The organism is Arthrobacter sp. Y3223151 (assembly GCF_059091125.1).
Map to the genome: position 1 here is coordinate 168,950 of NZ_JBNHGI010000002.1, position 56,382 is coordinate 225,331.

Genomic DNA, 56,382 nt, shown 5'->3' on the forward strand with positions numbered 1-56,382 from the left:
CAGGTCCTGACGCAGCGTGAGGGCCAAACTGCATGTACCGTCAAAGGAGTGGCCTGCCGCGGACGATCCGCGCAGCCCTCATTTCGTTGGCGGTAGCGTCTGTAACGCCCGCCCGCCCACGCCTACCATGGGTGACAGCAGCCCCTACTCGGGTTGGCGCCACTATGTTTCCGGAGGTTTTTTGTGACCAGCATGCCTGCAGTGCAGGACGCGTTTTACGCCGAGCCCGAACCCGACCGCGCGCCGGAGTCGAGGGTCGAGATCGCCTCGCCCGCCGCCGTCGTACGCCTCACGGAGCGCCCCGATGTGGTCATGGTCAAGGGCGGCTACGCACTGGTCAACACCACCCTGACGCCGCACCAGGCCATGGTGGAGGACCTGCTGTTTGTCCGCAGGGCGCTGGACGGGGCGCAGATTCCCTACCTGCTGGTGCGCGGCAACGATGCCCGCCCGGTGGTGGCGGTGAACTGGGAGAAGCGCGACGAGCTGCGCGCGGCGCTGGTGGCCGCCTGCGCCGATGAGCCGTTCTACTCGCTGACCATGGACGCGAAGAAGAAGACGGCGCGGCTGGTGGCCGACGGGGAGCTCGCCGAGGGCGACCAGGCACGCGCCTTCCGGCTGTACCGCCCGCGGATCGAGCCGACCGGCGGGCTGCGGTACGGCCAGGGCACGGGTGTCCAGGTGGAGCTGTGGCGCTGGGACAACGGGCTGATCCACCTGCCGATCGAAAACTCGCTGACGCGCCGCACGCTGCCGGCCGCGGAGGCGGTGCGCGGCGAAGTGGAACGCTACGGGCACCGCTGGCCCACCATCGAAAACATGTTCGCCGACCACGCCACGGACATCGACTTCGAGATCGACATCGTCTTCTCCTGGGTGGACGGGAACAATCAGGAGTACCGCCGCTACCGGAACAGTTTCATGGAGCACGCCGTGGTGGGTGAGGGCGACGACGCCGAGGCGCGCTTCCGCCAGATCGACGAACTGCGGTACGCGCTGCGCTCGGTCTACATGTTCGCCCCCTGGATCCGGCGCATCTTCATCTGCACGGATTCGCCGCTGCCGGCGTGGCTGGACGCCGAGCACCCGGACATCCGCGTGGTGCGCAGCGAGCAGCATTTCCGCGACCCGTCCGTGCTGCCGGTGTTCAACTCGCAGGCGATCGAGGCGCAGCTGCAGCACATCGACGGCCTGGGCGAGCACTTCCTGTACTCGAATGACGACATGTTCTTCGGCCGGCCGGTGGGTCCGGACATGTTCTTCTCCCCCGGCGGCATCACCAAGTTCGTGGAGGCAGACACCCGGATCGGGCTCGGAGACAACCATCTGGACCGGTCCGGTTTCGAGAATGCCGCCCGGGTGAACCGCAGGCTGCTGCACGACCGCTTCGGCAGGATCACCACCCGGCACCTGGAGCACTGTGCCGCGCCGCTGCGCAAATCCGTGTTGCTGGAGATGGAGGAAGAGTTCGCCGAGGAGTTCAAGACGACGGCGGCGAGCCGCTTCCGGGCCAAAGACAACATCTCGGTGACCAACTCGCTCTACCACTACTACGCGCTGCTGACCGGCCGCGCGGTGACCAATCCCGGCGCCAAGGTCAAGTACGTGGACACCACCATGTATGCGGGCCTGAAGCAGCTGGAAAAGCTGCTGCAGAAGCGCAACCGGGACTTCTTCTGCCTCAACGACGGCAGCTTCCCGGAGGTCCCCGCCGAGGAGCGCCAGCGGGTGGTCACGGACTTTTTGGCCCGCTACTTCCCGCTCCGTGCGCCGTGGGAGAAACCGCCGGCGGCGTAGTTTTCCGGGCTAGTGGTGTGCCGGCATCCGGCCGGGGCTCACGGCGTCGGGGATGACGACGGCGGCGGCCTCGAGCAGCTGCCGGGTCTGCTCCGCGCTGACCTGGCGGCCCACGGGCAGGCCGCCGCGCGCCGGAACCACCGAATGGACCACGGTTTCCTCGTAGACATGGATCATGTTGTAAGCCTGCGCGGCGTCGCGGCCGCGGGTGCTGCCCGCGTCGGCGGCCAGATCCTGGGTATAGCAGGTGGCAGAGGCGACGGACACCGGGATCCCGGCCACGGTGCCCGAGGTGGAATAGTGCAGGTGTCCGGCGATGATCGACTTCACGTCACTGCCCCGCAGCACCTCGGCCAGTTCGGCCTGGCCGCGCAGTTCCACCAGCACGGACAGGTCCTGCACGCTCGGCAGCGGCGGGTGGTGCATGGCCAGGATGGTCCCGTGCGGTGCGGGTTTGGCCAACTCGTCGGCCAGCCACTGCAACTGCTCGTCCTCCAGCCGGCCGTAGTGTGCCCCCGGCACAGTTGAATCCAGGGTCATCACACGCAGTCCGTTGACGTCGTATACCCGGTCCAGCGGCTCGGAGCCGCCGGGTTCGTCCAAGAGCATGGTCTTCAGCCCGGCACGGTCGTCGTGGTTGCCCATCGCCCAGATCACCTGGGCTCCCAGCCGGACGGCCGCCGGTTCCACGATCCGGCGGAGCCTGCCGTAGGCCTCCGGTTCGCCCTTGTCGGCCAGATCGCCGGTAAACACCAGGGCTTCGGGGCGGGATCCGGAGTCTTCCAGATCCTCGAAGATCTGCTCCAGCCGGGCTTCGCTGTCCACCGCCCCGTAGAGCCGGCCGTCGCCGCCCACCAAGTGGGTGTCGCTGATGTGAAGTAAGAAATGGTTCGGCCGTGGATGCTCGGCCTGACGGAAGTCCATCATCTACCTTCTGTTGTTCGCCGGACGCCTGCTGTCCAGTCCACTACAAACCATCCAAACAGAAAAAAGCTGAACTGTGGATTAATTCGGCGCGGCAGTTACGTATATTGCGGCTAAGTTTTCTCCACGACGCCGAAATGGGCGGCGAACAGCGGGGCGAGTTCGCCGATCTGAATGGGGGTCATGGCCGCCCCGCGCAGGCCTTCCAGTCCGGCCAGTTCCCGGATGTCCAGGCCGCGCAGGTCGACGTGCGCCAGCTTCGCCCCGGTCAGGTCGAGCCTGCGGACCCGGCTGTCTTCAAACGCCACCCGGCGCCCGGTCGCGCCGCCCAGATCGAGCTCGTCCACGATGCAGCCGGCAAACCGCATGTCCTGAAGTTCGGCTCCACGCAGGTTCACATACCCCAGTTTGCAGTTGCGGAATTCCACCGACTCCCACTCGGATTCGTAGACCTCGGCGGACCCAAGGCGTGAGCCGTCGATCACCACCCGGCGGAAGCGCGAGCGCGGCGCACTGAACTCCGGTGCATTCAGCCGCTCGAATGTTACGTCCACGAAGCCGGCAGAACGCAGGTCCGCCCCGTCCGCGGAAACATCCAGGAATTCGCACTCCGTGAAGGAGGCGCCGGCCAGCCGCCGGCCGCCCAGTTCCGCACCGGCAAACCGCTTCCCGGCTACGCGGGCCTCGGGAACCAACGCCGATGCCTGCCCGGGAGAGAGTTCCCCCATGTCCGGGGCGTCGAGGCGCGGAGTGAAGTCGTCGGGTTTAGCCATCTACGGAGCATAGCCACAGTTCAGGACACGGGCCGCCGGCCACTAAGGCGTTTCACACCGATTCGGGACGGTTCTCCCCGCTGTGTGCGAACAACCGGTGCACATTCGCCCGGGACGGTGTTCCATGGGCAGCATGCATCTACTCGTCCTGGGCGGTACGGCCTGGTTGGGACAGGAAACCGCTGCCGCGGCCCTGCGCCGCGGCCACCGGGTCACCTGCCTGGCCCGTGGAACATCGGGCTCCGCTCCGGCCGGCGCCCGGCTGGTGCGCGCGGACCGGGATGCCCCGGACGGCTTGGACACGGTCGCGGCCGAGCACTGGGACGCCGTACTGGATGTCTCCCGCCAGCCCGGCCAGGTGCGCCGTGCCGCGGCCGCGCTGGCCGGCACGGCGGAGCACTTTGTTTTCGTGTCCTCCTGCAGCGTCTACGCCGACCACCACACCCCGGGCGCCGACGAAACGTACCCGTTGCTGCCGCCCCTGGCCTCGGACGTGATGACGTCTCCGGACGTCTACGGCGAGGCGAAGGTCGCCTGCGAGCAGGCAGTGCAACGCGCCTTTGGCCCCGACCGCAGCCTGATCGTCCGCCCGGGCCTCATCGCCGGTCCCGGCGACACCACCGACCGCACCGGCTACTGGCCCCTGCGCTTCGCCCGGCCCGTGGCCGACGACGGTGCCGTCCTGGTCCCCGACGCGCCCGGGTTGGACGCCCAGGTCATCGACGTCCGGGACCTCGCCGACTGGCTCATCGCCGCGGCCGAACAGCGACTGGCCGGCGAGTTCAACGCGGTGGGCGACGCCATTCCGTTGGCCGCACACCTGGACGTTGCGCGCCGGGTCGCGGACCATACCGGTCCGGTCCGGTCCCTGGGCCAAGAGGAACTGGCAGCGGCCGGCATCAACCCCTGGGCCGGCGAGCGGTCCTTGCCGCTCTGGCTTCCGCTGCCGGATTTCGCCGGCTTCTCCTCCCGCAGCAACGCCGCCGCCAAGGCAGCCGGCTTGGCCTTGCGCCCGCTGCGGGACACGTTGGCCGACACGTTGGCGTGGGAGTTGGCGGTCGGCGCCGACCGTCCGCGCAAAGCCGGCCTGGCCCCGGACGACGAGCGCCGGCTGCTGGCCATCGCGCACGCGGGGTCCTGAGGATCCGGCCATGGAGCCCCGCCAACGTTTCGTTCCTCTCGCCAATGGACTCCGTTTGGCCTATGCCGAGGCCGGCTCCCCCGGCGGCACTCCGGTCCTGCTGGTTCCCGGCTACGGGGACTCCTGGCGGTTTTGGGCCCCGCTCTTCGAGCGGTTACCGGCGTCGCTCCGGCTGATAGCGCTCAGCCCCCGCGGCCACGGCGATTCGGACAAGCCCGCGACAGGTTACCGGCTGCACGATTTCAGCAACGACCTCGGCGACTTCCTGGATGCCCTGGCCATCGCACGGGCCGTGATCGCCGGTCACTCCAGCGGCGGTTATGTCGCGCGGCGTTTCGCCGTCGACCGGCCCGAACGGGTCCGGGCTCTCATGCTCATCGGCTCGCCGCTGAGCCTGCACCAGCGCCGGCCGCCCTTTGCCCCGGCCATCGAGGCGTTCCGCGATCCCATCGACCCCGCCGACGTCCGCGCCTTCGTGGAGTCCTTCACCCTGCTGGGTGACCCCGGCCCGGCTGTCCGAGAGGCGGTGCTGGCGGACGCGCTCAAAATCCCCGCCCGCGTCTGGCAGCAGACGCTGGCTGGCCTCGCCGAAGCCACGCCGCCGCCACCGGAGGCCGTCAAGGCCCCGACCCTCGTGGTGTGGGGCGACGACGACGACCTGCTCGACCCTGCCGAGCAGAATGTGCTGGCCGATGCGATCCCTTCCGCCCGGCGCAACCACTACCCCCGGGCCGGGCACACGGTCCTCTGGGACGCCCCGGACCGCGTCGCCGGGGACTTGCTGACCCTCGTCGCGGGCGGCGGGAGAAATCCTTGAGGCGTCCGGGACACAGTTGTAGCGTGGCAGGCAGCAGGCCTACCGCACCGCTGCCCAAGGAGGCACGCCGTGACCATTCCACCGCCGCCGGAGCCGGCACACGATCCGAACGAGCCGGGACCCAGGCACCCGTTCCCGCCGGAGCCGAATCCGGATCCCTTCGCGCCGCCCACGCCCGAACGGCCCGAGCCGAGTCCGGATCCCTACGCGCCGCCCGCGCCCGAACGGCCCGAGCCGCCCCCGGACCCGGGGCCCCAGCCGCTTCCGCCGCAACCGCAGCCCGGCCCGTTCCCCGATCCGGGGCCCATCCTGCCGCCGAGAAGACCCTGACCTTCTGCCGGTTCGCGCCGGCAACGTCCCGCAACGCAGCCGGTGTGCGCATCCGGCCCCCCTAGAATGAACGCGTGACCGCTACCCTTCCGCGCGCATGAGTTCGCGCCTGCACAGCCTCGTCATCGAGACGCTTGGCAAGCGCATCGTCTCCGGCGAGCTGGCGGCCGGCGCCACCGCGCATGCCGAGCAGTTCGAGGCCGAGCTCGGCGTTTCCCGTTCCGTGCTGCGCGAGGCGGTGCGCGTGCTGCAGTCGCTGGGGCTGGTGGAGTCCGTCAAGCGCATCGGCATCCGCGTGCTGCCGCCGGAGCAGTGGAACAAGTTCGACCCCTCGGTGATCCGCTGGCGCCTGGCCGGGGACGGCAAGGGCGTGCAGTTGCGCTCGCTGACCGAGCTGCGCTCCGCCGTCGAACCGGCCGCCGCCGAGCTGGCCGCGCAGCATGCGCCGCAGGACACAGCGGCGGAGCTCATGGCCGTCGCGGCGAAGATGCGGGCGGTGGGACGGGCCGGCGACCTGCAGCAGTTCCTGGAGCTGGACATCCACTACCACACGCTGGTGCTGGCGGCCTCCGGCAACGAGATGTTCGCGCAGATGCACTCGATGATCGCCGAGGTGCTGCGTGGCCGCACCGATTACGGGCTGATGCCGGCGCACCCGCACGAAGAAGCGCTGCAACTGCACGTCGACGTCGCGGACGCCATCCAGTCGGGCCACCCGGAAGCGGCCCGGGCGGCCATGGACCAGATCATGCGGCGGACCGTGGAGGAAGTGCGCAGCGTCTGGGAGTCCGAGCCCCGGCTGTTCGAAGCCCCCGGCGCCTAGGCCTGCCATGCCCGCATCGACTGTTCAGCAGGCGCCCTTCCCGTGTGAGAGAAGGGGCGCCTGCCGAATAGTAGATCCCGGGGGCGCCGCCGCCCGTCGGCTACTCCACGTCGCTGAAGCGCAGCAGCACCTTGCCGCTCTGCGACGAGTCCCGCGCCATGCCGAACGCCTCCAGGGCGTCGGCCGCGGCGTATTCGTGCGTGGTCACCGGGTCCGCGTAGAGGGAGCCGTCGGCCAGCGCCGCAATCACTTCATCGATCTCGTCGTTGAAGCGGAAGGAACCCACCAGCTCCAGCTCCCGGGTGATCGCCAGCGAGATCAGCGCCGGCTGCTCGCCCGAGGGCAGCAGCCCCACCATCACCACGCGGCCGCCGCGGGCCGCACCGCGCACGGCCGACGCCAGGCCGTGATGGTTGCCGGACGACTCGAGGCAGATGTCTGCCTCGACCCCGGCGATCGCCTCGGCATCGGTCGCCAGCAGCGTGCGGCCGGCACCGACTTCCCGGGCGATGTCCAGTGGCTTCTCGTGCATGTCGACGGCGACGATCTCGCCAGCGCCGGCCCGCTTCAGCACCGCGATGATCAGGGCGCCGATCGGGCCGCAGCCGATGACCAGCACCCGCTTGCCGGCCACGTCTCCGGCCCGCGCGACGGCATGCCAGGCCACACTGGCCGGCTCCACCAGGGCGGCCCGCCGCAGCGGCAGCTTGGCGGGCAGTTCCCGCAGCATCCGCGTCGGCAGGTTTACGTAGCGGGCGAACGCGCCTTCGGTGTGCGGGAAACGTGCGGCGCTGCCCAGGTAGGTGCAGCCCGGCGAGAGGTTCGGGCGGTCCTCCGGGTACCTGGATCCGTCACCCGGTCCGGGCGTCGCCGGATGCACGGCGACGGCGGTGCCGGCGGCCGGTCCGCTGCCATCGGCGGCCGCCGCCGCCACGGTACCCACCACTTCGTGGCCCAGCAGCATCGGCGCTTTCAGGATGGATTCGCCGGCGGCGCCGTGCTGCCAGTAGTGCAGGTCCGACCCGCAGATGCCGCCGTAGGCAATCTCGACCACGGCTTCGTCGGGCCCGGCCGGCGCCAGCTCGACCGGTTCGACGCGCAGGTCACCGGCCGCGTGGGCCACGACGCCGAGGGACTGTGTTGGGAGGGAAGTCATGGAAACTGCCTTTCGATGGTGCTGGAAAACTACGACGGGTCGGGGTCAGACGACGGTGGTCATGCCGCCGTCGATAAACACCACCTGGCCGTTCACGAAATTGGAGGCGTCGGAGGCCAGCCAGAGGGCAGGTCCCACGATGTCCTCCACCGTGCCCCAGCGGTGCGCCGGGGTCCGGCCGAGGATCCACGTGTTGAACGCCTCGTCGTCCACCAGCTTCTGCGTCATCTCGGTATGGATGTAGCCCGGCGCGATTGCGTTGATCTGCAGCCCCAGGCTGGCCCACTCGGCGGTCATCGCCCGGGTCAGGTTGCGGATGCCGCCCTTGGACGCCGTGTAGGGGGCGATGGTCGGACGGGCCAGGTCGGTCTGGACGGACGCGATGTTGATGATTTTCCCGGCGCCGCGTTCAATCATGTGCCGCGCGGCCTCGCGCCCCACCAGGAACGCGCTCGTCAGGTTGGTCCGCAGCACGCGCTCCCAGTCGTCCACGTCCAGGTCCAGCATCGGCACCCGGTGCTGGACGCCGGCATTGTTGACCAGCACCCACAGGGGGCCCACTTCGCGCTCGACCCAGGCCACGCCGTCGGCCGCCGCTTGGGCGTCGGTGACGTCGAAGGCCCGGGCAAAAATACGGTCTTCGCCGAACTCCGCGGCCAGCTCCGCGCGGGTGCCTTCCAGCCGTTCCTCGTCCAGCCCGTTGAGCACCACGACGGCGCCCGCGGCGGCGAGCCCGCGGGCGATCGCCTTGCCGATCCCGCGGCTGGAGCCCGTCACCAGCGCCACCCGGGAGGAAATGTCGAACAGGTTCACAGTCATTTACTCTCCAAATGCGGACGGGACGGCCGCAGCCGCCCCGTCCATGTTGTCCAAGGGTGTACTAGAAGTTCGTGGCGATCAGGTAGATGGCCAGTGCCAGGACAAAGCCGACGACGCCCACCAGTGCCTGGCCCACGGTCCAGGTCTTCAGCGTGGTCTTAGTGTCCATCTGGAAGAACCTGCTGACCAGCCAGAAGCCCGAGTCGTTCACGTGGCCGGCGAACACCGAGCCGGCGGCCAGCGCCAGCACGATGGCGGCCAGTTCCACCGGGTTGAACTCCGGGTTGCCCATCACGACCGGCTGGACCAGCGCGGCCGCGGTGGTTAGCGCGACCGTCGCGGAGCCCTGGGCCACACGCACGACGGCGGCGATCACGAAGCCGGCCACGATGATCGGCAGGCCGATCGCGTCCAGAGACTCCGCGATCGCGTTGCCGATGCCGCTCGAGCGCAGCACGCCGCCGAACATACCGCCGGCGCCGGTGATCAGGATGATCGAGCACACCGGGCCCAGTGCACTGTCCACCACGGTCTCGACGAGGCTGTGCTTCTTGCCCTGGCGGTGGCCCAGCAGCCACATGGCCAGGAGCACGGTGATCAGCAGCGCGATCGGGGTCTCACCGAGCGTGCGCAGGACCTGCACCCAGGTGTCGTCCAGCGAGACAACCTCGGCGGTAGCGAGCATGTTCAGGCCGGTGTTGAGGAAGATCAGCAGCAGCGGCAGAAGCAGCAGGAAGAAGATGGTGCCCAGCTTCGGGGAGGAGCGGAATTCGTTCTCCACCGAACCCTTCGGGGCATCGAGGATGTCCGGCACAGCGATGTTGAACCGGCGGCCCAGGAAGTGGCCAAACAGGTAGCCCACCAGGTACCAGGTCGGGATCGCAATGACCAGGCCAAGAATCAGAACGAGTCCGACGTCGGCGCCCAGCAGGCCGGTGGCGGCCACGGGACCCGGGTGCGGCGGCACGAAGATGTGCATGACGGAGAAGGCGGTGGCTGCGGGGAACGCATAGGTCAGCAGCGATCCGCCCAGGCGTCGTGCCACGGTGAAAATGATCGGCAGCATGACGACGAGGCCGGCGTCGAAGAAGATCGGGAAACCGAACAGCAGCGATGCCACGGAGAGCGCCAGCGGCGCACGCTTTTCGCCGAACTTGTTGATCAACGCCTGCGTCATGACGTCCGCGCCGCCGGAGACCTCCAGCATGCGGCCGAGCATGGCGCCCAGGCCGACCAGCAGGGCCACGCTGGCCAAGGTTCCGCCGAAGCCGCCCAGCAGCGTCGGCATAATGTCTGCGGCCGGAATGCCGGTCGCCACTGCGGTGAGCAGGCTGACAATAATCAGCGACAGGAAGGCGTGCACGCGGAACCGCATGATCAGCACCAGCAGCAGCGCGATGGCTGCTACGGCGACAAGCAGGAGGCCCGCCGTGCCCAACGTCCAGTTGAGCTCGAGTTCGGTCATCATTGTCCTTCGTTGTATCGGACGGTCGCCCGACGGGTTATCGGATCAACCGTTTCAATTGTTGGCTCAGTTGCTTCCCGCCCGCCGGCGCTAGCTCCCCGCCGGGCCGGCCGGGTCCTGCAGGTAGTGCTCCACCAGCACCGCAATCCGCTCGGGGGAATCGGTGACGGAGACCTCAAGGCCCGCCTCGTCGTCGCCGAGCGGTTCCAGCGTCTGGAACTGCGAATCCAGCAGTGTCGGGGGCATGTATTCGTGGTCGCGCCCGCTGATCCGCTCGGCAATCAGTTCCTGGCTGCCGGTGAGGTGAACGAACCGGGTCTGCGGCGCGAAGGAGCGGATCAGGTCGCGGTAGCTGCGCTTCAGCGCCGAGCATGCGACGACGGCGGTGGTTCCCTCCGCCAGTTTCTCTGCCATGACCTGGCCGATGGCGCTCAGCCAGGGGTGGCGGTCGGCGTCAGTCAACGGCTGGCCGGAGGCCATCTTTTCCTTGTTCGCCGCACTGTGCAGGTCATCGCCGTCGATGAACTCAAGGCCGAGGTGCCGGGCGACCGTGCTGCCCACCGTGGATTTTCCGCATCCTTGGACGCCCATGACCACCAGCGGGGGATATTGCAGAGACATGGGCAGAACTCCTCAGACGCATCATTACATCTGATTTGGTGACCAATCTCTCGTCAATAAATCAGATTTATCCGGATCAAAGTACCACCGGCGGAGATGCTCCGGCAAAACCGCAGCGTTCCGCCGAGGGCGTCGGTAACGAATCGGCCTTCGCTTGGCCCCGGCCCATACCCCCGGCGGGCATCCCGAGGCTACATTTGTCTTATACGGTGTCCGGCGCGGCACCGGCTGCGGCGCCGCGGAGCCCGAGGAGGTCGGAATGTCTCTATCGGATGACGAACGGCAGCGCCTGGACAGGCTGGGGCAGCAACTGGAGAACGACGACCCCCGTCTGGCCCGTTCTCTGTCTGCCCGTGGCGTGCTGGTCTTCGGCCACGTTGTCGGTGCGGCGACCCTGCTCGCCCTGGCCGGCGCGCTTCTGCTGTTCATCGGCATAGCGGGGAATGCGCTGGTTCTGGCCATGCTGGGCCTCATCTGCCTGGCCGCGGGCGCCATCCGCGGCTGCGCCGATTTCGTGGCCCGCCACCGGCACGGGTGAGAACGGCCCCAGCAGTCACCTCCAGACTAGGAACAGGCACTGCCGCGCGGGAACGGACCGCGGTACCGGGCGGATCTGCCGCGCGGATAACGGACCGCGGTACCGGGCGGATCTGCCGCGCGGATAACGGACCGCGGTACCGGGCGGATCTGCCGCGCGGATATGCCGTCAGCGCCCTGCCGGCGTTCTGCTGACGTTGCACACCCCGTCCGCACAATGCGAACCACGTCACTTTCGTTACCTCGCCATGTCACAGGGACGGTGTCATAACACACCCCATCATGTACTTTTGCTCAAGCGCGTTCATCGGGAACCGTGCACCCGCACGAGAAGAATGCCGCGGACGAGTTCGATTCAAAGGTGAAAGAGGTCTCCTGTGACACAGGATCAAATGGAAGCGGTCGCAGTCGCAGCGCAGCAGCAGCAGTCGGTCCGCAAATCGGCAGGGCACATCATTGTCGATTCATTGATGGCGCACGGCGTCGAACGAACGTACGTGGTTCCCGGCGAGAGCTACCTGGAAGTGTTGGACGGACTCCACAATTCCAGCATCGACACCATCGTCTGCCGCCACGAAGGCGGGGCGGCCTACATGGCCGAGACGGACGGAAAGATGAACCAGCGTCCGGGCATCGCCATGGTCACCCGCGGACCCGGCGCGGCTAACGCACACGTCGGCCTCCACACCGCCTGGCAGGACGCAACGCCCATGGTGCTGTTCGTTGGCCTGATCCCCTTCGAGCACCGTGACCGCGAAGCATTCCAGGAATTCGACATCAAATCCTGGTTCGACACCGGCGCCAAGCGGGTCATGGTGCTGGACCACCCCGAGCGGGCCTCCGAAATCGTCGCCGAGGCCATGTTTGCCGCCATGAGTGGGCGGCCGGGACCCGTCGTCGTCGGTCTTCCCGAAGATGTCATCCGCGAAGAAGTAGACGCCACGCTGCACCCTGTCATTCCTGTGGCGCAGGGCGGCATGACGGTCACGGACTGGAAGGCGCTCAAGGCTGCGCTGAAGGAAGCCGAGAAGCCGCTGTTCGTCGTCGGCGGCAATGACTGGACCCAGGAAGGGTCCAGCGCGCTCACGACATGGCTCGAGGAGCACAACATCGCGGCGGCGGTCGAATGGCGCTGCGAGGGCACCATTCCCTTCGACTCCCCCTCCTACGTAGGCCCGATCGGCTACGGCCGGCCGAAGCCCACCTACGACCTGCTCGAGGAAACCGACCTGCTGGTCTTCGTCGGCACCGTCCCGGGCGATGTCATCACCGACGGCTTCCTGGTCCGGCAGGATTGGTCCAAGAAGAACTTCCTGGTCACCATCGACCCGTCGCTGCGGGGCCGCTCCGGCCCCGTCTCCTACCAGATCGTGGCCAAGCCTGACGTCTTTGTCCGCGACCTGGTCATGATGGACCTGCCGGTGAAGGACGAGTGGAAACACTTCACCCAGCGCATGCGCGGCGAGCAGGTCAAGTTCGCCGCCCTGCCGCCGGCCGAGCCCGGCGACGGGCCGGCCCGGATGGACACCATGATGGCGAACCTGGTCGCGGGCCTGCCGCGCGACGCCATGGTCACCCTCGGCGCCGGCGAGCACACCAACTGGGCGCACCGCTACTTCCCCACCCACGACTATGCCTCCATGCTGTCGGCCCGCAACGGTTCCATGGGTTACTCCGTCCCCTCTGCCATCGCCGCCTCGCTGGCCCACCCGGGACGGCGCGTGGTGACCATCGCCGGCGACGGCGAGTTCCTCATGAACGGGCAGGAACTGGCGACCGCCGCCCAGTACGGGGCTACCCCGCTGGTCATCGTCATGGACAACCAGGAATACGGCACCATCCGCACCCACCAGGAACGCTGGTACCCGGAGCGGATCTCCGGCACCCAGCTGAAGAATCCCGACTTCGCCCTGATGGCCCAGGCCTTCGGCGGCTTCGGGGTGAAGGTGGAGAAGGACGCCGATGTGCCCGCCGCCCTCGAAGCTGCCCTCAAGGCCATCGACGAGGACAAGACCTTCGCCCTGATCCACTTGGTGGTCGAACAGCGGGTCAAGGCCTACTGACACCCGTCAGCTGGTCGAAGGCCGGTGGCCGGGGCGTCATGCCCCGGCCACCGGTGTTTCTCGGGAAAAATCACGAAAGCGTAACCTTTCACCCTCCTCCTTCGATTAGTCAGGTGTAAGGGCGCGCCGCGCTAGCAGTACCGCGGCCGTGCCGAGCAACCTTTTGAGGAGATCCATGTCGAATAGTTTCCGCACCCTGAGCCTGCCCGCCAAGGGAGCCGCCCTGGCCGCCGTCATCGCCGTGGGAGGCGCCGGAGCCGCCGTGGCAGCACCCGCCCTGACCGCCGTCGGCGGCTCGGAGACCGCGGTCACCACCCCGGCAGTCCCGGCCACCCCGGCTGTCCCCGCCAGCGAGGGTGAGATCGCAGTCCCGGCCATCCCGGCCTCCCCCGCCGTGCCGGAAGTCCGTTCCGCAGCCGCAGGCGACGCCGAGGCCGACGTCACCGCCGGCGTAGACGGAGCAGAGGCTGACGCGGCGCTGGGCGCAGAGGCCGAGGCCGGCACCGAGGAGAACGGCGCCGCCGCCGAGCTGCGTTCGGGTGCCGCCGTGGCTCCGGCAGTCCCGGCAACCCCGGCCGTCCCGGGTGCCGACGGCTTGCCTGCCACCCCGGCCGTGCCCGCCGTCCCTGCCGTTCCGGAGCTGCCGGTAACCGCGAACGCCAAGGCCCAGGCCGCGATCGATGCCCGCACGGAAGCCGCGGAAACCCGCGCCGAACTCCGTGGCGCCGCTTCGGTCACGGTAGAAGCCGGACAGTAATTCCCGTGGTACCGGGTGCGGCGCCTACACTGGGGGCGCCGCACCCGTCGCCCGCTGTCTGAAAGAACGTCGACTTGCCCCCATCACTTCCCGACGACATCGTGTTCGCGGCGCAGTCCGGAGATGCAGCTGCCTTCAGCGAGATCTACGCCGCGCTGGCACCCGGGCTCAATGGTTACCTCAAGGTGCGCGGTTTGGATGACCACGAAGGCGCCGTGCAGGAAGTATTCCTCGCCCTCTTTTCCCGGATCCGGTCGGTGACCGGCGGCTTCCAGGGGCTGCGGACGCTGGCGTTCTCCATCGCTCACGCCCGCTACGTCGACGATGTCCGGCGGCGGGCCCGGCAGCCGGTGCTGTCGCCCTACGACCCGGATGCCGACGCCCGCGCGGTGGACTCCGCCGAAACAACTGTCCTGGAGACGCTCAGCGAGAGCGATGTGGGACGCCAGCTCAAGGAGCTGAAGCCGGAGCAGCAGGAAGTGCTGATGCTGCGCGTGGTCGCCGACCTGTCGATCGAACAGGTTGCCGAAATCATGGGCCGGAGCGCCGGCTCCATCAAACAATTGCAGCGGCGTGCCCTGCTTAAACTCAAATCCGTTCTGGAAAGGAAGGAGGCCCTGGTATGAACAGCGCTGAAATGTCCGACGACGACGCCGTCCGCCAGCTGCTGGACGAATCGGGGCTGGCTCCTTCTGCCCCGCTGGAATCTTCCTTGCTGGCCCTCCGGGCCGCCGGGGAAACCCCCATCCCGGCCCCCTCACCCGAGGTGCTGGCTTACCTGACGCCGGCTGCCGGCGCAGCGGCCGCGGGCGCCCAGGTCGTGCCGCTGCGGCGACGCCGCACGGTGCGCGGCGCCCTTGTCCTCACGGCCGCGGTGGCCGCCACCGGGCTGGGAGTGTCCGGCGTCGCGGCCGCCAACCCCGACTTCCGGGCAGCCGCGGACCAGGCCGTACGGCACGTCGTGGGCTTCCTCGCCCCATCCGGCACCGGCCAGGAAGCTCCCCGGGACCACTCCGCGCCCGGAGCCCCCGCCCACGTCCCGGCCGTAACGGGCGAAATCACGATTGAGGAAGGCGGCTCCGGCTCGGCCGACACCGGCACCGATTCCCCGGCCGCTCCCGCTGCCCCGGCACATCCTGCTGCCCCCGCGCCGCAGCCCGGGCACCAGGCGGAGCGGGCCCCTGGTCCCGATGATGCTGCCGGGCAGGATGCCAAGCGTCCGCCGGGCAAGCCGTCCCGGGACGTGCTCCCCGCGGTGCCGCCGCTGGAGGGCGGACTGCCTTATCCGTCCCTGGGCCAGCGCGACGGCAATCCCGGCAAGGGCGCCCCGCGGGAGAAGCAGGACGTGCCCGTCCCCGCTACCGGCCACCTTCCCACGCTGCCGCCCCTCCCGTCACCGGAGCGCTGACCGGCCGCCTTCGTTGGCCGCCGCCACCCCGCCACCCGGCCCCGGGAATGACGACGGCGATGCCCGCGGCGAAAAGGGATCCTCCGCAGCGGGCTCTTTCCGCAGGCGGACGATAGTGGCAGAGTTGCGCAAGGGAACACCGTTCTGTCGGGACAGGCAGGAGGATTCATGACCGCATCGCCGCTGGTACTTGGCCCGATGCTGCGCTATGTGGACCAGACGTCGGCCAGCATCTGGGTGGAAACCCGCGAAGCCGCCACCGTCGCCGTCGTGGTCCAGGGGCGCAGCTGGCAGGCAGGCACGTTCTCCGTGCGCGGCCACCATTACGCGCTGGTCGAGGCCGAGGGGCTGGAGCCCGGCAGCGTGACACCCTATCGGGTGGAGGTCGACGGCATGCCGGCCTGGCCGGAACCGGACTCGCCGTACCCGGCGCCCGTGATCCGCACCCTCACGCCCGGACGCCCGCTCCGGCTGGCCTTCGGGTCCTGCCGCACCAGCGTCGAGCATGACGCGACCGGCAACAGGCAGCACGGCGTGGACGCGCTCCGGGCATACGCGCTGCACCGTGCCGACGGGGCTGCCCGGCCCGGGGACAAGGAAGGCACCGGGACCGGGGACGCGACCGGCGAGGCACCCGACGGGACGGACCCCGGCTGGCCCGACCTGCTGCTCTTCCTCGGCGACCAGGTCTATGCGGACTCGACGTCCGAGGCGATGCAGGAGTTCATCCGCGCCCGCCGCAATATCAAGGAACCGCCCGGCGAAGAGCTGAAGGACTACGCGGAATACGCCCACCTGTACATGCTCGCGTGGTCGGACGGCGCCAACCGATGGCTGCTCTCCACGCTGCCCAGTGCGATGATCTTCGACGACCACGACATCCGCGACGACTGGAACGCCTCGCTGACCTGGCGGCGGCAGATGGCCAAGAAGCCCTGGTGGCATGGCCGCATTGTCGCCGGCCTCGCGTCCTACTGGGTTTACCAGCATCTGGGCAACCTGTCCCCGGAGCAGCGTGCCGAGGACGAACTGTGGCAGCAGGTGGTGAACCATCCGGGCGACGGCGAACCGGACCTCAGCGACGCGCTGGAAGCCTTCGCGGAACGGGCGGACCGGCAGCCGGACACCTACCGCTGGAGCTTCACCCGCGACATCGGCGGTTCACGGCTGGTCGTGCTCGACTCGCGCGCGGCCCGTGACTTGCAGCCGGACCGGCGGACGCTGCTGGACGAGGAAGAAATGGCCTGGCTGGACAGCCAACTCCAGGGCGGCTTCAAGCACCTGCTGATCGGGACCTCGCTGCCGTTCCTGCTGCCCAAGGGCCTGCACCACATCGAGTCCTGGAACGAGGCCCTCAGCGAAGGCGCCTGGGGCAAGCTGCCGGCGGCCGCCGGGGAACTGCTGCGGCGGGCCGTGGATTTGGAGCACTGGGCAGCCTTCCAGCGCACCTTCCACGAGGTGGCGGCCATGGTGCAGGAGGTGGCCGACGGCGGACGCGGACCGGCGCCGGAGACCGTCACCTTCCTCTCGGGCGACGTGCACTTCTCCTACGTGACGGAGGTGGTGCGCGACTCGGGCAGCCGGATCGTCCAGGTCGTCTGCTCGCCCGTCCGCAACCCGCTGCCCCGCTTCATGCGCTATTTCACCGCCGCCATGTCCTATGGCATCGCCGCTCCGGTCGGCGCGCTCGTAGCCCGCGGCGCGAAGGTCCCCGATCCGCCGTTCACCTGGAAGAGCCGCATGCGGCCATGGTTCGACAACAACCTGGCCAGCCTGGAGGACTCCCCCGACGGCCTGAAGATCTGGTGGGAAAAGGGCGTGGTGCACGACGGCGACGATCTGCACCCGGACTTGGAAGAGGTCGCCTCCCTGACCATCGCGCCGCAGGGCAGTCGGATCGCGCGGTAGCCCCATGGCGTGGTAGTCGGATGGCGCGTTGGCCCGAGGGCGCGATGAGGCGTAGGCCAGCGGGCGGCTGTCCGGGGCGCGCCGTCCGCCCACTTACGCTGGTGATATGGAATCGCCGATCGACAGCTACCTGCGCACCCTGCACGCCGAGATCTCCGAGCTCCGCGACGGCACGCCGTATCTGGTGGGTCCTGCCTCGGCGGTAGTGGATCCGGACGACTTCGGGATCTGCCTGGCAACCGTGGACGGCTACGTCTACGAGGTGGGCACCACGCGCAAGGAATTCACGCTGCAGTCGATCTCCAAGCCGTTCAGCTACGCGCTCGCGCTGGCCGAACTTGGTTTCGACGCGGTGGACGAAAAGGTGGATGTGGAGCCCTCCGGGGACCCGTTCAACGAGATTTCCCTCGCCGCCGGCACCGGGCGGCCGGCCAACGCGATGATCAACGCGGGCGCGCTGGCGGTCACCGGGATGATCAAGGGCTCCGGCGGCCGGTCCGCGATCAAACGGATCCTGAACACGTACTCCGAATTCGCCGGCCGGAAACTCAAGAGCAGCCCGCGGGTGTTCGAGGCCGAGCTGCGCAACAGCGACCGCAACCACGCCCTGGCCTACCTGCTGAGCTCGTTCGGCATCATCGAGGACAGCCCCACCACCGCGTTGGAGAACTACCTGCGGCAGTGCTCGGTGCAGGTGACCTGCCGGGACCTGTCCATCATGGCCGCGACCTTGGCCAACGGCGGCACCAATCCTGTCACCGGCAACCACGTCATGGACATCGGGCCGGTGGAACGGGTGCTGTCGGTCATGATGACCTCGGGCATGTACGACGACGCCGGAGACTGGGTCACCAACGTGGGGATGCCGGCGAAGTCCGGGGTGGGAGGGGGCACCCTGGCGGTCCTTCCCGGCCAGGTCGGGCTCGCGGTGTTCTCCCCGCCGCTGGACGACCACGGCGGATCGGTCCGCGGGATCGCCGTGAGCCGGCGGCTGTCCGAGGACATGGAGATGCATTTCGTCCGCTCCGCGCGTGCCGGGCGTTCCGCGATCCGCGCCAGCTACGACATCACCGTCGTTCCTTCCGGCATCCGCCGCACGGACGAGTCGGCCGAGGTGCTGCGGGAGAACGGCCATCGCGCGCAGCTGATCGAGCTCAACGGCGACCTGCTGTTTGCCGGTACGGAATCGATGGTCCGGGAGATCAGCTCGCTCCCCGACGACGTTGAGCTGGTGGTCCTGGACCTGCGCCGCGTCGACGAAGTGGGCGGCGTAGCCCTGCGCATGTTCGCCCGCCTGGAGGAGATCCTGGCCGCGGACAACCGTGAACTGCTGCTGATCGATCCGGAGGACAGGCTCGCGGACGTCTTCGTCGACACCGGGCGGCACGTGCCGGTTTTCGACACCCGCACCGGTGCCGTCGAGTTCTCCGAGAACCGCCTTATTGCCCGCTACGGGGATCCGCTGGGCGTGCCCACGTCGGTGCCGGTGGAGCAGTCGCTGGCCCTGGGCACCCTGCACCCGCACGAAATTGTCGCCCTGGTGGAACGCATGGAGCCCGCGAAGTACGAGGACGGCGAGATCGTCCGGCGGGTCGGCCAACGGTTTGGCGGTGTGTACTTCATTGTCTCCGGCCGGATCAGCACCATCGCCGCCGACTCCGAGGGACGGCGGGTCAAGCTGAGCACGCTCAGCGCCGGCATGACGTTCGGCGAACTGGCGCTGGGCAGCGAGGACCGGCAGGAAACCACCGAGAAAGCGGACGGACCGGTGGAACTCATGGTGCTCTCCTCGGAGGCGATCGAAGAACTCGAGGAGCAGGACCCGAAACTGGCGATGCGCCTGTGGAAGGCGCTCACCCGCGACGCCTACACTCGCGTGGACCAGTTCCTGCGCGAAACCGCCGTCCGGATCCGCGACTGACCGTCCACGGCGGCCCGCTGCCGGCGGCCCGATGGGCATCCGCGAGCCGGAATCAACTATAGTTACGGGCAGTCGTAGCATCTGCCACATCGGCAACAGAAACCACACCAGCCTCGGTCTCTCCGTGTCTTGTTCCCGGCAGAGGTTGCAGAAAGGAACGTGTGAACTTTTTCGAGTTTCTCGCGAAACGCGCCGACGACATGCTGGAAATGGGCATCGAGCATGCCGTTCTCGTGGGCGTTTCGGTCATGCTCGCCACCGTGATCGGGGTCGGCCTGGGCATCGCGACGTATCGGCACGAACGGCCGCGCGAAACAGTCCTCGCGGTCACCGGTGCTTTCCTGACCGTTCCCTCCTTCGCGTTGTTCATCCTCCTCATCGGTCCCCTGGGCTTGGGCGCGCTGCCCGTCGTCGTCGCCCTCACCATGTATGGCCTGCTGCCCATCGTCCGCAATACCATCACCGGCCTTCGCGAAGTGGATCCTGCCATCGTGGAATCGGCCAAGGGCATGGGCATGAGCCGGACCCAGCGGCTGCTGAGGATCGAACTGCCGCTGGCGTGGCCGGTGATCATCACCGGCATCCGCGTCACCACCCTGATCCTGCTGGGCATCGCTGCCATCGGCGCGATCGTCCTGGGCCCGGGCTACGGCGAGCTGATCTTCACCGGCCTGGCCCGGGTGGGCACGCCGGTGGCCGTCAACATGGTCCTGGCCGGAACCCTCGGCGTGATTGTCCTCGCCATCCTGTTCGACCTGCTCTTCCACACCGTCCGCAAGCTGACTACCTCCAAAGGAATCCGATGACCGTTTCCGACCATCAGACCCCCCAGCCCAGGCCGGTCAAGATCCGCTTACAGAACCTGTCCAAGAGGTTTCCCGGGCAGAAGGACAACGCGGTCGACGACCTGACCCTGGACATCTACGAGGGCGAGATCGTGGTGCTGGTCGGCCCGTCGGGATGCGGCAAGACCACCACCATGAAGATGATCAACCGGATCATCGAGCCCACCTCCGGCCGGATCATCCTGGACGGCGAGGACGTCACCACCACCGACCCGGACCAGCTCCGCCGCCGCATCGGCTACGTCATTCAGCAAGTCGGCCTGTTCCCGCACATGACCATCGGCGAAAACGTGGCCACCGTGCCCAAGCTGTTGGGCTGGGACGCCAAACGGATCTCCGCTCGGGTCGACGAGTTGCTGGACATGGTCAACATGCCGCCGTCGACGTACCGCAACCGCTACCCCAAGGAGCTCTCCGGCGGACAGCGGCAACGGGTAGGGGTGGCGCGTGCTCTGGGCGCAGACCCGGAAGTGATGCTGATGGACGAACCGTTCGGGGCGATAGACCCGATCACCCGGGACCGGCTGCAGAACGAATTCCTGCGCCTGCAGTCGGAGGTGCGCAAGACCATCGTGTTCGTCACCCATGACATCGATGAAGCGATCAAGATGGGCGACCGGATCGCAATCCTGCAGGACCGCTCCCGGATTGCCCAGTACGACACCCCGGAGCAGATCCTGACCGCCCCTGCCAATGATTTCGTCTCCGACTTCATCGGCAACGGCGCCTCCCTCAAGCGGCTGAACCTGAGCCGGGTGGCCGATATCGAGCTGACCCAGTGGCCGACCGTCCGGCTGGACACCCCGGCCGAGGACGCGCTGGAGCAACTGCGGCGCAGCGACCGCTCGGCGCTCCTGGTGCTCGACCACGCCGGGCGGCCCCGCCGCTGGGTGGGTGCGGACGACCTGCACCGGGCCGGCGCACGCGCGCTGGACGAAGTGGGCCTGCCGCCGGAAGCAATCCTGGAACCAAGGGCTACGCTGTCCGATGCGCTCAACGAACTGATCACCGCACGCTACAGCGTGACGATCGTCGTGGACTCGCACGGCGTCTACCAGGGCGTGGTGGATATCGAACAGATCAACGAGGCCATCCGGGCCATGCGGGACACGGCGGTCGCTCGAGCCCGGGCCGGGCTGGGCGAGGTGGCCGAAGCCGTACAGGCGGGTGGCTGACGTGGCCGCTGCCGCACCACACTCGGTGCACGACCAGGACGTTGTCGCCCAACCACCGGCCAGGACGCGGCGCCGGACCCTGACCGGTTACCTGCTGGTGCCCGCCATCCTGGCGCTGGCCTGCCTGGCGCTGTACCTGTATGTCGGCTCGCAGGAACTGGACAGCATCGAGGCGCGTGCCCTGGCCCCCGCCAACCTGGCCGCCGCCCTGGGCCGGCACCTGCAGCTGACCGCGGTCTCGACGCTGCTGACCCTGGTCATCGCGGTGCCGCTGGGCATCCTGTTCACCCGCCCGGCCATGCGCCGGGTCCGCCCCTACCTGATTACCCTGCTGACCCTGGGACAGGCGGTTCCGACCATCGCCGTGCTTGTCCTGCTGGCCGTGGCGTTTCTGTTCCTGGGTTTCCAGGCCGCCATCGTGGGCCTGGTGCTTTACGCCATCATCCCGGTGCTGCTCAACACCATGGTGGGCCTGGAGCAGGTCGACGAATCCGTGCTGGAAGCCGGGCGGGGCATGGGCATCTCCAAGTTCGGCGTCCTGCGCCGGCTCGAATTGCCCCTCGCGGTGCCGATCATGCTGGCCGGCGTTCGCACCGCCCTGGTGATCAACGTGGGTACGGCCACCCTGGTGACCTACATCAACGCGGGCGGACTCGGGGACATCATCGTGGCCGGGCTGTCCACCAACCGCGTGCTGGTCCAGATTGTCGGCGCCGCGCTGACGGCGGTGCTGGCACTGCTGATCGACTACCTGGCGAGCATCGCCGAAGACTTCCTGCGCCCGAAAGGGCTTTAGGCCATCCCCTGCATGACGAAAGAGGAATGATGAAAGCGAATAGTTCACGGAAGACGGCGTTCGCCGCGTTTGGCGCCGGAGTGGCCTTGCTGCTGACGGCCTGCGGCGGCGGCGACGCAGCCGAGGCGACCGGCGACGGCGAGCTTGCGGGCGCGCACTTCACGGCGGGCTCCAAGGAATTCACCGAATCCATCCTGCTTGCCCAGATCGCGGCCGTCGCGCTCGAGGATGCCGGCGCCACCGTCGAGGACAAGACGGGCATCTCCGGCAGCGCCACCGTACGCGAGGCCCTGCAGTCGAGCCAGGTGGACTTCTACTGGGACTACACCGGAACCGGCTGGGTCAATGTCCTCGGCCACACCACCGAGGACGTGCCGGAAGACCTCTACGGCGCCGTCGCGAAGGAAGACGCGGAGAACGGCGTCGCCTGGCTGGAACCGGCGCCGTTCGAGAACACCTACCGGATCGCCGCCAAGAAGGAGTTCGCGGAGGCCGAAGGCATCACCAACATGACCGAAGCCGCCGCATTCATCCAGAAGAACCCGGACCAGGGTGCCGTCTGCGCCGCCAGCGAGTTCATTAACCGCGACGACGGGCTCCCCGGCCTGGAGAAGGCGTACGGTCTTGAGTTCAGCAAGGTAGTGGAGCTGGACCTGAACCTCATCTACACACAGGTCGGCGGATCCTGCCAGTTCGGCGAGGTCTTCTCCACCGATGCCCGGGTCATCTCCAACGAACTGACCGTGTTGGAAGACGACAAGGAATTCTTCGTCCCGTACCAGGGCTCCATGACCCTGCGCCAGGAAACCCTGGACGAGTACCCGGCCATTGCGGAGATCATGGCTCCGATCAGCGCCGCGCTGACCAATGAAGTCATCACCGGGCTCAATGGCCGGGTGGATAACGACGGCGAGGATCCCCGCGACGTCGCCGAGGAGTGGCTGCAGGAGCAGGGCCTGGTGGGCTAGCCACCGGACCTTGCTTCCGCAGAACGGCCAGCGGCCGCCGGTCACCACGACCGGCGGCCGCAGGCCGTCTCAGGCTCCGCGAAACCGCCGGCAGTCCCGGGCCTCCCCGAAACCGCCCGCGTCTCAGGCCTCCGCGAAACGTCCCACCGTCTTCTGCGCATCGATCCCCGGCAGGGCTGCGGCGAAGATGCGGTAGTAAGCGAGCTCCTCGCGGGTCCGCACCGGCGGATCCAGCACACCTGCCTCGTGCTCGAGCTCGGCTTCGCTGACCGAGGCTTCGAAGTGTTCGCGGAGCACATCGTTCATGCCGGTGCCCTCGCCGAATTGCTCCTTCGGCCGCCAGAGCACCTCGTGCGGAACCATCCCGTCGAAGGCCTTGCGCAACAGCCATTTGGCCGGCCGCTCCGGTCCGGTCAGTTTCCACGCCGGCGGCAACGCCAAGGCCAGTTCCACCATGTCCAGGTCCAGGAAGGGCAACCGCGGTTCGATCCCGTTGGCGCCGGCCACCCGGTCCACCCGCTGCAGTCCCCCGATCGGCATGCCTTCGATGGTCTCCAGCAGGTCCTCGTGCAGCGCCTCGCCGGAGTCGTGGCGGCCGTAATGCGAGTAGCCAGCGAACAGCTCGTCGGCGCCCTCGCCCACCAGCACGATCTTCACGTGTTCGGCGGCCAGCCGGGACACCAGGAAGTTCGGCACCGCGCTGTGCACCAGCGTCGGGTCAAAGGATTCAAGCTCCGCGATCACCTGCGGTACCAGCGCGATCGCATCCTCGGCGGTGTAGACCAGCTCGTGGTGCTCGGTCCCCGCGGCGGCCGCCATCACCCGGGCTGCGAGCAGGTCGGCGCTGCCCTCCAGCCCGACGGCGAACGTCTTCAGAACCTTCCCGCGCTCGGAGGCCTTGCGGGCCGCCACGGCCGTGACGATGCTGGAGTCCACCCCGCCCGACAAGAGGACGCCCACCGGCACGTCAGCCTCCAGGCTGCGCTCCACCGCCCGGACCAGGGTTTCGCGCAGGGCATCGAAGACCCACTGCGGCGGATCCTCGTCCGGCCGCCGGCTCTTGAGCAGCACCGGGGCGCCCGCCGGGAAGACTGGCCCCGCCATCAGGCCGTCCTCCGGCGTCCAGGCATGGCCCGGCGGAAACGGCTCCACGAAAGGCCGCCACTCGTCGTCGAACGCCTTCATTTCGGAGGCAAACAGCACGGTTTCTTCGCGCCGCGCCCAGTACAACGGGGACAATCCGAGCAGGTCCCTGGCCGCGACGAACCGCCCGTCATCGCCCGCGACCACCAGGGCAAACGGACCCCAGAGCTTCTCGAAGGCGGCCACGCCGAGCTCCTCGTACAGCCGCAGCGCGGCCTCCAGATCGGAGCGGGTCCGGAAACCCTCATGCCCGAGCCGGTCGCGGATCCGGCGGTAGTTGTAGATCTCGCCGTCGCCAACCAGCCACGCGTCGCCGTCGCGGCCGGCCAGGGGTTGCTGCCCGTTCTCCGGATCGACGATGGCCAGCTGCCGGCTGCCGAGCCAGGAATTGCCCACCCGGCGCGACCCCGATCCGTCCGGCCCACGGTGTGCCAACCGGTCCAGCATCCGTTCGCCCGCTGTCGCATCGAACTCCCCGTGGGCAGCCACTATCCCTGACATCTGCATCCCGCCTTCGCGCTTGTTCAACAAATCCGGCGCCGCATGCGGCCGGGCTCTGTCCGCCCCAGGCGCTGCGACGCGACTTCTCCAGCATAGCCAGCCGGCGCCCACGCCCTTCCCCGCCGGTGGCGGGCCGGGCCGGCAGGCTCCACCGTTCCCCGCCCCGGAGCCGTCGCGGTCCGGACCACCCGCCGCCGCTCTCTAGACTGGTAGGCATGACTGCAACGCTGGTGGCCAAGGACCTCTCGGGCGGCCACGGCCACCGCACCCTGTTCTCCAACCTGAACCTGACCGTCGCGCCGGGCGACGTCGTCGGGGTGGTCGGCGCCAACGGTGCCGGCAAGACCACGCTGCTGCGGATCCTGGCAGGCGGGGACGCACCGCTGGCGGGGTCGGTGAGCACGGCGCCCTCGGACGCCTTTGTCGGCTGGCTGCCGCAGGAACACGAACGGATTCCCGGCGAGACCATCGCCGCCTACCTCGACCGCCGCACCGGTGCCGCGGCCGCCACCGCCGCCATGGAAGCCGCGGCCGAGGCGCTGGGCTCCGGCTCCAAGCAGGCCGGCGACGCCTACGCCGCCGCCCTGGACCACTGGATGGCCAGCGGGGCCGCGGACCTGGAGGACAGGATCCCGCCCATGCTGGCCGAGCTCGGCCTGGACGTCGGCCCGGACGCCCCGATGACCGGGCTTTCCGGCGGCCAGGCCGCACGCGCCGCCCTGGCGGCCCTGCTGCTGAGCCGATTCGACGTGGTCCTGCTGGACGAGCCCACCAACGATCTGGACCTGGCGGGACTGGCCCGGTTGGAGTCGTTCGTGCAGGGCCTGCGCGGCGGCGCGGTGCTCGTTTCCCACGACCGCGAGTTCCTGGCCCGCTGCGTGACCACCGTGGTGGAGTTGGACCTGGCCCAGAACAAGGTGGCGGTGTACGACGGCGGCTACGACGCCTTCCTGGAGGAGCGGGCCGTGGCGCGCCGCCACGCCCGCGACGCGTACGACGAGTTCGCGGAGAAGAAGGCGGACCTCGTGTCCCGGGCCCGGACCCAGCGCGAGTGGAGCTCGCAGGGAGTCCGGAACGCCATGAAGAAGAATCCGGACAATGACAAGATCCGCCGCAAGGCCAGCACGGAGTCCTCCGAAAAGCAGGCGCAGAAGGTGCGGCAAATGGAGTCCCGGATCGCCCGGCTGGACGAGGTGGAGGAGCCCCGCAAGGAGTGGCAGCTGCAGTTCAGCATCGGCGCCGCCCCGCGCTCCAGCTCGGTGGTCGCCACCTTGAACCAGGCCACCGTCCGCCGCGGCGCCTTCACGCTCGGCCCGGTCTCGCTCCAGGTCAACGCCGGCGAGCGCATCGGCATCACGGGCCCCAACGGCGCGGGCAAGTCCACCCTGCTGCGCCTCCTGCTGGGACACCAGCAGCCCGACGACGGCGCCGCCGGCCTGGGTGCCAGCGTCGCCATCGGCGAGATCGACCAGGCGCGCGGCCAGCTCGCGGAGGACCGGCCGCTCGGTGCCGCCTTCGAGGCACTGGTACCGGACTACAGCCAGGCCGAGGTCCGCACGCTGCTGGCCAAGTTCGGTCTCAAGGCCGACCAGGTGTCCAGCGCCGTCGGCGCCCTCTCCCCCGGCGAGCGCACCCGGGCCGCCCTCGCCCTGCTGCAGGCCCGCGGCGTGAACCTGCTGGTCCTCGACGAACCCACCAACCACTTGGACCTGCCCGCCATCGAACAGCTGGAGCAGGCGCTGGACGGCTACGACGGCACGCTGCTGCTGGTCTCGCATGACCGCCGGTTGCTGGAAAACGTCCGGCTGGACACCCGCTGGGACGTCGACGCCGGCCAGGTCACCGTGCGGTGAGCGCGCCGGTTAGACCAGCGTGACGTTGCGGGTCCGGTGATCGTAGCGGAAGGTGACCGCCCCGCCGTCGTGGTGCAGTTCGTGATCCGGTCCGTTCGGGATGCCGTACGCGCCGTAGTTTTCCACCCAGGACCGGTTCAGCGCGGCCTTAAACTTGTAGAAGCCGGCGGGCAGTTCCACGGTGAGGCTCCACAGGCCGGAGGCGGAGTCGAGCCGCATCTGCGCGGCCTCCGCCTGGGGCTGCCACCTGCAGGAAAAGCACGGGCCCGTGTACGGTGCGGCGCGGATTACCGACGGCGTCTATGGCACCGGCCCGCCGGACAGCAGATCGGCTTCGGCGCCTTCCAGCGGCAGCCGGCGGACGGCTTCGCTCACGGTCGCGGTGCCGCCGGCGGTAGTGCCGTGCAGCGTGGCCGCAACCACCGCGTCCAGGACTTTCTTCAATCGAATATCAAGACGGTTCATCGGTTCTGCCCCCATAGTCTGTCCCCCGGGGTGGATCACCAAGGCCAGTAACTCCCACGCCCGCTGACACTTAGTCGAAACGGCCTGGACCCATTCGTCCGTCTCACCGGCGTCCTGGTGGGCCCGCACCGATAGTGGAACCTCGGACGGGGACCGTCCCCGGAGACCGTCACCTTCCTCTCCGGCGACGTCCACTTCTCCTACGTGTCCGAGGTGCAGCGGTCCTCGGGCAGCCGCATCGTCCAGGCCGTGTGCTCCCCGGTACGCAATCCGCTGCCGCGGTTCCTCCGACCTTTCACCGCGGCGTTGTCCTACGGGGTGGCCGCCCCTGTCGGGGCGCTGGTGGCGCACGGCGCGAAGGTCCCGCAGCCGCCGTTGAGGTGGAAAGGGCTCGAGCGGCCGTGGTTCGACAACAACCTGGCCACCCTCGAGGAGTCCGACGACGGCCTGAAGTTCCGGTGGGAAAAGGGCGTGGTGCACGACGGCGAGCACCTGCAACCCGCAGCTGGAAGAGGTCGCCTCCCTGACCGTCGAGCCGCGCGGCGATCGGATCCCGCAGGGCCGCCGCGCCCCGCTAAACCCACCGGTTAGGCGCGGTCCCAATCACCCCGCGACTGCCGAGGGGGCCTGCTCGCCGCGCCGCTCCCAGGGCAGCAGCAGCAGCGTCGCGACCCGGAACACCAGATTGATCAGCAACCCGAGCAGCCCGGTGAGGGCGAGGCCGGCATAGACTTCGCCGACCTCGAACTGCTGGCCGGCGCGGCGGATCATGGCACCGATACCGTATTCGGCGGCGACGAACTCTGCTGCGATGAGGGTGATGAGGCAGGTCGCCATCCCGAGCCGCAGCCCGTTCAGCAGCGGCGGCGCGATCGCCGGGAACAACAGCCGGATGAAGAAGCGCCACCCGGTGGCGCCGAAGTTGCGTCCCGCTTCGAGCAGCTCGGTGTCGACATCCCGGACGCTCCCCCGCGTGCTGATGATGATCTGAAAGAACGCAGTGGCGAACGCAGTCAGGATGTAGGCGATCTCCCCGCGGCCGACGATGATGATGAACAGCGGGAGCACCGCGATCTTCGGCAGCGGGTAGAGCGTATCCGTCAGCGGGCGGATGAGCAGTTCGACGATGCGCCACCGCCCGGACGCGACGCCGATGACGACGCCGGCCACTGCCGCGACCGCGAACGCGGTCGCCAACCGCTGCAACGTGAGCACGATGTCCAGGGCGAGGCGCCCGTGCAGGAACTCGCCGACCATCAAGACGACGATGTCGCTCGGGGGCACGAAGAACCGCGGATCGAGTAGGCCGAGCCGAGTCGTGGACTCCCACAGGATGAGGACCGCGACCGGAATGGCCCATGCCTGCGCCAAGCGCAGCACGGCCGCGTTCATCGGATCCCCCGCAGGCCGCGCCGCCACGGCAGGAGCCGGTCGGCGAGCGCATCGAACCCGACCGAACTCAGCAGGCCCAGCACGGCGATGCACAGCAGCGCCACGTACATGTCGGTGACCCGGAGGATCTGCCAGTTCGACCAGAGGAACTGTCCCAGCCCGGTACCGGAGCCGACCATCTCGATGGCGATGACCGAGATCAACCCGAACCCCAGCGAGAGGCGAATGCCGGTGACGATCGACGGCAGCGCGCCGGGCACCAGGACTCGGAAGAACCGGCGCGCGCCCCGCGAGCCGTAGTTATCTGCCGCCTCCAGGAGGGTGTGGTCGATGCTCCGCACCCCGGCGACCGTGTACAAGACCATGACCACGAGTGGTGTCACGAGCGCCGTGAGCAGGATCGCCGTCTCGGTTCGCCCGAGCAGGAAGGTGAGAAACGGGAAGAACAACACCCCCGGAATCGGGTACAGGAACGCGAGCACGGTGCTCGTGCCGCGCTCCGTCCACCGGGAGGCGGTGATCGCGATCCCGACCGACACGCCAATGAGGATCGCCAGGACGATCGTCACGAGCACGCGGAGGACCGTCGCAACGATATCGCCGCCCAGGCCCGACTCGACATCGAACACGATCACGCCGCGCGCGATGATCTCCGTCGGCGGCGGGAAGAACGTCGAGCGGATGACCTCCGCCCGGCTCAAGAGCTCCCATGCCCCGAGAATGAGCACCGGCCCGACGACGAGCGCCCCCTTCTCGCGGAGGACACGGAGGTTCACGGCTCATCCACCGCCATCGCCGTCTGGACCTCGACCCGCAGGTGCTCCCAGATGCCCTGCGAGAGGGCCGCGAACTCCGGGGTGCCGCGCAGTTCGGGGCCGCGCGGCGACGGGAAATCCAGCTCGACGATTTCCCGGATGCGACCCGGGCGCGCCGACATCAGCGCGACGCGATCGGAGAGGAAGACCGCCTCATCGATCGCGTGCGTGACGTACAGCACCGTCGGGCGCGCTTCGAGGCGCAGCTCGAGGATCTGCTCCTGGAGCAGCGTCCTCGTCTGCGCATCGAGGGCGCCGAGCGGTTCGTCCATCAACAGGATCTCGGCGTCTTGAGCGAGCGCGCGGGCAATTCCGACGCGCTGCTTCATTCCGCCGGAGAGCTGGTGAGGGTAGAAGTCCGCGAAGCGTGCCAGGCCGAGGCGAGCCAACTGCTCCTCGGCGACGGCGGCCGCCTCCTTCTTGGGGACGTCACGGTTGCGCGGGCCGAACATGACGTTCTCGCGCACCGACAGCCAGGGGAACAGCGCATGATCCTGGAACACCATGGCGGTCTTCGGCCGTCCGGGCTTCGAGGTGCGGATCTCCACCGTGCCCGATGTCGGTTTGTACAGGTCGGCGACCAGCCGCAGGAGGGTTGACTTGCCGCATCCGGACGGACCGACGATCGACACGAACTCGGCGTCGGCGATCTCCAACGACACGTCCTCGAGCGCGCTCACCTCCTGCTTGCCGGGGAACCGCTTCGCAACATCGGCTAACCGAACCTTCACCTCACCGCTCACGGCCCCTACCTCTCCGGGTCAGTTCCCGAGGACCGCGTCGCGCCAGGTGAAGTCCCAGATCTCTTCCTCCGGAATGATCTCTTCGTAGTTGAGCGACCCCTGCTCCATGAAGAACTCCTGATACCGCAGCAGCGTCTCGAAGTCGACGCTCAGGTCAGCGGGGATGTGGTGCTGCCGCGACGCCGCGATGGCCGCGGGGTCGGCGCCTGTGTACTCCACCACGAGATCAAGCATTTCGTCGGTGTTCCAGCCGTTCTCGGCGAGGTCCTCCGCAGTCATCGTGTACGCCCGCATGAAGTCCTCCGCGAGTTGCGGGTTCTCCTCGGCCCAGTCGGTGTTATAGATGATGCCGGTGAACGGCAACGGCTCGGTGTCAGGTGTCTCCCATGGCCGGAAGCCAGCACCGCTGTTCTCCGCCTGCGTCGGGAACGGCTCCGACAGGATGCCCCCGGCGATGGCACCGTTCGCGAGTGCGGGCACCTGGTCAGGGAACGGGATGTGCTCGAGGGTGATTTCGGACATCGACAGTCCGACCCGTTCGAGGGCGAAGCCGAGCAGCGCCTCGGTCACGACCCCGGGCGCGTTCGCGGCGAACGTCTCGCCAGCGAGGTGGGACATGTCCTCTGCGAGCGCGGCGGCCTCCTCGGCGTTGGACGCCAGCTGGGACGAGATGATGAAGTAGTCCTCGATGTAGCCGGCGTGCATCGGCGCGACGTAGCTCACGGGCAGCCCCTCGTCGAACGCGTTGTAGGCGGCCGAGCCGATGCCGGCGAAGCCGATCTCGTATTGCCCCGTCGCGACGCCGGTGATCGACTCGTTGCCGCTGGTGACCTCCACCATCTCCAGGTTGAGCCCGACCTCCTCGGCGTATTTCTCCGCGGTGGCGAAGAGCGGCAGCGAGGAACCGGTGGCCAGGTAGGCGACCCGGATGACGTCGGCGTCGGTGTTGCCGCCGCCGGTCGGGTCGCCTTCCGGGTCCCCCGCACATCCGGCGAGAACGAGTGCCGCGGCGAGCCCCGCGGCGGCGAGCCGGGGGCTGCGGGGACGGGATTCAGTGCTGTGGATCATCGTGAACTCCCTTTGTTCGTTCTTCGCGGTGGGCTACTCGGGGGCGGGTTCGTGGTCCCGGGCCATGAGCCAGGAGGGACGCCCGGTGATCTTGGCGTCGATCACCAGGGCGCGGTCGCGCGCGGAGTCGAGCCACGCCGAGATCCCTCCGAGATCGTCCAGCGACCGGACGGTGATCGCGTCGCAGCCGTAGCCACGCGCGATCGCGGCGATGTCGGTGTCGGGGAAGCGGACGATCTCCTGCTCTTGGGCGGTCGCGTCGGGGAACAGGTGGACCTCCGCGCCGTAGGCGCTGTCGTTGTAGACGACGATGAGCATGCCGAGCCCCAGGCGCACGACGGTGTCGAGCTCGGCCGCCGCCATGAGGAGCGCCCCGTCGCCGACACCGAGCACCGGCATCCGGTCCGGACGGGCGACCCCCGCGCCGATGGCGCTCGCCAGTCCGAGGCCGATGGCCTGGAACGACAGTGGCAGGACGTACCCCTGGTCGTCGGGGACCCGGAGGTGGGCGCCCGGATAGCAGTTGACGTTGCCGCCGTCGACGACCACGACGCGCTCCATCGGGAGCATCGCATCGAGTGCGTTGGTTAGGGTGGCCGGGTCGGCGAAGCCGTGCTCACTGACCGGTTCGACCGGCTGGTCCGACCAGTACCGGACGCGGGTCACTCGGTCGCGTACCTCCGGCGTGCGGTAGCCGACGCGGGCGGGCCCGGCCGACAGCAGAGCCGCTCTCGTGGCATGGGCGACGGCGGCGGCGTCGCCGATGATGCCGAGGTCGACGAGGCGGTGCTTGCCGATCGCCTCGGCGCGGTCGTCGACCTGAACGAGGGTGGCGTCGGCGGTCAGCGTGCCGCCGCGCGTGGTCCAGTGGTTGAGAGCCACGCCGAATCCGACAATGAGGTCCGCGTTGCGCACCAACTCGGAGGCGCCGTCGGTAGCGAATCCGCCCATGATGTCGAGCGCCCAGTCGTCGCCCTCGAAGACGCCGCGGGCCCCGCCGGAGGCGATGAGCAGGGCTCCCGCCGCGGCGGCGAGCTCCCGGATCTCATGTTTCGCGCCCCGGCTCCCGCGGCCGCCGACGATGACCGGGCGTTCGGCGCGGGCGAGGAGCGCCGCGAGCGCTTCGACATCCGCAGCCGCGATGGTCGGCCTCGCCACGTGCAGTTGGGACGCCGGATGGGTGGTTGGGTAGCGGATCTCCCGCTCCTGGAGGTCGATCGGCATCGAGAGCACGACGGTCGCGCGCTCCACCTGCGCAACCCGGAAGGCGCGCGCCGCATCGGCGATCGCGGTCTCCGCAGAGTGGATCCGCATCGGGATGGCGCCGAGCGCCGCGACGGCCGCGTCCTGGTCAATGTAGAAGTTCGAGGTGACATCGCCGATCGAGGTGTCCGCGGCAAGCACGAGCAATGGCGTGTGGCACTTGGCCGCCTCCGCGACCCCGGTGAGCGAGTTCGTCAGCCCGCAGCCCTGGTGCAGACTCAGCACGCTCACCTCGCCGGTGATCCGGGAGTAGGCGTCGGCCATCGATGCGGCCCCCGCCTCGTGGCGCGCGGCGACGTAGCGGGTACCGTTCGCGATGAGCGCGTTCGTCACCAGGAAGTTGCCGCTGCCGACTACCCCGAACGCCTGGGAGACCCCGAATTGGGCGAGCATGCGGCCGACGGCGTCGGCGACCCTCAGCATCTGCGTCATGGCACTGATTCCGCTTCCCCCGGTCGTCGGCGACCGCTTGACGGCCATACTAGGCGAGCCCCGGAATTTCGTCCATATATCCGGCACCAGCACCTTGACCAGGGTTAATAAGGGACACCATTGGGCCCTTGACCGCCCGGGGACCTGGGAGTAACTTATTGGACAACCGAAAGGTTGATCAAGGGAAGAGTTGAATAACGTGACTGGTAGCAGCGACGAGGCCCTCCTGGACAGGGCGTTCATGGCCTTGGCAGATCCGGCCCGCCGCCGCATCATCGCCCGGCTCAGCCGCGGACCGGCAACGGTCAACGAGCTGGCCGAGCCCTTCGAAATCTCCAAGCAGGCGGTTTCGAAGCACATCCAGGTCCTCGAGCAGGCACAGTTGGTCACCCGCACCAGGGAAGCCCAGCGCCGGCCCGTTCACCTGAACGCTGCACGGCTCGAAGCGCTCACCGCGTGGATCGACCAGTACCGGCTGGTTCGGGAGGCGCAGTACCGCGGACTGGACGCCGTGCTCGGCCAACTATCCAAGGACAAGACATGACCAACTCACTCAAAGTCGCCCTCCCGGAGGGCCTTCCGTTCATCGATACCGAACGCGAGTTCGACTATCCCGTCGCCGACGTTTTCCGCGCGCACAAAGACCCCGACCTCCTCAAGCAGTGGCTGGGCCCGCGGGGCATGAAGATGGACGTCGATCATTACGACTTCCGCACCGGCGGCAGTTACCGCTACCTCCACACCGGACCCGACGGCCAGCAGTACGCCTTCACCGGCATTTTCCACACGATCCGCGAGAACGAGTTCGCCATCCAGACGTTCGAGTTCGGCGGCTACCCGGACGTCGTGAGCCTCGAGTTCATGACCTTCGAGGACCTGGGCAACGGACGCTGCAAACTGATCGGCCATTCCGTCTACCCCACGCTGGAGGCCCGCGACGGCATGGCCCAGTCCGGCATGGAAAGCGGCATGAGCGAAGGCTACGAGCGGCTGGACGAACTGCTCGCGGGCGCCCGCACCGGATAAAAGGGCGCCACTGCCGCGCCTTGGGGTCGGAGCCTGTCGGGCCCCGGCCCTTTTGCCGCGCGCACTTCGCTGTTCAACCGTTCCCGCCCGCAACCACCATTGGCCTCCTCGGAATTAGAAAGTATGCTGAGGATTCCCTGCACCCTAGTCGGAAGGTGGTTTCATGGCGAACGATGATGAAGGACGCAAGGAAGTAGCCAAGATCCTGAAGGACGCTGACATCGGCGTCCTCACCACGGTCAATGCCAGCGGTCAGCTGTTTAGTCGGCCCCTGGCGCTACAGGAAGCAGAGTTCGACGGGGACCTGTGGTTCGTGACGCACGATCCCTCGCCCAAGGCCAACGAAATTCGAGCCAATCCGCACGTCAACGTGTCGGTCAGCGGGTCGGACGGCTACCTCTCCATCTCGGGCACCGCCTCAATCGTCCGCGACCAGGCGAAGATCGACGAACTGTGGGGGCCCATGATGGAACCGTGGTTCGAAAACGGCAAGGACGACCCGACGGTGGCTTTGCTCCGGGTCGAGGCCCACACGGCCGAATACTGGAAGCCGGATTCCCCCAAGGTGGCCACGCTGTTCAAGCTGGCCAAGGGAATGGTCACCGGGAAGAAAGCAGACGACGTCGGCAAGAACGACGTCGTCAACCTTTAGCCGGAGGCATTTGCCGATCGGCAAGACAGCACGCACTTAAGGAGTCAGCAATGTCCGGAAATCTTTTGGCCCGTTCTGTGCACGACCTTACTGCCGCCGCCTGGTTCGGCGGATCACTGATGGGCGCCATCGGTCTTAACGGTGCGGCCGCCGCCGCCCAGGATCCGCGGGAGCGGACCCGTCTGTCCAGCATCGGCTGGATGAAGTGGGCACCGGTCCAGACCCTGGCCTTCGTATCGCACCTTGCTTCCGGTTTGCCGCTGTTGGCGGGCAACAAGGGCAGGATGGTCAAGCAGGAAGGGGTTGCGCGGAATACCGTGATCAAGACCGTTGTCACCCTGGCCGGCGCGGGCGTCACCCTCTACGCCGGCATGCTGGGCAAGAAGGTGGAGAAGATGGCCGAGCAGGGGGCAGAGGGCGCCACCGAGCCGTCGCCGATGGCATCACCGGAACTTAAGTCTGCCCAGAAGCAGCTCAAGCTGCTGCAGTGGACCATCCCGGCCTTCGCCGGCACTGTCATCGTGCTCGGTGCCAAGCACGGTGAAATGCAGCGGCCCGCCACCTTCCTGGAGGGGCTGCTCAAGCACTAAAGGTGAAGGCCCGCCCACGCGGTTTGCCATGTCCGGCGCGAGCCGGACATGGGCCGCGGATGGGCGGGCCGCCTGCTTTGTGTCTTTCGGTGGGCTGGTGCCGGCCGCCCATGACGAAGGCACCCGCCGGCGTAGGCTTCCCTTGACCCCTCCCCCTTCGGAGCGTCAGCCACCCGGTGCGCCGGCTGCGCGTGCTGCACGGTTACGATTGTTGAAACGTTAACATCGGACGGCAGAAGAAGTGGGGAACGGGCATGCCGGCAGCATCATGACGGCCACCAAGGCGGCGGCCGTCTTCGCGTGGGCTGCCATCGCCGGCATTTCGGCTGCCGGGCTGCTGGTGATGGGCCAGGTCATCGCGGCTTCGATCGTCGCTCCGCCACGGTTCGATCTGGTGGCCGTCCTCTCCGTGCTGATGCTGGTGCTGGCCTGGCATCTGCGCGTGGATACACCGCTCATGCGGCGCCAGACCACCGCCGCGATGACCGCCGCCGTGATCGTCTGCAACGACCTCACCGCCCCGCTGCACGAAACGGTGGCGGTGGTGGGAGTCGGACTGCTGGCCACCCGCGTGGTTTTTTGGCGCTTCCGCTGGGGAGAGGTGTACTGGTTTATCAGCCGGCTGCTCGCCTCCGCCGTGCTGGTAGCGGTGTTCCAGGCCTTCCACGCCGGCGGTTTTGCCTGGCCGGCCGCCCTGCTGGCCGGCTGGCTGGCCTTCTTCCTGACCGCGATCGCCGTCGAGCGTGCCTTCGCCACCACCGCAACGCGAAGCAGCACCTTCCGCAACGGCATCGGTTGGGCGCCGGCCCTGTGCACGCTGGCCATCAATCTGCTCCTGTGCCTGGCCGCCCAGTACGCCGCCCTCCGGTTCGGCCACGACGGCGTCCAGTCGCTGCTCCTGGTCTTCGCGTCCGTGCTGGCGCTTGCGGTCACCGGCTGGCTGCGCAACCGCGAGCTGCGCCGCCGCCTTACCGGCCTGGTCGACGCCTCGCTCAAGCTGCCGTGGAGCCCGGACGGGCTCGACCGGACCCTCCTCGCCGCCGCCAGCGCCTCGGTGCGCGCCGACCGCGTGTCCTTGCGTCCCGAAGCGCCGCAAGAAAGGGAAATCGGTGTCCGGATGCGTCGCTGGGACCACGGCGACAACTACCTGGTGGCCTCGCGGAACGGCGGCGCACAGTTCACGGAGGAAGACGAGCAGGTGCTCGACGCGCTGGCGCACGTGGGCAGCATCATGGTCCGGCACGATGAACTGGTGCACGAGCTGCGGCTGCAGGCGGACACCGATGCCCTGACCGGGCTGGGCAACCGGCGGGCACTCTGGCAGCGGCTGGCCGAGATCAACGCCGGCCGCCGCTTCGGCGAGGCCATCGCCGTCGTCTATCTGGATCTGGACGAATTCAAGGCCGTCAATGACAGGCACGGCCACGACGTCGGCGACCTGCTGCTGACCGCCACCGCGCAGCGGATACGCTCGGAAATCCGCGAGGACGACGTGGCCGCGCGCATCGGCGGCGACGAATTCGTCGTCGTGCTCCGTAACGTTTCCAGCGAAGCCGGCGCGCGCGCCGCCGCCGAACGCATTGCCGCCGCGATTGCGCGCCCGCTCACCGCCCGCGGCAACACGCTGCGGGTGCGGGCCAGCACTGGCGTGGCGTACTCGGATCGCCCGGCACCCAACATCGAGGAGCTGCTGCGCAACGCCGATTCCGGGATGTACGGCTCCAAGCGGCTGCAGCAGCGGCTGCGCGATGCACAGCGCGACGGCTCCGAGGCTGAAGCCTGCCTGGCCGTTGCGGTCGAGCGCGGCATCCGCCGGCACCTGTTGCGCGCGGCGCTGCAGCCCATCGTTTCCCTGGACCTGGATGCGATCGTCGGGTTCGAGGCCCTGGCCCGGTACGAGGACGACGAACTCGGCAACATCCCGGCGGACCGGCTGGTGACGGAAGCGAACCGGCTGGGCCTGCTCAACGAGCTGACCATCCAGGTAATCGACGGTGCGGCCGCGGCGATGGCCCGCATCAGCGAAGTCACCAGCGTCCGCTCCATCTCCGTCAACGTGGAGCTGGGCCAGCTCGCCGCCGGTTCCCCCGTCGTGGACAGGCTGAGGCGGATGCGCGCCGAAGGGCCGGAGCTGAACATCATCGTGGAGCTGACCGAAAACTCGTTGGACAAGATGTCCGAGCAGTCCCGGGCGGCCCTCGTGCAGTTGCGCGGCGAGGGCTTCAGGATCGCCGTGGACGACTTCGGCTCCGGCTACTCATCCATGAACTCGCTGACCGAGTTCCCCTTCGACATCGTCAAGGTGGACCGCTCGCTGGTCAGCGGCGACGACGGAAGCGCCCGGGACGACGACGAAACCGCACGGAACATCGTGGTCAGCCATTTGATCGCCATGTTCACCGCACTGAAGGCGGACGTGGTGATCGAGGGCATCGAGACCGCCGAGGCCGTGGAATGGCTGGCCGGCTGCCCGGGTTTGAATGCGCAGGGCTTCTACTTCGGCCGGCCCATGTGGCCGGACGAAGTCATCGCCCGGCTGGTGACCTCCGGCACGGCGGCCCTGCCGGCCCCGACCCGCCGCGATTCCCGTCCGGCCATGGCCGGGCGGGAAATCGAACATTCGCCTGCTCCCTGAGGCGCGGATCTGTCCCTGCGGACGCTAGGCCAGGCGGTCCAGGGCCTGGAGCTGCAGCACGATCCACGGGCTGAAGGCCCACGGCGCGGCAGTCGCGGCGGTCCGCAGGTCGGAGGGGCGCACCCAACGGTACTCGGCCACCTCGTCATCGCGCGGCGACAGTTCGCCCGCGGCCAGCGCCGTGTAGACGGGGCAGAACTCGTTCTCGACAATGCCGGAGGCGTCCACCGCGCGGTAACGGAAGTCGGGCAGCACCAGCTTCAGGTCTTCCAGCCCGAGCCCCAGCTCGTAGCGCACCCGTCGCCGCACGGCGTCGGCCATCTCCTCCCCCGGGGCCGGATGGCCGCACGCTGAGTTGGTCCAGACGCCGGGCCAGGTCAGCTTGTTCAGGGCGCGCCGGGTCACCAGCACACGGCCCTCGGCGTCGGAAATGTGGCAGGAAAAGGCGAGATGCAGCGGTGTCTCGCCCGTATGGATCTCGGCCTTGTCGGCAACGCCGGCGGGCTTCAGGTTCTCGTCCAGCAGCACTACCTGCTCGGTTGTTTCCGCCGTCATGTCGGCCCGGACCCGGGCAGCTGCCGTTGCCGGGAGAGCGCCCAGCGGTCAGTCGTGTTCATACCAGCCATTGTATGGGCGGGCGAGAGGGCTGCCGGCCGCGTGCTGAGCCCATCGGTGCGCCCGCAAGGACCCAAGGCGGTGGACCGGCATCACCTGCCGGTGAGGCAAGATAAGAGCATGAAGGATGACGCGGCGCGAACCGACGAAAGGCCGGCAACGAGGCAGGTCAAACTCATCGGCGAGCGGCTGCGGCGGGCGCGGGAGGACCGCGGGCTGACCATCCTGGAGACCGCAAATCACACCGGGCTGACCAAGGGCTTCATTTCCCAGGTGGAGCTGGGAAAAACATCGGCCTCCGTCGCGTCACTTGCCTCGATCTGTGATGCGCTGAATCTTCCGCTCTCGGCCCTCTTCGAGCCGCCGGCCGTTCACCTCGTCAGGGCGGATGCCCGCGAACCGGCTCGCTTCCTCGGCCACAAGGTCGCCGATTCGATCCTGACGCCACCGGGCCAGGGAGGCGTGCAAGTCATCGAGACGGTCATCCAGCCCGGCGGAGGAAGCGACCCCGAACCGTACCGGCTCCCCGTTGATCGGGAGTTCGTCACCGTTCTGCAGGGCCAACTGCACATCACCGTCGAAGGGCAGCAGCTGGAGCTTCAAGAGGGTGATTCCCTGACCTTTCGTGCCTCACTCCCCCATGTCTGGCGGAACCCTTCGAAGACCCGGCATGCGCGGGTCCTATGGGTCCTGACTCCGCATCCGTCGGTGTGACGGGGCCTCAGCGCTGAGGCGGTCAGGCGACCCGCGTCAGGGCTTGGCCCAAATGCTCATGTACTCGTAGGCGACCTGTGCGGCGGCCATTGAGGTGATGTCGGCATGGTCGTATGCCGGCGCCACCTCCACGATGTCTGCCCCTACCAGGTTCAGATCCGCAAGGCCCCGCAAGAGGTGCAGGAGGTCCCGGCTAGCGAGACCGCCGGGTTCTGGTGTGCCGGTCCCAGGGGCGAAGGCCGGGTCGAGCACATCGATGTCCACGGAGACGTAGAGCGGACGCGTTCCCACCCGATGTCTGATCTGTTCGACGATGCCGTCAAGTCCGGTGCCGATGAACTCGCTGGCACGAATGCGTTGGAAGCCTGTCGCGTCGTCGTTGTCCTGGTCTTCCGGCCCGTAAACCGATCCGCGAACACCCACATGGAGGGATCCCTCTGTGTCGATGAGGCCTTCTTCAAACGCCCGACGGAATGGTGCTCCGTGGTGAAGATTGGCGCCGAAATACGGACCCCAGGTGTCGAGATGGGCGTCGAAGTGAACCACCGCGAGCTGACCGTGAAGGCGGTGCAGTGACTTCAGCGCCGGGTAAGCGACCGTGTGGTCGCCGCCGAGCACGACGAGGCGCTGGCTCCGCTCCGATGCCTCGTCAAGGCCTCGAATCATAGTCTCCACCGCCGTTTGAATGTTGAACGGAGTGACCGGGATGTTGCCCAGATCCGCAACCTGGTGCGGCCTGAAGGGATGGGAGTCGAGTTCGACGTGGTAGGGACGGATCAGGCGGCTCGCGCTGCGAATCGCCTCCGGCCCGAAGCGGGCCCCCGGCCTGAAGGTCACCCCGGAGTCGAAGGGAATCCCGACGAGGCCTACCTGATAGTCGCTGACCTGATCCAGGCGGGGAAGCCCGGCGAACGTAGGCGCCGACGCGAACCGTGGGACGGCCGAGAAGTCGACCTGCTCGATGACGGATTCGCCGTGTTCATTGCGGGAGGTGGTGTGGACTGGCAAAGGGGGCATCTGTCTTCCTTGATGTCGTGTCGGGAGGTCGCAAGGTTTTGCAATACGTGACGAATGTCATGCAACACTAACCATGGCGGGTATGAGGCCGTCAAGAATTCAACGGCAGGCGCAACAGGGCTCGCCGGGAGCGCGGTAGTCCGGATACGACTACGCGACGGGCGGATCAACAGGAAGAAGAGGACATGCCAGAGCACAAGCCGGTCGGCCAACGGGACGGGTCCGAGGGGCCGCGCTACGCCGGCATCGCAACATACGCGCTGCTCCCCCGCTTGGAAGAAGTCGAGCGTGCGGACATCGCGGTGGTAGGCGTTCCGTTTGATTCCGGAACCAGCTTCCGGCCGGGAGCCCGCTTCGGACCCGCCCACATTCGGGAACAGTCGCGACAGTTGCACCCGTATCACCAAGTTCTGGACGCCTACCCCTTCCGGGATCAGCAGGTGGTGGATGCCGGCGACTTTCCGGTGGAGCCCTACAACATCGAACGAGCCGTAGGCACCATCCAGGCCGGGGCGGAACGTCTGCAGGCAGAGGGCGCCAGAATTGTCGCGCTGGGCGGCGACCACACCATCGCACTTCCCCTCCTCCGCGCCGCCAGCGCGGTTCACGGCCCCCTCGCCGTCCTCCACTTTGATGCGCACCTCGACACCTGGGACCTGCTGCACGGTGCGTCCATCTGGCATGGTTCACCGTTCCGCCGCGCGGCGGAAGAGGGGCTCATGGACCTCGCGCATTGCCAGCACGTCGGAATCCGGGGCGGCATCTACGGCCCCGAAGAGCTGGAGGACGACCAGAGTGCCGGATTCGCCATCATCAGCAGCCAGGAGTTCCAGGAGCGCCCGCTGCCCGAGATCACCGACCAGATCCGTCGGCGGCTGGGAGACTCACCCGTCTACATTTCTGTCGACATCGACGTGCTGGACCCGGCCCAGGCTCCCGGAACCGGCACGCCTGAAGTCGCGGGAATCACGACGCGGGAGCTCTTTACCGTCCTCCGGGGCCTGCGAGGGCTGAACATCGTCGGGTGCGACGTCGTCGAAGTGGCACCGGCCTATGACCATGCCGGCATCACAGGCCTGGCCGCCGCCCATACCGCCTGGGAACTCATCACGCTCATGGGGTTGAGCAGCACGACTGGATGACGGCCGGCAGGGCGGCTACAAGCAGCCTTCTTGGACGAAACGACCAGCCAGTGGCCAACACATCCGATCCCGCGCCTGCTGCCCTGCCGTAGACTCAACGCCACTTCATGCTTGTTCGGAAGGACGGATTGTGCCTGACTCCCCCACCGCCGCTGCTCCGGCTTCAGCAACGAGACCCTTGGAAGGCCTGCTGGTGGCCGACTTCTCCCGGGTGCTCGCCGGTCCGCTGGCCACCATGACGCTGGCCGACTTGGGTGCACGGGTCATCAAGGTGGAGCGCCCGGGCACGGGGGACGACACCCGCAGCTGGGGTCCGCCGTATTCCCCGACCGGGGCCACCTATTTCGAGAGCGTGAACCGCAACAAGGAATCGGTCTGTCTGGACCTGGCGGATCCCGGCGACCGGCGCTTGGCCCGGAAGCTGGCGCTGGCGGCCGACGTCGTCGTGGAGAATTTCAAACCCGGCGGGATGGACAGGCTCGGGCTTGGGTATGCGGACCTCGCGGCCGGGAATCCGGGCCTGGTCTACGCCTCGATTTCCGGTTTCGGGTCAGCCGACGGTGCGTCTCTGCCCGGCTACGACTTCATCGTGCAGGCGGTCGGCGGCCTGATGAGCATCACCGGCGAGGCGGACGGCTCACCCTACAAGGCGGGTGTCGCCCTGGTGGACGTGCTGACCGCGAAGGACGCGACCATCGGGATCCTCGCCGCGCTCAACGCCCGCGCTGCCACCGGCCGGGGAAGCCGGCTCGAGGTCAACCTGCTGTCCAGCCTGCAGGGCGCCCTGGCCAACCAGGCCCAGGCCTATCTGGGAGCAGGCAAGGTCCCCCAGCGGATGGGCAACGAGCACCCGTCCATCGTTCCCTATCAGCTGCTGGAATGTTCCGACGGCCCGCTGGCCGTCGCCTGCGGCAACGACGGGCAGTTCCGGCAGCTGGCCGCTGTCCTGGGAGAGCCGCAGCTCGCGGAGGACGAGCGTTTTGCCACCAACAGCGCCCGGGTGCAGCACCGCCGGGAGCTCATCCCGCTGCTGGAGGAGGCCTTGTCCGCCGCCTCCGCGGCGGTGTGGCAGGGCAAGCTCACCGGCGTCGGTGTTCCCGCCGGCCCCGTGGCCGGCATCGACGAGGGCATCAGGTATGCCGAATCCTTGGGGCTGGCCCCGACCATCGAAGTCCGCGATGCCAGGGGGGAGCCCGCCGGCCGCCAGGTCCGCCACCCGATCTCCTGGAGCCCGGCGTTCGAGACGCGCACCGCTGCCCCGCCCGCGCTCGGCGAACACACCGCATCGGTGCTGGAGTGGCTGCACAGCCTGGACTGAACGTCGCAGCTTGGACTGAACGTCAGAGCCCGTGCCGGCGGAGGGCCAGCCACAGGTGCGCCGCGACGTCCGGATCGTCGAGGCTGACGCCGAGCAGACGTTCGGCCACCGCCATCCGGTGGCGCAGCGAATTCCGGTGGACGTTGAGTTGGCGTGCGGTGTCCTCCCAGTGGCCCCGGTGCCGCAGGTAGGCGGCCACGGTGTCCAGCAGCTCGGCGCGGCGGTACCCCGCCAACGCCTCGACCCACGCCTCGGCGCGGGCTTCATCGTCGGCCGCCAGTTCCACGAGCTTGCCCGCAGGCGCCGCGACCGCCGCACGGTGCACCGCTGACATCGCGGCCGCCACGTCCGTCAAGGCGAGGGATTCCGTCCAGGCGGCACCCGTCTCCGCGCCGCCCGAGGCAGCTGCTGCCGTGGACGTTGACGCGACCTTGGCTGCCTCGGCGCCCGCGCCGCCTCCCGACCAGGCCAGAAGTTCCGCGTCGGTTTCCCCGTCCGACTGCGGGTCTGCCGCTGCCCGTTCCGCCAGCCCGGCATCCAGCAGGAAGTAGGCCACGCCGTCGTCGGTAAAGCGCAGGATACAGCCGGCCAGCGCAGCGGCGGGCGAGACGCCGTCGTCGGCCGGCCGGAGCCGGGCTACCGCACCGGCGAGCGCGGCGGGGGAATCCGCCGTGCCCATCCGCGCGGCCAGCACGCGGACGCGTTCGGGCAGCTGCCCGAGGTTTCCGTCCGCGGCCACCAAGCCGGCGGCCTCCACTTGGCCGCGGGCAACCAGCTTGGCGACGACGGAGCCGAGCACCGTCGTCGTCCCCTGCAGCTCCTCGCGCTGCTGGGCCTTCAGTGCCAGCAGGACGCAGACCGTGGTGATGATCTGCCGGTCGGCCTTGGTCAGGGTCCGGCCGGGGCCGATGGCCAGGAAGCCGTCGATCCGCCGTCCCACGAGGATCGGATACTCGACGACGGGAGCGCCGTGCAGCCAGAAGGTAGCGGCGGAATGGGTGCCGGCAACGTTGAGCCGCGTGGTTTCCAGCCTGAGGTGCGGCAGCAACGGCAGCGCACTGGCCGGCCAGACCGTGGCCTCCGTCCCGTGGTCCGCGGGCAGGTACGCCGCCCAGCCGCCCAGCGCCTGGGCCAGCCCCTGCACAACCGATGGCAGGGCATCCGGACGCATCGTCGCCCGGGCCAGCGCCGTCTGCGTTCCCAGGTTCGCTATCAGGTCGGCCTGGTCACTTCGCGAGGCCAATTCCCAGAACGTCCGCGAGACGTCCAAGAACGGAACACCGTCGGGGACCACCAGCAACTCCACGCCCTCGGCGGAGCAGGCCCGGACCAACTCCGGCGGCACGCTGTCCAGCCCTTCCCCCAGCCCCAGGCCGAGGGCAGAGACCCCCTTGGCCGCCAGCCGCCGCACGTACCCGTCCACCGCGGCGGTGCTTCCGCTCAGCGGGATGCCGGTGGTCAGCAGCAGCTCGCCGCCCTCCAGGTAGGCACCCGGATCTGCCAGCTCGGACACATGGACACCGGAGAGCTGGATCCCCGGCACGGGTCCGGAAACCGCAGGCCTGAGCGAATTTCCGAGTTCATGGCTGAGCTGGGCAAGGGAAACCATGGATTGATTATCCAACACCACCGGGGCATTTGGGCAGAACATCCGATGACCCCGTGCCTACCGCCCGCTTAGCGTTGCCCTATGACCGATGTGCTCACCTTCTCGACCGGCGCGGCCGGCGCCGCGATCCCCCAGTCCCGCCACCTGGCGACGGCCATCCCCGGCCCCCGTTCGCAAGCGTTGCACCGGGACCGGCTTGCCCACGTCAGCGACGGTTTCGGCATCGTCCTGCCGGTCTTCATCGAGAAGGCAGACGGCGGCATCCTGCAGGATGTGGACGGAAACCGCCTGATCGACTTCGCCTCCGGCATCGCCGTCACCAGCATCGGCGCCAGCCACCGCCGGGTCCGCGAGCGGGTGGCCGCACAACTGGAGAGGTTCTCCCACACCTGCTTCATGGTCACCGAGTACCAGTCCTTCACCGAGGTGGCCAAGTGGCTCAACGAGCACACGCCGGGCGACTTCGAGAAGCGCACCGCCCTGTTCTCCACCGGCGCCGAGGCGGTGGAGAACGCGGTCAAGATCGCCCGTTCGGCCACCGGCCGCAGCAGGGTGCTGGTCTTTGACGAGGCGTACCACGGCCGCTCCCTGCTGACCATGGCGATGACCGCCAAGGAGAACCCCTACCGGCTGAACTTCGGCCCCTTCCCGGCAGAGATCGTCCGGGCCGCCTCCGCCAATCCCCTGCGCCCGGCGGCACAGCACGACGGCGGGGTCCCCGCCTCGGTCGCGGACGTCACCGCGGCGGCGCTTGCCTCGGTCGAGGCCACCCTCGCCGAGCACGGCCCGGACACTTTCGCCGCCATGGTCATCGAACCCATCCAGGGCGAGGGCGGCTTTGTTGTTCCGGCCCCCGGCTTCCTCGCGGGGCTGCGCCGGATCGCCGACCGGCACGACATCGTGCTGGTGATCGACGAAATCCAGGCCGGCATGGGACGCACCGGGACGCTCTTCGCCAGCGAACACGAGTCAGTGGCCGGCGACATCACGCTCACGGCCAAGGCGCTGGCCGACGGACTGCCGCTCAGCGCCGTCACCGGCCGCGCCGACCTGATGAACGCCGTGCACGCAGGCGGCCTGGGCGGCACCTACGCCGGCAATCCGCTGGCCTGCGAGGCGGCGCTGGCCGTCTTCGAAGCGTTTGAGGACGGCAGCCTGCTGGCCAACGCCCGCGCCATCGAAGCCGCGGCGCGTCGGGTGTTGGAGCCGCTGGTTGCGGAGACCGACGTCGTGGCGGAGTTCCGCGGCCGCGGCGCCATGCTGGCCTTGGAGTTCGCCGACCGGGACACCCTGGCCCCGCGGGCCGACCTGGCCAAGGAAGTTTCTGCCCGGTGCCACGCGCAGGGCGTCCTGACCCTGACCTGCGGCACCCATGGCAACGTCATCCGTTTGTTGCCCCCGCTGGTCATCGGCGATGACCTGCTCGCCGAGGGCCTGCAGGTGCTGCGGCAGGCCGTCCTCGACGTTGCGGCGGACGGGGAGCCGACGTCGGCCGCTCCGGCATCGGCCTGACCCGCCTGCTGCGAGCCGTCCTCCGGCAGCCCCACACCTCAACACCATTTTCCGTACTTCACAGAAGGAACGCCCCATGTCTTTGGACCATGACCTGATTTCGTTCGAATCCCTGCTCACCGAGGAGGAACGGCAACTGCAGAAGAACGTCCGCTCCTTTGTGGACAGCGCGATCAAACCGAACATCGCCGGCTGGTACGAAAGCGCGGTGTTCCCACTGGAGATCGTGCCCGAGCTGGCCAAGCTGGGCCTGCTCGGTATGCACCTGGACGGGTACGGCTGCGCCGGCCGCTCCGCCGTCGAATACGGGCTCGCCGGCGCCGAGCTGGAGGCCGGCGATTCCGGCCTGCGTACCTTCGTCTCCGTGCAGGGTTCGTTGGCCATGAGCGCGATCCACAAGCACGGCTCCGAGGAGCAGAAGAACGAGTGGCTGCCACAGATGGCCGCCGGCGAGGCGATCGGCTGCTTCGGCCTGACCGAACCCAGCGCCGGCTCCGACCCGGCCAGCATGAAGACCTTCGCCCGCCGCGACGGGGACGACTGGGTGCTCAACGGGTCCAAGCGCTGGATCGGCCTCGCCTCGGTCGCCCAGGTCGCCGTGATCTGGGCACAGACCGACGACGGCGTCCGCGGCTTCGTGGTGCCGACCGACACCGCCGGTTTCAAGGCCACCCCGATCGAAGCGAAGCTCTCCATGCGCGCCTCCATTCAGTGCGACATCGAACTCACCGACGTCCGCCTGCCCGCCGGGTCGCTGCTGCCGAAAGCCAAGGGCCTGCGCGGCCCGTTCGAGTGCCTGAACGAAGCCCGCTACGGCATCATCTGGGGCGCCATGGGAGCCGCCCGCGATGCATGGCAGACCGCTGTCGACTATTCCAAGGAGCGGATGCAGTTCGACAAGCCGCTGGCCGGCTACCAGCTGACCCAGGAAAAGCTGGTCAACATGGCGCTGGAGATCAACAAGGGCTTCCTGCTCGCCCTGCACCTGGGCCGTCTCAAGGACGCCGGACAGTTGCAGCCCCACCAGATCTCCGTCGGCAAGCTCAACAACTGCCGCGAGGCCATCGAAATCGCCCGCGAATGCCGCACCATCCTCGGCGGCAACGGCATCACCCTGGACTACTCGCCGCTGCGCCATGCCAACAACCTCGAGTCCGTGCGCACCTACGAGGGCACCGACGAGGTCCACACCCTGATCCTCGGCCAGAAGATCACCGGCGTCCCCGCCTTCCGCTGACCCCCTCTCCGAACGCCAAGGAGCACGCATGACCTCTCCGGTACAGCTGCAGCACTACATCGACGGCACCTGGGTTCCCGGTTCCGGCTCCCCCATCGCCAGCCACAACCCCGCGCGCCCCGAGGAAGTTGTCGCCCAGGGCCTGCAAGCGGGACCTGCCGAGGTGCAACGGGCCATGGCCGCCGCCGTCGCCGCCCAGCGTGAGTGGGCCCGCACCCCGGCGCACGAGCGCGGCGCCGTGCTGCTGCGCGCCGCCGTCGTGCTTGAACAGAACGCGGAAGCCTGGGGGCTGGAGCTGGCCCGGGAAGAGGGCAAGACCCGGGCGGAAGGCGACGGCGAGGTGCTGCGGGCGGCGCAGATCTTCCGTTACTACGGGAACGACGGCGACCGCACGGCCGGGGAGATCTTCTCCTCCCCGCGGCGGGGCGAGAAGATCCTCGTGACCCGCAAGCCGCTCGGCGTGGTCGGCGTGATCACCCCGTTCAACTTCCCCATCGCCATCCCGGCGTGGAAGATCGCTCCGGCCCTGGCGTACGGCAACACCGTGGTCTGGAAGCCGGCGAGTACCGTGCCGCTGCTTGCGCTGCGGCTGGCGCAGGCGCTGGACGCCGCCGGGCTGCCCGCCGGAGTGCTGAACCTGCTGATCGGCCCCGGCGCCATGGGCAACGACATTGTGAAGCACCCGGCGCTGGACGGATTGACCTTCACGGGCTCCACCGGCGTGGGCCGCCGCCTCGCCGCCGAGGCGGCCGGACGCGGGGTGCCCGTGCAGGCCGAGATGGGCGGCAAGAACGCCGCGGTCGTCCTCGCCGACGCCGACCTGCAGCTTGCCGCCGAACAAGTCATGCTCGGCGCCTTCCGCTCCAGCGGGCAAAAGTGCACCGCCACGTCACGGCTCATCGTGGCCGAAGCCGTCGCCGACGAATTCCTCGCCGTCCTCACCGAGCGCGCCCACGCCTTGGCGGTCGGCGATCCGGCCGACCCCGCGGTGCAGATGGGACCCGTGGTCAACGACGCCGCCCGGAAGTCCATCCACGACGGCATCGATACCGCCCTCGCGCAGGGCGCGCGGCGGATCGTCGGGGGCCAGCGGTACGAGGATGGCTTCCGCGCCGGCGGCTACTTCGTCCCGCCGACGATCCTGGAACTCCCCGACGACCGGGAGCTTGACCTGTGGCGCGAGGAACTTTTCGGCCCCGTGCTGGCCGTCCGCCGGGCGGCCACGGTGGAGCAGGCCTTCGAGCTGGCGAACGACAGTGAATTCGGGCTCTCCGCCGCCCTGTTCACCCAGGACGTTACCCGTGCCCTCGACGCGATCGACGACCTCGACGTGGGCATCCTGCACGTCAACTCCGAATCCGCCGGCGCCGACCCACATGTTCCCTTCGGCGGCGCCAAGAAATCCGGGTACGGCCCCAAGGAACAGGGCGCCGCGGCCAAGGAGTTCTTCACCCACACCACCACCGTTTATCTCCGCGGCGGGAACGCCGGAGTTTGAGGGACCCATGACTGCCTCCATCGAAAACATTGAACACATCCTGGTCGTGGGGTCCGGCGCCATGGGCTCGCAAATCGGCATGGTCGCCGCCCTGGCCGGCTACCGGGTCACTGTCCAGGACATCGCCGAAGACATGCTCGGCCAGGCCAAGGAGCAGCTGGCCGCGCGCATGCAGGCCAGTGCAGCCAAGGGACGGATCAGCCTCGGGGACGCCGACAGCGCGTTGGGCCGCCTGGCCTTCGCCACGGACCTCGCGGCCGCAGCGGCGGACGCCGACTTCGTCATCGAAGCGGCCACCGAGCGGCTCGAGATCAAGCAGCAGATCTTCGCCCGGCTCGGCGAGGTAACGCCCCCGCACGCCATCCTGGCTACCAACTCCTCCACCCTCGGCTCGTCCAAGGTCGCCGCAGTGACCGGCCGGCCGGAGCAGGTCTGCAACATGCACTTCTTCAACCCGGCCCTGGTGATGAAGTGCGTGGAGGTGGTGCGGCACGAGTCGACGTCGCAGGTCACCGTGGACACCACGATGGAACTGGCGCGCCGCTTCGGCAAAGAACCCGTCCTGATCAACCAGGAGATCCCGGGCTTCGTCGCCAACCGGCTGATGGGTGCCCTCCAGAAGGAAGCGCTGGCCCTGCACGCCGCCGGCGTTGCCAGCCTCGAGGACATCGACAGCACCGCCAAGACCGCCCTCGGCCACCCGATGGGCCCCTTCGAACTCATGGACATGGTCGGCCTGGACGTCATCGACTTCATCGCCCGTGCCACCTACGCCGAAACCGGCGACGAGGCGGACCGGCCGCATCCGGCCATCACGGATCTTGTCGAGCAAAACCGGCTGGGACGCAAGACCGGCCGGGGCTGGTACAGCTACTGACGAATCCCTCCAAGGGACTCACCACATCGACCGCTCACCCTCGTTGATGCGGAGACGACAAGGCCGCGCTTCACCGATATCATCGTCTCATGACGATGCAACGGGAACGGGCCGCGGGCCGCACCGGCGACCTGGCGCCGGCGGCCGCCTTGTTCCACAGCCTTTCGGACCCCACCCGGCTGACCATCCTGCAGCACCTGACCACGGGCGAGCACAAGGTCCGGGAACTGACGGAGCACCTCGGCCTTGCCCAGTCCACGGTCAGCGCCCACCTGTCGTGCCTGAGCGACTGCGGGCTGATCACCTCACGCCCGGTCGGGCGGGCGTCGATGTACTCGCTGACCACCGAGCCCGAACTGCTCGCCGCCCTGGCGTCGGCGGAGCAACTCTTGAAGGCCACCGGCTACGCCGTCGAGCTGTGTCCGACGGTCGCCGGCGGCCGGCCTGCCGCGGAGGCGCTGCCCGCGAAGCCAATGACAGGGGCGGCGCCCTCAGCCGAGGTGTCGGCGTGAGCGGACACCACCACCACGCCGGGCCGACGCACCGCGGTCGGCTGGCCATAGCCTTCGCCATCACCGCCTCCATCCTGGTCGCCATGGTGGTCGGCGCCTTCGTGACCGGGAGCCTTGCACTGCTGGTGGACGCCGGGCACATGCTCACCGATGCCGGCGGGCTGCTGATCGCCCTGATCGCCGCTTCGCTCATGGCCCGGCCCCACACCCCGCGCCGAACCTGGGGATACCTCCGGATGGAAGTCCTGGCCGCGGGAGCCCAGGCAGCGGTCCTGCTCGCGGTCGGAATCTACGCGCTGGTGGAAGGTGTCCAGCGGCTGTTCCAGCCGCCCGAAGTCAGTTCGAGTGGCCTGCTGGTCTTCGGCATCATCGGCCTGCTCGGGAACATCGCCGCCATGCTGGTGCTCAGTGCCGGCCGGAACGCGAACCTCAACCTGCGGGCCGCTTTCCTCGAGGTGGTCAATGACGCCCTCGGCTCCGTCGCCGTCATCGCCAGCGCCGTCGTTATCGCCACCACCGGGTGGACCCAGGCGGACGCACTCGCCGCGATGCTGATCGCCATCCTGATCGTCCCGCGCACCATCAAGATCCTCCGCGAGGCGGGCAGCATTTTGCTGGAAACCGTGCCGAAGGGCCTGGATCTCGAGGACGTCCGCCAACACATCCTGGAAGTGCCGCACGTGCTCTCGGTCCACGACCTGCACGCCTCGCGGATCTCCTCCAACATCCCGGTACTGAGCGCGCACGTGGTGATCGAGGATTCCTGCTTTGTGGACGGTCACGCCCCGCAGGTCCTGGACCAGCTCCAGCAGTGCGTGGCCGAACACTTCGAGCTGAGCGTGGAGCACTCCACCTTCCAACTGGAGCCCGCGGGCCACGTGGAGCACGAGCACCCGGGCCACGACTGAGCGGAACGGCCGGCGCGGCATCGCCCCTCACCGGCCGTGCCTTGCGGACGGGCGAGCTACTGCGCCGGGACGAACTCCCCTGCCACCACACGGCCCATCAGTTCCGTGAGGAGATCCACGCCGGCGAGCATATCGTCGTCGTGGGTTAGCTCCTTCTCATTGTGGGAGATGCCGTCCACGCTGGGCACAAACAGCATAATGGTGGGGACGACGTCCTTCAGGTTGGTCGAATCGTGCCCCGCGAGCGTGCGGACCGTTCCGTGCGTCAGGCCCAGCGCCTCCGCGCTCTTGGCGGCCAGACGCATGCCCGCCTCGTCGTAGGACTTCGCTGCCCAGACATGTTCGGCGCCGCGTTCGATCCGCACGCTTGCCCTTCGCTCGATCTCAGCGACCCGCCGGTGCAGTTCGGCATCGGCGGCGGCCAGCACATCGGGGTCCGTGCTGCGCACGTCCACGAGCAGCTCCACCCGGCTGGCCACCACCACGGGCGAGTTCGGGTAGACCGTGAACTCCCCGCAGGAGGTGATGACGGAATGCTCGTCGGTGCTGAATTCGTCTGCGATGTCCCGCGCAGCGACCACCAGCGAGGAGGCTCCGAGCAGCGCGTCGTGCCGGTCGGCAATCACTGTAGCGCCCGTGTGCGCCTGCTCGCCGTGCACGATGAACTCGTATTTGTTCGCGCCCCAGGTGGATTCGACCAAGCCGATGGTCAGCCCGGCGTCCTCCAGCGACCGGCCCTGCTCAATATGGATCTCCACGTAGGCTGAAATGTCCAGGGCAAAGTCGCCGACGGTGCCGATTGCTTCCAGCGCCTCACGGACGGTGGTGCCGTGCGGATCGGTGGTGGCAAGGACCTTCTCGGCGGGCAGCTTGCCGGTGAACACGGAGCTGCCCATCATGGAGGGCTTGAACCGGCACCCTTCCTCGTTGAACCAGTTGATGACGGCGATGTTGAACGCCGGTTTGGTACCCCCGGCCGCCAGCCGCTGCTTGAGCCGGATCGCCGCGTGGGCGCCGGCCAGCACGCCGTAGGCGCCGTCGAAGCGCCCGCCGAGTGGCTGCGAGTCCAGATGCGAGCCGACTCCGATATACGGGGCACCCTGCACCAGCTCGAGCAGCGCGAATTGGTTGCCCACCGCGTCGTAGCGGACCTCGAAACCGTGCCCCTCGACCAACCCGCGGAACCAGTTCCGGGTCTGCCCGTCCGCAACGGTCCCGGCCTGACGGTCCACTCCCCCGCTGGCCGTGGCCCCGTACGAACTCATGGAGCGGAAGTCGTGCAGGAAGGACCCGGCGTCGTCGCTGGACTGGCCGGCCTGCTGCGAGGCGGTGATGGTCATGATGGCACTCCTAGGGTCTGATTGTTCAAAAGGTGCTCCGCGGACGACGCCGGCGCGGGGCTCGCGGCACGGACGGCGGCGCGGTTCGGGGCCGGAAGCGAGGCGTTGCCGGCACGGCTCGGGGCCGGCAGCGGGGCGTTGCCCGCGCTGGGCGCCGTGCCCGCCTCCAGGGTGTTGTAGGTAAATTCGCCGCCGACGATCGTGGCAAGGACCTCGAGCTTGGAGATGTCGGCAGCGTCCAGCGGTGAGCCGGACAGCACCGCGAAGTCCGCCAACTTCCCCCTGCGCAACGTGCCCTTCTCGCCGGCCGTGCCCGTGGCCCGGGCGGCCCAGTCGGTGTAAGTCCGCAGCGCTTCTTCGGGAGTGAGGCCTTCGGACGCCCCGCCGAGGATCCGTCCTTGTTCGGTGCGCCGGTCCACCCAGGACTGCATCGCGCGAAGAACATTGTTATCGGCCACCGGCAGGTCGGAGCTGCCGGCAACCAGGATGCCCGCGTCCACCAGCGAGCGTCCCCGGTATAGCCAGCCCTCGCGCTCCGCACCCACCAAGGCGGCAAACTGGTCGCCCAGCGGGCCGATGAAGGCGGCCTGCGGGGTGACAGCGATCCCGGCCGCCGCCACGGGCGCCAGCTGGTCCGGCCGCGCAATGCCGAAGTGCTCAATCCGGTTGGGCAGATGGTTCCGGCCGTAGCGCTCCTGGCAGCCGATAATGATCTCGGTCGCCAAGTCGATGGCCGCGTCGCCGATGGCATGAAGCGCAATCGGCCAGCCGGCCCGGTAGGCCGCGTCCACGCGTTCACGGTAGGCCTCGGGTGAATCCAGCAGGTAGCCCCTGGTGTGCTGATGGCCGCAGTAGTCCTCGGTCACGGCCGCCGTGACGCCCAGCAATGAGCCGTCCATGAAGACCTTTACCGGCCCCAAGGACACCCATTCGTCGCCGAAGCCCGCAACCGCCCCGAGATCCAGTCCCCGTCCGTTGCCGGTGCCATGCATGTCGGCGGCGTTGGCCTCAAGCGGCCGCAGCGAGTCCAGCGCGGGCATCAGCTGGGCGCGGGCGTGGAGCTTGCCGGCCTGCTTGGCCTTCAGGTACGCCTGCACTTCCACCGGGCTATGCCCTATCCAGCCGCCCCCGATGCCTGCCTCGGTAAAACTGGTGATCCCTTCGGCCGCGTAACGCGTGGTCGCCGCGTCCAATGCCTCGACGATGCGCTCCACCGGATACGGCAACAGCAGGTTCTGGATCAGCTGCTGCGCGGATTCTTCGACAACGCCGGTGGGGTATCCGTCAGGGCCGCGGAGCACGGCGCCGCCGGTGGGGTCGCTGAAGCCGGGATCGAAGACGCCAGCCAGGCGCAAGGTGGCGGAGTTGGTGATGGACAGGTGCCCCGAGACGTGCCGCAGGTACAGCGGCCGGTCGCCCGTGATCTCGTCCAGTCGGCGGATATCCGGATAGGCACCGCCGTGGTGCTTGTGGTTAAAGCCGGTGCCGTTGACCCAGGCGCCCGGCCGGTCCTCCAGCCGCCGGACCTCAGCGTCAAGCAGCGCGTACAGTTCCTCAAGGCCGCGCGCCTGTTCCAACTCGACGGCGCCCAAGCCCAGTCCCCACCAGGTGGTGTGGCAGTGCGCGTCGATGAAGCCGGGCACCACGGCGGCACCGTCAAGCGATACTTCGCGGGCAGCGGTGCAGCCGTCAAGCTCCTCGTCGAAGCCGACAATCCGCCCATTCAGTACGCCGACGGCGTGGGCGCGGGGACGCTCTGATTCCAAGGTGAGGATCTCGGCGTCGCGCAGGATAAGGTCCAGTTTCATCGTGCCTCCCCCACCGCCGCCGCCAGAGGATTGCCGGCATCATGCGCAGCCAGCCCGGGTGAAGCCAGGCCTGCGATTTCCTCCGGCGCATTGGCCGTGCCGGGCGGCATCGTCTGCGGATCCGTGACCAGGTGCAGCAGCGCCAGCCGCCCGCTGGTCAGTGCACGCTCCAGCGCCGGCCCAAACTCGGAGGTCGCTTCGACGCGTTCCCCGTGCCCGCCGAAGCTGCGGATCCAGTCGGAGAAGTCGGGGTTGACCATGGAGGTGCCGGACGGCCGGTCCGGGTAATGCTTGCGCTGGTGTTGGACGATGGTGCCGTAGATGCCGTTGTCCACCACGATCACCAGCGGAGCAGCGCCGTGCGCCGCCGCCACGGCCAGTTCCTGGGCATTCATCATGAAGTCGCCGTCGCCGCAGACGGCCACCACCTGCCGGTCCGGTTCGATCAGCGACGCGGCGACGGCCGCCGGGACGGCCAGTCCCATGGCGCCGTTGCGCGGCCCGATCAGCGAACCGGCGCCGTGGTGGCACAGGTAGCGGTGGCCCCAAAGGGTCGCGTTGCCGGCGCCGTACGTCACCACCTTGTCCGCAGGCAGCCGGTCTTCCAGCACGCCGAAGGCCACCCCCAGGTCAACCCCGGGGCTGTGGTCCGGACGAGGCGTCGCGTAGCGGCGCTGGTCTGCGGCGAGCGCGTCCATCCAGCCGCTGCCCCGGGTGCCGCGGACCTCTGCGGCAGGAGGAAGTGCGTCAACGAAGGCCGACGGCGAAACCGCCAGATGCTGGTCAATCCGGCCGGAGTGCATGGCTGCATCCGGATCCGGCAGCACCAGCACCGTCGTGGCCTCGAAGCCCTTGGTGTAGCCGTCGCTGAGCACATCGCTCCGACCGCAGCCGATGAATACCAACAGGTCGGCCTCGTCCAGCCTGGCGGCCAGGGTGTCAGCCCGGCCGTAGCCGAGCCAGCCGGACCAAGCCGGTGAACCGTGCGGAACCACGTCGTAGGCACGCCAGTCGGCCGCCACCGGCACCTGCGCCTCGGCTGCCCAGGCAGCGAGCTTCCCGCCGTCGTCGTTCCAACCCTCGCCGCCGGCAATGATCAGCGGACGGGCGGCGGCGGCCAGCCGGCCGACCAGTTCCTCCATCGCGGCCGGGGGCGGGACGGCTGCTGCCAGCGCACGCGGTTGAACTACCCGCGTGTTGGTCTGCCGGACCAGCACGTCCTCCGGCAGGCCGATCACCACCGGACCGGGCCGGCCGGACACAGCCAATTGCATCGCCTCGGCCACCGTTTCCGCGGCGCGGTGCTCGTCGTCGAGCACCACCACGCGTTTGGCGGTCGTCGAGAACCAGCCCTCAAGGCTGAACTCCTGGAACGAGTCCCGCCCCCGGTCGGCCACCGGGATCAGGCCGACAAAGAGCACCAGCGGGGTCGCGTCCTGCCACGAGGTATGCACGGCAATCATCGCGTTCGCCGCGCCCGGCCCGCGTGTCACCATCGCGATGCCCGGGATGCCGGTCTTGCGCCCCTCCGCCAGCGCCATGAACCCTGCGCCGCCCTCCTGGCGGCACACCACCGTTGCCACCGGCGAGTCGTGCAGCCCGTCCAGGACATCGAGGAAACTTTCGCCCGGTACCGAATACACGCGGCGGACGCCGTGCGCCTCCAACTGGCGGACAATCAGGTGGCCTGCGGACTGGGCCATGGTGTGGTGCTCCTTCGTCAGGAAATTCGTCGTCGGACGTTGGAATCAGTGCTTGAAGCCGGGCAGGTTCACGCTCATGCGCGGAGCCACGACACCGGCCACGGCGGTGAACAGGCTGAGGAACACCAGCAAGGCGGCGGCCGGCCACCAGTGGTTTCCGGCGGCGGCCACGGTGCCGGTGGCCAGCAGCGGAACGAAGCCGGAGAGCATGCCGGCGGTGTTGGAGGCGAAGCCCACCCCGGTGTAACGGGTGCGGGCCGGGAACAGGCCGGTCAGCACCGTGCCGGAAGCCGCGTACGGGAACGAGAGCGTCGCCACGGCGAGGACCATACCGATAACCACCAACACAGAGTTGCCGCTGGCCACCAGCAGGAAGGCCGGCACGGCGGCCAGGGCGGAGGCGATGCCGCCCCACAAGATGACGCGGCTGGCGCCGAACCGCTCGCCCAGGCGGCCGCCCAGAATGAGGACGGGGATTTCGACGATGGCCGCAATCATGCCGCCCAGCAGCATCAGCCGGGCGGAGTAGCCCAGGATGTTAACGCCGTAGTAGACCACAAACGCGGTGACCAGGTAGAAGCCGCCGACGCCGAGCAGGGCCGCGGCCATGCCGATGATGATGTGCTTCCAGGACTCCCTCAGGGTGGTGCGGATCGGGGCCTTCTCCACCTGGTCGTGCTCAAGCAACTCGGCAAAGACCGGGGATTCTTCCAGCCTGCTGCGAATGTAGAGCGCGATCAGCAGCATCGGGATGGCGGCCAGGAAGGGGATGCGCCACCCGAAGGAGTTGAAGGTTTCCTGCGAGAAGAACAACGTCATCAGGAAGAAGCCGCCGGACGAAAGGATGGTGCCGATCGGTGAACCGATCTGCGGCAGCGCCGCGTAGCGGGCACGGCGTTCCAGCGGGGCGTTCTCCACCACAATCGTCATGGCGCCGGACCACTCGCCGC

At 68.5% G+C, this 56,382-nt stretch carries 52 protein-coding genes (1 of these 52 running past the window's edge); 31 read left to right on the forward strand and 21 right to left on the reverse strand.

Annotated features, from left to right (window positions below):
• Positions 1-192: 192 nt before the first annotated feature.
• Positions 193-1,797 (forward strand): stealth conserved region 3 domain-containing protein, encoded by a 1,605-nt coding sequence (locus tag AC5RUP_RS04555; RefSeq protein WP_494154404.1) that lies wholly within the window; start codon positions 193-195, stop codon positions 1,795-1,797.
• Positions 1,798-1,806: 9 nt separating this feature from the next.
• On the opposite strand, the gene AC5RUP_RS04560 is transcribed toward AC5RUP_RS04555, so the two are convergent.
• Together AC5RUP_RS04560 and AC5RUP_RS04565 are read right to left on the reverse strand one after the other, a co-directional pair.
• Positions 1,807-2,721, reverse strand: coding sequence for a phosphodiesterase (locus AC5RUP_RS04560; RefSeq protein ID WP_494133720.1), 915 nt, complete (start codon positions 2,719-2,721; stop codon positions 1,807-1,809).
• 113 nt (positions 2,722-2,834) lie between these two features.
• Positions 2,835-3,494 (reverse strand): pentapeptide repeat-containing protein, encoded by a 660-nt coding sequence (locus tag AC5RUP_RS04565; RefSeq protein ID WP_494154402.1) that lies wholly within the window; start codon positions 3,492-3,494, stop codon positions 2,835-2,837.
• A gap of 133 nt (positions 3,495-3,627) precedes the next feature.
• Here AC5RUP_RS04565 and AC5RUP_RS04570 point away from each other — a divergent pair, with 133 nt between their 5' ends.
• The 3 genes from AC5RUP_RS04570 (at position 3,628) to AC5RUP_RS04580 (ending at position 6,605) form a co-directional block, all read left to right on the forward strand.
• Positions 3,628-4,635 (forward strand): NAD-dependent epimerase/dehydratase family protein, encoded by a 1,008-nt coding sequence (locus AC5RUP_RS04570; protein WP_494158311.1) that lies wholly within the window; start codon positions 3,628-3,630, stop codon positions 4,633-4,635.
• Positions 4,636-4,690: 55 nt separating this feature from the next.
• Positions 4,691-5,452, forward strand: a complete 762-nt coding sequence (locus AC5RUP_RS04575) for an alpha/beta fold hydrolase (RefSeq protein WP_494158312.1) — start codon at positions 4,691-4,693, stop codon at positions 5,450-5,452.
• Between the two features lie 427 nt (positions 5,453-5,879).
• A complete protein-coding gene (locus AC5RUP_RS04580) occupies positions 5,880-6,605 on the forward strand; it encodes a FadR/GntR family transcriptional regulator (RefSeq protein ID WP_494158313.1) in 726 nt (241 codons plus the stop codon).
• 100 nt (positions 6,606-6,705) lie between these two features.
• Here the strand turns inward: AC5RUP_RS04580 and AC5RUP_RS04585 are convergent, their stop codons facing one another.
• The 4 genes from AC5RUP_RS04585 to AC5RUP_RS04600 all read right to left on the reverse strand — a co-directional run bounded on the left by AC5RUP_RS04585 (position 6,706) and on the right by AC5RUP_RS04600 (position 10,666).
• The gene (locus tag AC5RUP_RS04585) at positions 6,706-7,761 is read right to left on the reverse strand and encodes an L-idonate 5-dehydrogenase (RefSeq protein ID WP_494158314.1); all 1,056 of its coding nucleotides are present in this window, start codon (positions 7,759-7,761) and stop codon (positions 6,706-6,708) included.
• Positions 7,762-7,806: 45 nt separating this feature from the next.
• Positions 7,807-8,580: an SDR family oxidoreductase gene (locus AC5RUP_RS04590; protein ID WP_494154488.1), complete on the reverse strand. Its 774-nt coding sequence runs from the start codon at positions 8,578-8,580 to the stop codon at positions 7,807-7,809.
• Between the two features lie 61 nt (positions 8,581-8,641).
• Positions 8,642-10,048 carry a GntP family permease gene (locus AC5RUP_RS04595; RefSeq protein ID WP_494154487.1) on the reverse strand — a complete coding sequence of 469 codons (1,407 nt, stop codon included), beginning with the start codon at positions 10,046-10,048 and terminating at the stop codon, positions 8,642-8,644.
• 87 nt (positions 10,049-10,135) lie between these two features.
• The gene (locus tag AC5RUP_RS04600) at positions 10,136-10,666 is read right to left on the reverse strand and encodes a gluconokinase (protein WP_494154486.1); all 531 of its coding nucleotides are present in this window, start codon (positions 10,664-10,666) and stop codon (positions 10,136-10,138) included.
• A gap of 259 nt (positions 10,667-10,925) precedes the next feature.
• Between AC5RUP_RS04600 and AC5RUP_RS04605 the strand changes: the two genes are divergently transcribed.
• From AC5RUP_RS04605 to AC5RUP_RS04655, 11 genes are all read left to right on the forward strand, one after another.
• Positions 10,926-11,204 carry a DUF3040 domain-containing protein gene (locus AC5RUP_RS04605; RefSeq protein ID WP_494154485.1) on the forward strand — a complete coding sequence of 93 codons (279 nt, stop codon included), beginning with the start codon at positions 10,926-10,928 and terminating at the stop codon, positions 11,202-11,204.
• 391 nt (positions 11,205-11,595) lie between these two features.
• Complete coding sequence (locus AC5RUP_RS04610) at positions 11,596-13,266, forward strand: thiamine pyrophosphate-dependent enzyme (protein WP_494154484.1); 1,671 nt, start codon at positions 11,596-11,598, stop codon at positions 13,264-13,266.
• A gap of 175 nt (positions 13,267-13,441) precedes the next feature.
• A complete protein-coding gene (locus AC5RUP_RS04615) occupies positions 13,442-14,023 on the forward strand; it encodes a hypothetical protein (RefSeq protein ID WP_494158315.1) in 582 nt (193 codons plus the stop codon).
• A 74-nt stretch (positions 14,024-14,097) separates the two neighbouring features.
• On the forward strand, positions 14,098-14,649 hold the full coding sequence (locus tag AC5RUP_RS04620) for an RNA polymerase sigma factor (protein ID WP_494155295.1): 552 nt from the start codon (positions 14,098-14,100) through the stop codon (positions 14,647-14,649).
• Positions 14,646-15,431, forward strand: a complete 786-nt coding sequence (locus tag AC5RUP_RS04625; RefSeq protein ID WP_494133543.1) for a hypothetical protein — start codon at positions 14,646-14,648, stop codon at positions 15,429-15,431. Before AC5RUP_RS04620 ends, AC5RUP_RS04625 begins: the two co-directional genes overlap by 4 nt.
• 168 nt (positions 15,432-15,599) lie before the next feature.
• On the forward strand, positions 15,600-17,339 hold the full coding sequence (locus AC5RUP_RS04630; RefSeq protein ID WP_494069573.1) for an alkaline phosphatase D family protein: 1,740 nt from the start codon (positions 15,600-15,602) through the stop codon (positions 17,337-17,339).
• Positions 17,340-17,445: 106 nt separating this feature from the next.
• A complete protein-coding gene (glsA, locus tag AC5RUP_RS04635; protein ID WP_494154078.1) occupies positions 17,446-19,260 on the forward strand; it encodes a glutaminase A in 1,815 nt (604 codons plus the stop codon).
• 161 nt (positions 19,261-19,421) lie between these two features.
• Positions 19,422-20,066, forward strand: a complete 645-nt coding sequence (locus tag AC5RUP_RS04640; protein WP_494069575.1) for an ABC transporter permease — start codon at positions 19,422-19,424, stop codon at positions 20,064-20,066.
• Complete coding sequence (locus tag AC5RUP_RS04645) at positions 20,063-21,280, forward strand: ABC transporter ATP-binding protein (RefSeq protein WP_494154079.1); 1,218 nt, start codon at positions 20,063-20,065, stop codon at positions 21,278-21,280. Before AC5RUP_RS04640 ends, AC5RUP_RS04645 begins: the two co-directional genes overlap by 4 nt.
• Position 21,281: 1 nt before the next feature.
• Entirely contained in the window at positions 21,282-22,076 is a 795-nt protein-coding gene (locus tag AC5RUP_RS04650; RefSeq protein ID WP_494154080.1) for an ABC transporter permease, read from the forward strand.
• Positions 22,077-22,105: 29 nt separating this feature from the next.
• The gene (locus tag AC5RUP_RS04655; protein WP_494158316.1) at positions 22,106-23,044 is read left to right on the forward strand and encodes a glycine betaine ABC transporter substrate-binding protein; all 939 of its coding nucleotides are present in this window, start codon (positions 22,106-22,108) and stop codon (positions 23,042-23,044) included.
• A 123-nt stretch (positions 23,045-23,167) separates the two neighbouring features.
• On the opposite strand, the gene asnB is transcribed toward AC5RUP_RS04655, so the two are convergent.
• Positions 23,168-24,688 (reverse strand): asparagine synthase (glutamine-hydrolyzing), encoded by a 1,521-nt coding sequence (asnB, locus tag AC5RUP_RS04660; protein WP_494154082.1) that lies wholly within the window; start codon positions 24,686-24,688, stop codon positions 23,168-23,170.
• A gap of 215 nt (positions 24,689-24,903) precedes the next feature.
• On the opposite strand from asnB, the gene abc-f reads away from it, so the two are divergent.
• A complete protein-coding gene (gene abc-f, locus AC5RUP_RS04665) occupies positions 24,904-26,541 on the forward strand; it encodes a ribosomal protection-like ABC-F family protein (RefSeq protein ID WP_494158317.1) in 1,638 nt (545 codons plus the stop codon).
• 9 nt (positions 26,542-26,550) lie between these two features.
• On the opposite strand, the gene AC5RUP_RS04670 is transcribed toward abc-f, so the two are convergent.
• Positions 26,551-26,829, reverse strand: a complete 279-nt coding sequence (locus AC5RUP_RS04670) for a pullulanase X25 domain-containing protein (RefSeq protein WP_493978873.1) — start codon at positions 26,827-26,829, stop codon at positions 26,551-26,553.
• 12 nt (positions 26,830-26,841) lie between these two features.
• On the reverse strand, positions 26,842-27,021 hold the full coding sequence (locus AC5RUP_RS04675; RefSeq protein ID WP_494154501.1) for a hypothetical protein: 180 nt from the start codon (positions 27,019-27,021) through the stop codon (positions 26,842-26,844).
• Between the two features lie 189 nt (positions 27,022-27,210).
• On the opposite strand from AC5RUP_RS04675, the gene AC5RUP_RS04680 reads away from it, so the two are divergent.
• On the forward strand, positions 27,211-27,597 hold the full coding sequence (locus AC5RUP_RS04680) for a hypothetical protein (protein ID WP_494158318.1): 387 nt from the start codon (positions 27,211-27,213) through the stop codon (positions 27,595-27,597).
• A 12-nt stretch (positions 27,598-27,609) separates the two neighbouring features.
• On the opposite strand, the gene AC5RUP_RS04685 is transcribed toward AC5RUP_RS04680, so the two are convergent.
• From AC5RUP_RS04685 to AC5RUP_RS04705, 5 genes are read right to left on the reverse strand one after another with little or no spacing between them, the layout of a single operon-like run.
• On the reverse strand, positions 27,610-28,398 hold the full coding sequence (locus AC5RUP_RS04685; protein WP_494092699.1) for an ABC transporter permease: 789 nt from the start codon (positions 28,396-28,398) through the stop codon (positions 27,610-27,612).
• Positions 28,395-29,174: an ABC transporter permease gene (locus AC5RUP_RS04690; RefSeq protein WP_494154499.1), complete on the reverse strand. Its 780-nt coding sequence runs from the start codon at positions 29,172-29,174 to the stop codon at positions 28,395-28,397. The genes AC5RUP_RS04685 and AC5RUP_RS04690 overlap by 4 nt, the downstream gene beginning before the upstream one ends.
• Positions 29,171-29,956, reverse strand: a complete 786-nt coding sequence (locus AC5RUP_RS04695; protein ID WP_494154498.1) for an ABC transporter ATP-binding protein — start codon at positions 29,954-29,956, stop codon at positions 29,171-29,173. The genes AC5RUP_RS04690 and AC5RUP_RS04695 overlap by 4 nt, the downstream gene beginning before the upstream one ends.
• Positions 29,957-29,974: 18 nt before the next feature.
• Positions 29,975-31,024: an ABC transporter substrate-binding protein gene (locus AC5RUP_RS04700; RefSeq protein ID WP_494092702.1), complete on the reverse strand. Its 1,050-nt coding sequence runs from the start codon at positions 31,022-31,024 to the stop codon at positions 29,975-29,977.
• 33 nt (positions 31,025-31,057) lie between these two features.
• Entirely contained in the window at positions 31,058-32,719 is a 1,662-nt protein-coding gene (locus AC5RUP_RS04705; protein ID WP_494158319.1) for a thiamine pyrophosphate-binding protein, read from the reverse strand.
• Between the two features lie 241 nt (positions 32,720-32,960).
• Between AC5RUP_RS04705 and AC5RUP_RS04710 the strand changes: the two genes are divergently transcribed.
• From AC5RUP_RS04710 to AC5RUP_RS04730, 5 genes are all read left to right on the forward strand, one after another.
• Positions 32,961-33,263 carry an ArsR/SmtB family transcription factor gene (locus tag AC5RUP_RS04710; RefSeq protein ID WP_493978872.1) on the forward strand — a complete coding sequence of 101 codons (303 nt, stop codon included), beginning with the start codon at positions 32,961-32,963 and terminating at the stop codon, positions 33,261-33,263.
• Positions 33,260-33,745 carry an SRPBCC family protein gene (locus tag AC5RUP_RS04715; protein WP_494154781.1) on the forward strand — a complete coding sequence of 162 codons (486 nt, stop codon included), beginning with the start codon at positions 33,260-33,262 and terminating at the stop codon, positions 33,743-33,745. The genes AC5RUP_RS04710 and AC5RUP_RS04715 overlap by 4 nt, the downstream gene beginning before the upstream one ends.
• Positions 33,746-33,908: 163 nt before the next feature.
• Entirely contained in the window at positions 33,909-34,397 is a 489-nt protein-coding gene (locus AC5RUP_RS04720; protein ID WP_494069582.1) for a pyridoxamine 5'-phosphate oxidase family protein, read from the forward strand.
• 50 nt (positions 34,398-34,447) lie between these two features.
• The gene (locus tag AC5RUP_RS04725; protein WP_494133554.1) at positions 34,448-34,987 is read left to right on the forward strand and encodes a hypothetical protein; all 540 of its coding nucleotides are present in this window, start codon (positions 34,448-34,450) and stop codon (positions 34,985-34,987) included.
• A 241-nt stretch (positions 34,988-35,228) separates the two neighbouring features.
• Positions 35,229-37,622 carry a putative bifunctional diguanylate cyclase/phosphodiesterase gene (locus AC5RUP_RS04730; RefSeq protein WP_494158320.1) on the forward strand — a complete coding sequence of 798 codons (2,394 nt, stop codon included), beginning with the start codon at positions 35,229-35,231 and terminating at the stop codon, positions 37,620-37,622.
• 24 nt (positions 37,623-37,646) lie between these two features.
• Here the strand turns inward: AC5RUP_RS04730 and idi are convergent, their stop codons facing one another.
• A complete protein-coding gene (gene idi / locus AC5RUP_RS04735; protein WP_494154394.1) occupies positions 37,647-38,177 on the reverse strand; it encodes an isopentenyl-diphosphate Delta-isomerase in 531 nt (176 codons plus the stop codon).
• Positions 38,178-38,357: 180 nt separating this feature from the next.
• Here idi and AC5RUP_RS04740 point away from each other — a divergent pair, with 180 nt between their 5' ends.
• On the forward strand, positions 38,358-38,951 hold the full coding sequence (locus AC5RUP_RS04740) for a helix-turn-helix domain-containing protein (RefSeq protein WP_494154393.1): 594 nt from the start codon (positions 38,358-38,360) through the stop codon (positions 38,949-38,951).
• A 36-nt stretch (positions 38,952-38,987) separates the two neighbouring features.
• Here AC5RUP_RS04740 and speB (AC5RUP_RS04745) read toward each other — a convergent pair whose 3' ends face one another.
• Positions 38,988-39,968, reverse strand: a complete 981-nt coding sequence (speB, locus tag AC5RUP_RS04745) for an agmatinase (protein ID WP_494154392.1) — start codon at positions 39,966-39,968, stop codon at positions 38,988-38,990.
• 185 nt (positions 39,969-40,153) lie between these two features.
• On the opposite strand from speB (AC5RUP_RS04745), the gene speB (AC5RUP_RS04750) reads away from it, so the two are divergent.
• Both speB (AC5RUP_RS04750) and AC5RUP_RS04755 read left to right on the forward strand, forming a co-directional pair.
• On the forward strand, positions 40,154-41,110 hold the full coding sequence (speB, locus tag AC5RUP_RS04750; protein ID WP_494154391.1) for an agmatinase: 957 nt from the start codon (positions 40,154-40,156) through the stop codon (positions 41,108-41,110).
• Positions 41,111-41,240: 130 nt separating this feature from the next.
• The gene (locus tag AC5RUP_RS04755; RefSeq protein ID WP_494154390.1) at positions 41,241-42,428 is read left to right on the forward strand and encodes a CaiB/BaiF CoA transferase family protein; all 1,188 of its coding nucleotides are present in this window, start codon (positions 41,241-41,243) and stop codon (positions 42,426-42,428) included.
• Positions 42,429-42,450: 22 nt separating this feature from the next.
• Here the strand turns inward: AC5RUP_RS04755 and AC5RUP_RS04760 are convergent, their stop codons facing one another.
• Entirely contained in the window at positions 42,451-44,037 is a 1,587-nt protein-coding gene (locus tag AC5RUP_RS04760) for a PucR family transcriptional regulator ligand-binding domain-containing protein (RefSeq protein ID WP_494158321.1), read from the reverse strand.
• Between the two features lie 81 nt (positions 44,038-44,118).
• Between AC5RUP_RS04760 and AC5RUP_RS04765 the strand changes: the two genes are divergently transcribed.
• From AC5RUP_RS04765 to AC5RUP_RS04790, 6 genes are all read left to right on the forward strand, one after another.
• Complete coding sequence (locus tag AC5RUP_RS04765) at positions 44,119-45,549, forward strand: aminotransferase class III-fold pyridoxal phosphate-dependent enzyme (protein ID WP_494158322.1); 1,431 nt, start codon at positions 44,119-44,121, stop codon at positions 45,547-45,549.
• 76 nt (positions 45,550-45,625) lie between these two features.
• Positions 45,626-46,786 carry an acyl-CoA dehydrogenase family protein gene (locus tag AC5RUP_RS04770; RefSeq protein WP_494155102.1) on the forward strand — a complete coding sequence of 387 codons (1,161 nt, stop codon included), beginning with the start codon at positions 45,626-45,628 and terminating at the stop codon, positions 46,784-46,786.
• A 28-nt stretch (positions 46,787-46,814) separates the two neighbouring features.
• Positions 46,815-48,284, forward strand: a complete 1,470-nt coding sequence (locus AC5RUP_RS04775; RefSeq protein WP_494158323.1) for an aldehyde dehydrogenase family protein — start codon at positions 46,815-46,817, stop codon at positions 48,282-48,284.
• Positions 48,285-48,291: 7 nt separating this feature from the next.
• A complete protein-coding gene (locus AC5RUP_RS04780; RefSeq protein ID WP_494154688.1) occupies positions 48,292-49,161 on the forward strand; it encodes a 3-hydroxyacyl-CoA dehydrogenase family protein in 870 nt (289 codons plus the stop codon).
• Positions 49,162-49,250: 89 nt separating this feature from the next.
• Positions 49,251-49,673, forward strand: coding sequence for an ArsR/SmtB family transcription factor (locus AC5RUP_RS04785; RefSeq protein WP_494154689.1), 423 nt, complete (start codon positions 49,251-49,253; stop codon positions 49,671-49,673).
• The gene (locus AC5RUP_RS04790) at positions 49,670-50,581 is read left to right on the forward strand and encodes a cation diffusion facilitator family transporter (RefSeq protein WP_494154690.1); all 912 of its coding nucleotides are present in this window, start codon (positions 49,670-49,672) and stop codon (positions 50,579-50,581) included. The genes AC5RUP_RS04785 and AC5RUP_RS04790 overlap by 4 nt, the downstream gene beginning before the upstream one ends.
• Positions 50,582-50,637: 56 nt before the next feature.
• On the opposite strand, the gene AC5RUP_RS04795 is transcribed toward AC5RUP_RS04790, so the two are convergent.
• The 4 genes in view from AC5RUP_RS04795 to AC5RUP_RS04810 are tightly spaced (at most 45 nt apart) and all read right to left on the reverse strand, a layout consistent with a single transcriptional unit that may run on beyond the window.
• Positions 50,638-51,921, reverse strand: coding sequence for a M20 family metallo-hydrolase (locus AC5RUP_RS04795; RefSeq protein ID WP_494154691.1), 1,284 nt, complete (start codon positions 51,919-51,921; stop codon positions 50,638-50,640).
• Positions 51,918-53,729, reverse strand: coding sequence for an amidohydrolase (locus tag AC5RUP_RS04800; protein WP_494158324.1), 1,812 nt, complete (start codon positions 53,727-53,729; stop codon positions 51,918-51,920). The genes AC5RUP_RS04795 and AC5RUP_RS04800 overlap by 4 nt, the downstream gene beginning before the upstream one ends.
• A complete protein-coding gene (locus AC5RUP_RS04805; RefSeq protein ID WP_494153461.1) occupies positions 53,726-55,432 on the reverse strand; it encodes a thiamine pyrophosphate-dependent enzyme in 1,707 nt (568 codons plus the stop codon). Before AC5RUP_RS04805 ends, AC5RUP_RS04800 begins: the two co-directional genes overlap by 4 nt.
• Before the next feature lie 45 nt (positions 55,433-55,477).
• Positions 55,478-56,382, reverse strand: partial view of an MFS transporter gene (locus AC5RUP_RS04810; protein WP_494090992.1) — the 3' portion only. Its footprint extends 418 nt past the window's final position; 905 of the gene's 1,323 nt are visible here — the last part of the coding sequence; its start codon lies off the right edge, out of view; the stop codon is at positions 55,478-55,480.

Coding starts and splice junctions, on each gene's coding strand:
- AC5RUP_RS04555 (WP_494154404.1), top strand. CDS start 193: ATGCCTGCAGTGCAGGACGCGTTTTACGCCGAGCCCGAACCCGACCGC.
- AC5RUP_RS04560 (WP_494133720.1), bottom strand. CDS start 2,721: ATGGACTTCCGTCAGGCCGAGCATCCACGGCCGAACCATTTCTTACTT.
- AC5RUP_RS04565 (WP_494154402.1), bottom strand. CDS start 3,494: ATGGCTAAACCCGACGACTTCACTCCGCGCCTCGACGCCCCGGACATG.
- AC5RUP_RS04570 (WP_494158311.1), top strand. CDS start 3,628: ATGCATCTACTCGTCCTGGGCGGTACGGCCTGGTTGGGACAGGAAACC.
- AC5RUP_RS04580 (WP_494158313.1), top strand. CDS start 5,880: ATGAGTTCGCGCCTGCACAGCCTCGTCATCGAGACGCTTGGCAAGCGC.
- AC5RUP_RS04585 (WP_494158314.1), bottom strand. CDS start 7,761: ATGACTTCCCTCCCAACACAGTCCCTCGGCGTCGTGGCCCACGCGGCC.
- AC5RUP_RS04590 (WP_494154488.1), bottom strand. CDS start 8,580: ATGACTGTGAACCTGTTCGACATTTCCTCCCGGGTGGCGCTGGTGACG.
- AC5RUP_RS04595 (WP_494154487.1), bottom strand. CDS start 10,048: ATGATGACCGAACTCGAGCTCAACTGGACGTTGGGCACGGCGGGCCTC.
- AC5RUP_RS04600 (WP_494154486.1), bottom strand. CDS start 10,666: ATGTCTCTGCAATATCCCCCGCTGGTGGTCATGGGCGTCCAAGGATGC.
- AC5RUP_RS04605 (WP_494154485.1), top strand. CDS start 10,926: ATGTCTCTATCGGATGACGAACGGCAGCGCCTGGACAGGCTGGGGCAG.
- AC5RUP_RS04610 (WP_494154484.1), top strand. CDS start 11,596: ATGGAAGCGGTCGCAGTCGCAGCGCAGCAGCAGCAGTCGGTCCGCAAA.
- AC5RUP_RS04615 (WP_494158315.1), top strand. CDS start 13,442: ATGTCGAATAGTTTCCGCACCCTGAGCCTGCCCGCCAAGGGAGCCGCC.
- AC5RUP_RS04625 (WP_494133543.1), top strand. CDS start 14,646: ATGAACAGCGCTGAAATGTCCGACGACGACGCCGTCCGCCAGCTGCTG.
- AC5RUP_RS04630 (WP_494069573.1), top strand. CDS start 15,600: ATGACCGCATCGCCGCTGGTACTTGGCCCGATGCTGCGCTATGTGGAC.
- glsA (WP_494154078.1), top strand. CDS start 17,446: ATGGAATCGCCGATCGACAGCTACCTGCGCACCCTGCACGCCGAGATC.
- AC5RUP_RS04645 (WP_494154079.1), top strand. CDS start 20,063: ATGACCGTTTCCGACCATCAGACCCCCCAGCCCAGGCCGGTCAAGATC.
- AC5RUP_RS04655 (WP_494158316.1), top strand. CDS start 22,106: ATGAAAGCGAATAGTTCACGGAAGACGGCGTTCGCCGCGTTTGGCGCC.
- asnB (WP_494154082.1), bottom strand. CDS start 24,688: ATGTCAGGGATAGTGGCTGCCCACGGGGAGTTCGATGCGACAGCGGGC.
- abc-f (WP_494158317.1), top strand. CDS start 24,904: ATGACTGCAACGCTGGTGGCCAAGGACCTCTCGGGCGGCCACGGCCAC.
- AC5RUP_RS04675 (WP_494154501.1), bottom strand. CDS start 27,021: ATGGGGGCAGAACCGATGAACCGTCTTGATATTCGATTGAAGAAAGTC.
- AC5RUP_RS04685 (WP_494092699.1), bottom strand. CDS start 28,398: ATGAACGCGGCCGTGCTGCGCTTGGCGCAGGCATGGGCCATTCCGGTC.
- AC5RUP_RS04700 (WP_494092702.1), bottom strand. CDS start 31,024: ATGATCCACAGCACTGAATCCCGTCCCCGCAGCCCCCGGCTCGCCGCC.
- AC5RUP_RS04705 (WP_494158319.1), bottom strand. CDS start 32,719: ATGACGCAGATGCTGAGGGTCGCCGACGCCGTCGGCCGCATGCTCGCC.
- AC5RUP_RS04710 (WP_493978872.1), top strand. CDS start 32,961: ATGGCCTTGGCAGATCCGGCCCGCCGCCGCATCATCGCCCGGCTCAGC.
- AC5RUP_RS04715 (WP_494154781.1), top strand. CDS start 33,260: ATGACCAACTCACTCAAAGTCGCCCTCCCGGAGGGCCTTCCGTTCATC.
- AC5RUP_RS04720 (WP_494069582.1), top strand. CDS start 33,909: ATGGCGAACGATGATGAAGGACGCAAGGAAGTAGCCAAGATCCTGAAG.
- AC5RUP_RS04725 (WP_494133554.1), top strand. CDS start 34,448: ATGTCCGGAAATCTTTTGGCCCGTTCTGTGCACGACCTTACTGCCGCC.
- idi (WP_494154394.1), bottom strand. CDS start 38,177: ATGACGGCGGAAACAACCGAGCAGGTAGTGCTGCTGGACGAGAACCTG.
- AC5RUP_RS04740 (WP_494154393.1), top strand. CDS start 38,358: ATGAAGGATGACGCGGCGCGAACCGACGAAAGGCCGGCAACGAGGCAG.
- speB (WP_494154392.1), bottom strand. CDS start 39,968: ATGCCCCCTTTGCCAGTCCACACCACCTCCCGCAATGAACACGGCGAA.
- speB (WP_494154391.1), top strand. CDS start 40,154: ATGCCAGAGCACAAGCCGGTCGGCCAACGGGACGGGTCCGAGGGGCCG.
- AC5RUP_RS04760 (WP_494158321.1), bottom strand. CDS start 44,037: ATGGTTTCCCTTGCCCAGCTCAGCCATGAACTCGGAAATTCGCTCAGG.
- AC5RUP_RS04765 (WP_494158322.1), top strand. CDS start 44,119: ATGACCGATGTGCTCACCTTCTCGACCGGCGCGGCCGGCGCCGCGATC.
- AC5RUP_RS04770 (WP_494155102.1), top strand. CDS start 45,626: ATGTCTTTGGACCATGACCTGATTTCGTTCGAATCCCTGCTCACCGAG.
- AC5RUP_RS04775 (WP_494158323.1), top strand. CDS start 46,815: ATGACCTCTCCGGTACAGCTGCAGCACTACATCGACGGCACCTGGGTT.
- AC5RUP_RS04780 (WP_494154688.1), top strand. CDS start 48,292: ATGACTGCCTCCATCGAAAACATTGAACACATCCTGGTCGTGGGGTCC.
- AC5RUP_RS04785 (WP_494154689.1), top strand. CDS start 49,251: ATGACGATGCAACGGGAACGGGCCGCGGGCCGCACCGGCGACCTGGCG.
- AC5RUP_RS04795 (WP_494154691.1), bottom strand. CDS start 51,921: ATGACCATCACCGCCTCGCAGCAGGCCGGCCAGTCCAGCGACGACGCC.
- AC5RUP_RS04800 (WP_494158324.1), bottom strand. CDS start 53,729: ATGAAACTGGACCTTATCCTGCGCGACGCCGAGATCCTCACCTTGGAA.
- AC5RUP_RS04805 (WP_494153461.1), bottom strand. CDS start 55,432: ATGGCCCAGTCCGCAGGCCACCTGATTGTCCGCCAGTTGGAGGCGCAC.